Raw genomic sequence first — 57,671 nt, forward strand, 5'->3', positions numbered from 1 at the left:
GGCCAAGCTTTCCGGCGTTGCCAAGGTGCTGGTGGCCGAGGATGCAAGCCTTGCCAACAATCTGGCCGAACCCTTGGCGGCGCTGATCGTTTCGCTGTCGGGCAATTACGACACCATCCTKGCYGCTGCCACTTCGGTCGGCAAGAACGTCCTGCCGCGGGTTGCAGCGCTTCTCGATGTTGCCCAGGTTTCSGAAATCACCGAGGTGGTCTCGTCCGATACCTTCAAGCGTCCGATCTATGCCGGCAACGCCATCCAGACGGTGCAGACGACGGAAGCGAAAAAGGTCATCACCGTGCGCACCGCCTCGTTCGCCTCSGCYKCCGAAGGTGGCTCGGCTTCGSTCGAGACGATCGCGGCTGCGGCCAATCCGGGTCTGTCGASCTTCGTTGCCGACGCGCTGTCGTCGTCGGATCGTCCGGAGCTGACCTCGGCCAAGATCATCATCTCGGGTGGCCGTGCACTCGGCTCGTCGGAAAAATTCAAGGAAGTGATCCTGCCGGTTGCCGACAAGCTCGGTGCAGCCGTCGGTGCATCGCGCGCGGCGGTCGACGCCGGATATGCCCCAAACGACTGGCAGGTCGGCCAGACCGGCAAGGTGGTCGCCCCCGATCTCTACATTGCCTGCGGCATCTCCGGTGCGATCCAGCATCTGGCCGGCATGAAGGACTCRAAGGTSATCGTCGCCATCAACAAGGACGAGGAGGCGCCGATCTTCCAGGTTGCCGACTACGGCCTCGTCGCCGACCTGTTCGAAGCCCTGCCGGAGATGGAACGGGCATCCTGATGAGACTTCAGAGACGACGGCTGAACGTTGACGTTCAGCCGTCGATCCTGATCGTGCGTGCGCCGACATGCAGCGCCCGACCGGCGCCAAAACCCATGATCGCCGCGCCGAGGCCGAGCGTCACGAACAGGATCGCGGCTGCGTCGAAGCTGCCGGTCCAGTCGCGGATCAGGCCGACGAGCAACGGGCCGATGGCGGCGAGCACATAGCCGACGCCTTGTGCCATGCCCGAGAGATGGGCGGCGACATGGGAATCGGGCGAGCGCAAGACGATGAGCGTCATCGCCACAGCGATCAGCCCGCCCTGGCCGAAGCCCTGGAGAATGGCCCAGAAGATCACCGTCGACGGCGGCGCGAACAGAATGCCGAGGAGCGCGATCACTGCGGCTGCGATCAGCGCGACATTGATGCCACGCTGGTCCTTGCGCCTGATGGCAAAGGAGGGAACCAGCAGGCAGGTGACGACCTGGGTCATGATCGAGACCGAAACGATGACGCCTGCCGTTGCCGGGTCGAAGCCGCGCTCCCTGAGAATGGGGGCGAGCCAGCCGAAGATGCAGTAGGCCAGAGCCGACTGCAGCCCCATGAACAGCGTTACCTGCCAGGCCAGCCGGTCGCGCCAAAGGCCGACGACACGAAAGCCGGTGTGTCTGACCTGCGCCTTGCTGCCAAGCGCCTGCGGCATCCAGATCAACAGCACGATGAAGGCGGGAAGCGCCCAGATGGCGAGTGCACCGGACCACGAGCCGGTAACACCGTGTTCGAGCGGCAGGGTCAGGCCGGCGGCACCGGCCGCGCCGGCGCAGAGCGCCATTGTATAAAGCCCGGTCATGATCGCCGCCTTGTCGGCAAAGTCGCGCTTGACGAGGCCCGGGAGCAGCACGTTGCCGATGGCGATCGCCGCCCCGGCGGCGAATGTCGACAGGAAGAGCACCGGTACGGGGCCGAAACCGCGCAGCACTGTCCCGAGCGCGAGCAGAGCCAAGGCGCCAAGCAGGGTGCGTTCGGCACCGAAGCGCTGTGCCAGCTTTGGTGCCAGCGGCGCAAACAGGCCGAGGCAGAGCACCGGCAGCGTCGTCAGCAGGCTGGCGCCGGCAGTCGTTAAGCCGGTATCGCGCATCACCTCCGGCAGCAACACCGAGAGGCTGGAAAACAGCGGTCGCAGGTTGAAGGCGATCAGCACGAGGCTGGCGCCGAGGACGAAACGCGCCGCTCCCCGCGGCAACACCGGCGGCTGAGGCTCGGGTACGCTGTCGGCTTCGGCGTCGATGAGCTGGTCTTCGAGACCGTTGATGGCTGCGACCTGATGGGCCGAGGAATTGGGATCACGGAAAGTCTGGTTCATTGCGAAAGAAGCCTGTCGAGTTCGCGAAGCACCGGCGCCATGAAGGCGCGAACGGCGGACGCGGCGCGGTCCGGATCGCCGGTGGCGATCGCCGCGACGATCGCCGCATGGGCCTGTTCGTCGGGTTCCGGCACGTCGCCCTTCAGCGTCGAGTGAATGGTTTCGAGGATCGATGAGGTGAAGAAATCGTAGAGCCCGACGATGGCGCGGTTGCCGGAGGCTTCGACGATGGATTTGTGAAAGGCGATGTCGCGATGGCCGAAGGCCTCGTAGCCGCCATCGGCAACTGTGCCGCGAGCCTTCAGCAGCCGGGTCATGCGTTCGAGGTCGGCGGGTGTATGGCGGATCGCCGCAAGCCTTGCCGCCTCGACATCGAGGGCGGCGCGCGCCTCCCATTGGTCGCGCAGACCGGCGCGTTTGACACGGTCGAGCGCGCCTGCCGGATCGACCGTCGAGCGCACATAGGTGCCGGAGCCCTGGCGGGTGTCGAGCAGACCCTGCGAGACCAGCACACGCACGGCCTCGCGCACCGTGCCCCGGCTGACGGACAACAGCTCGGTCAATAGAGTTTCGTTCGGGATGCGGTCGCCGACGCCCCAGCGGCCGCTGAGGATCTCGGCGCGCAGGCTTTCGGCCGCACTGTCGGCCAGATTGGTTCGATTGACGGGCTGCATGATAAACTCATCAAGTCATCAGATGACCTAACGAATACGTCTGAGTTTAGTCGCTGTCAATTGGTTGTGGTGGAATCGGGGCGACATCGGCCGAATGCGCGGCGACGCTGGTCGGTGGAGGGCTGTTGTCGGGCGACCGCGCATCTCCGCGAGGTGGGGCTGTCGCGTTCCATCGGGAGTCGACAGAACAAAGCGATAAAATACTTCCTTCGACTAAATCCTCGACGGAAGCCGATCAATGATCGGTGGTCTGGCCGTCGGTGATGCTGAGCAACGTCTTTTCCATATCCGGCTCGTCGCCGGAGCAGACGCACAGCATTTCCGCGTCGCCTTCGCCGACCGAGAGATAAGCGTGGCCCATCGTCGAGTCGATATAGACGCTTTCGCCGGCTTTCAGTCGCACCGGCGCATATTGATCCGTATGCAGCTCGATCTCGCCCTTGAGCACGATCAGGAATTCTTCGCCGGCATGAGGGGTCAGCGGACCGAACTCTGCAAGCGTGCGCGCGCGGGCATGGGCGAGGATCGGCACCATGCGTTTCCTCACCAGATCGGTTGCAAGGTAGTGGTAGTCGTAATTGCGGGTCAGCTGCCGCAGCGTCGTCGTGGCCGAGGTTACCGAGCGGCGCGTGCGGGCGGCGGGCTGCTTGCTGTCGCCACTGAGCAATTCGGTGACATGCACGCCGAGGCCGGCGCAGATCTGCAGCAGCTTGTCATAGGTCAGCGACATCTGGTCGTTCTCCACCTTGGACAAGGTCGAGACGGCAACGCCGGTCAGGTGGCTGACGTCCTGAAGGGTCCAGCCGTGATGTTTCCTCAGGTTCCGCAGGCAATCGCCGAGGTTTGGCTGTTCCGACATGGTTCTCTCCGGCAAACGAGATCTACCTAGCTAGTTCAACTCTGGCCGCCTCGCAACAAGCGCCAAGAATTTTCCGATACGCTAAATATTGACCGTATCGGAAAATGAATTTACCAATGGCTATGCGCTCAGGATCCTCTTCTCCCAAAGTGATTGTCATTGGCGGCGGTATCGCCGGCCTGTCGGTTGCGGCTGCCGTCCAAGAATGGGCATCGGTCGTCCTCATCGAGCGGGAGGCGCATCTCGGCTATCACGCAAGCGGCCGCTCGGCGGCGCTTTTTGCCGAGACCTACGGCAACACGGTGGTCAGAGCGCTCTCCATTGCCAGCCGGCCGGCCATCGTCGATGGCGGCTTTGCCGAGCATGTGCGCGGCGCCTTGCATTTCGGTGGGTGCGACGACGATGCGATGGTCGATGAACTGGCGCAGAAGTACCAGGCGCTCGTGCCCAGCGTCCGGCGGCTTTCGGCAGACGAAGTCAGCGTGCTTATTCCCGTCATTCGTGCCGATACCACGTGCGGCGGCGTCTACGAGCCCGGCGCTCTCGATATCGACACCGGCAAGATGGTCCATGCCGCGGCCGCCGCTCTGAAGGCGCTTGGCGGGACTGTCATTTCGGGCGAGGAAGTGCTGCAGATCTCCCGTATTTCCGGCCGCTTTCAAGTGGTGACTTCGGCCGGCTCCTACGAAGGCGATATGGTCGTCAACGCGGCGGGCGCCTGGGTCGATGTGATCGCCGAGCGGGCAGGGCTGGCGGGGCTCGGGTTCTCGCCCAAACGGCGCACCGCCTTCATGTTCGACCCGCCCGCGGGGCTCGACGCGCGCACATGGCCGCTCGCCGTCGATCTGCATGAGCGTTTCTATTTCAAGCCGGATGCCGGAAAGCTGATCGGCTCGCTGGCGGATGAAACGGATTCACCGCCCTGCGACGCCTATCCCGAAGATATTGACGTCGCCATCGCGGTCGACCGGATCGAGCAGGCGACCGAACTTCGCATCGGCCGCCCGCAAAGGCCATGGGCCGGATTGCGCACCTTCTCGCCGGACCGCACGCCTGTCGTCGGCTTCGATCCGCGCCTGCCGGGCTTCTTCTGGCTCGGCGGCCAGGGCGGTTATGGTTTCCAGGTGTCGCTGACCCTGGCGCGGATCGCCTCGGCGCTGCTGCGCGATGCCGCGATGCCTGCGGATGTCGCCTCCCTCGGCGTCGAGTTCGGTGCGCTGGCACCCGTCCGATTTATGGCGGCGGCGCACACCCCGTCGCTTTCCCCGGCCGGCCCATGACCGGATAGACCATCAAGATCGAAACGTCGTCGATGCGGTTAGGAGAACCCCGCTACGACGTCAACACAAAGGCAACCAGGAGCGTTTGCTATGAAATCCACACGTCTGATTCTGCGCACCGCGCTCGTCGCATCGACAATCCTCATGGGCGGGCAGGCCTATGCGAAGACGCTGGTCTACTGCTCGGAGGCGAGCCCCGAGACCTTCAACCCGATGATCGGAACGGCGGATTCGACTATGGATGCCGCGGCCAAGCCGATTTTCAACCGGCTGGTGGAATTCAAGCCGGGGACGACGGAAGTCGGGCCGGCGCTCGCCGAGAGCTGGGATGTGTCCGAAGACGGCAAGGTCTACACCTTCCATCTGCGCCATGGCGTCAAGTTCCACACCAACGCGCAGTTTACGCCGACACGCGAATTCAACGCCGACGACGTGCTCTACACCTTTGACCGCCAGCGCAACGCCGACAATCCGTACCACAAGCTCTCGAACGCCTCATACGAATACTTCAGCGCGCTTGGGCTTGGGCCGTTGATCGAGAAGATCGAAAAGCTGGACGATCATACCGTGCGCTTCACACTGACGTCGGCAAACGTCACCTTCCTGCCCAGCATTGCGCTCGACTACCTCTCCATTCTCTCGCTGGAGCAGACCGAGAAGATGGTCGCAGCCGGCACCCCGGAGCTGATCGACCAGGCGCCCGTCGGCACAGGGCCGTTCATCCTTGAGGCCTATGCGCAGGACAGCCAGATTCGCTATGCGGCCAACAAGGACTATTGGAACGGTGCGCCGAAGATCGATACCCTCGTCTTTGCGATCACACCGGAGCCCACCGTGCGGGTCGCCCGGCTGAAGGCGAACGAGTGCCAGGTGGCGGCGCCACCACCGCCCGGAGCCGTCGCCGATCTCAAGAACGACCCCGAGGTGACGGTCTATAACCTCGAAGGCCAGAATATCGGCGTTCTCGGCTTCAACGTCGAACACAAGCCGCTCGGTGATGCGCGTATCCGCCTGGCGCTCGCCAAGGCGGTCAACCGGCAGGCGATCGTGGAAGCCGTGTATCAGGGTGCAGGCAGCGTTGCCGGCAGCGTGGTGCCGCCTGCACAGCTCGGTGCGGCCAAGGACGCGGGCATCGACTACGATCCGGAAGGCGCCAAGGCGCTTTTGAAGGAAGCCGGCCACGAGGGCGACCTGTCGATCGCGCTCTGGGCGATGCCGGTGTCGCGGCCCTACAACCCGAACGCCCGCCGTATGGCAGAGATGATCCAGGCCGACTGGAATGCCATCGGCGTGAAAACCGAGATCGTCAGCTTCGAGTGGGCCGAGTATCTGACCCGCACCGCCAAGGGCGAGCATGACGCCTTCCTGCTCGGCGGCAGCAGCGACAACGGTGATCCGGATAATATGCTGAGCTATCTGCTTAGCTGCGACGGCGTGAAGGGCGGCTCCAACCGGGCGCGCTGGTGCAACGCCGACTTTGAAAAGTTGCTTCAGGATGCGCGCGTCGCCGCCGATCCCAAGGAACGGGCAGCGCTTTACGGCAAGGCGCAGGCCATCCTCAAGGCGGAAGTGCCTGTTGCGCCGATCGCCCATTCCGTCGTGTCGATCCCTGTGCGCAAGAGCGTGAAAAATTACGTTCTCGACGCCTTCGGCCGCCAGAACTTCGCCAACGTCGATATCGCGGAGTAAGCCGGATGGACGAGATGACAATGAGCGGCGGCGTCACGCTTGCCGATCTAAGCCGACTGCTTCAAGGCTACATCAACGATGGTGCCGTCGGCGCCTCCCTGGCCTTTTCACAGGGCGATGGCGAGACCGTCACCTTGACCTCGGGACTTTCCGACCGGGCGCGGGGGATACCGGTTTCGCCAACGCAACTGTTCAAGATCGGCAGTTGCACCAAGACGTTTACCGTTGCCGCCCTGATGAAGCTGGCGGAAAGCGGTGTGGTGGAGCTTGGCGCGCCGATCTCGCACTGGTTCCCGGACCTTCCCGGTGCCGCTGCCATTTCGGTGCGCCAACTCGTCAACCATCGCGGCGGGTTGCCGGAATTCGAGTACGACATACCGATGACCCCGGACCGCATCTGGACGCCGGCCGAACTCGTCGATCTCGCGTTTCGGGTCGGCACTCAGTCGGCGCCCGGCGGTCCGGCCGTCTACAACAACACCGGCTATGTGCTTGCCGGCATGTTGATCGAAGAGGTCACCGGAAAGTCGCTCGGCGATTATGTCCGCCATCAGGTGCTCGAACCGCTCGGGCTCGAAAACACCTGGTCGCCTTCGACCGAGAGCTTCCCGGAAGAGCGCATGGTGCGCGGCTACTACCACCGACCGCCACCGGCTGCGGATGCAGGGGCGGGCATCGCTGCCGGAGCCGAGATGTGGCGCATGGACGGCGTCCTGCCCTATTCCGACGCGCTGCAGGATTCATCGGATTCGTTTCCGTTCACGGCGGCCTATGGCTGCGGCGACATGGTCTCGACGCCCGGCGACATGATCGCCTTCATTCGGGCGCTGTTTGGCGGCAAGTTGCTGGCGGACGGAATGTTCCGGGAGATGAGCGAAAGCCGTGTCGCCGTTAGCTTTCCCGGTACGCGGATGCGCGAGACCGGGGCGGGGCTGTTCCAGAGCAGCTACGCGGATCGGCTCGTCTATGGCCACCAGGGCAGCATCCCCGGCTATGTTACCGTGATGCAGCACGAGCCGAAATCGGGTCTGACAATCGCCATGACCAGCAATGTGGGCTCGGGCTACCGGATGTCCTTTTACGCCAGCGGTCTGCATCAAGTGCTCGATCAGGCAATCGGCATCATCATGGACAGCTAAGCCCGCTGGCGATCACGTCTCGAAATCAGCTCGACCGCCCGTTCGGGCGGTCGAGCGTTTTGACAGCATTGTTATGAAATGAGGACGTCGACCTTTTCGAAGGTCCGGACGTCGATCAGCCCCTTGTCGGAGATGCGCAGTTCGGGAATGACGACGAGCGCCAGCAGCGAATGCTGCATGTAGGCGTTGTTCAGCCGGCAGCCGCAGACGCGCATCGCTTCGACTAGTGCCGCGGCCTTGTCCGCCACGATCTCGGCACGCTGATCCGACATCAGCCCCGCGACCGGCAGTTCAACCAGTGCAAGCTCCTTGCCGTGCTTGATCACCACGATGCCGCCGCCGACCTCGTGCAGCCGGTTCGCGGCTTTCGCCATGTCGTCCTTGTTGGTGCCGACGACGATCATGTGGTGGCTGTCGTGGGCCACGGTGCTTGCAACCGCGCAATCGCTGTCATAGCCGAAGCCGGAGACGAAGGCATTGACGACGTCGCCGGTGCCGCGATGACGCTCCACCAGCGCGATCTGGCAGACGTCCTGGGCGCGATCCATCTCGATGATGCCGCCCGCCGCCGAAAGCTCGGCTTCAAGCGCACGCGTCGGCGCCTGGTTCTCGACGACGCCGATCACCCGGACCCGCGCGCGGGTCGCGGTGCTGTTAAGCCCGATGTCGAAATCTCCGGCCTTGAGCGTCTTGCCGAGGTGCACGGTGTTGCGGGCGCTTTCCGGATAAACGAAGGGCGGGATATCGCGCACCAAGGCGCCGGAATCTGCCAGCAGTTCGCCGCGGGCAAACACCATCTCGATCGGCAGGGCAGCAAGGTCCGACGTGATGATCAGGTCGGCCCGTCGTCCTGGTGCGATCGAGCCGAGTTCCCGCTCGACGCCGAAATGCTGGGCGGTGTTGAGCGTGGCCATCTGGATGGCGGTGATCGGCTTCAGCCCTTGGGCGATGGCGTGGCGAACCACCCGGTTCATGTGGCCGTCGTGGACCAGCGTGCCGGAGTGGCTGTCGTCGGTGCAGAGCAGGAAGTTGCGCGGATCGACGCCGGCTTCAGTGATCGCCTTGACCTGGGCGGCAACGTCGAACCAGGCTGAGCCGAGCCGCAACATCGCACGCATGCCCTGTCTGACGCGGGCAATCGCGTCCTCGACGGTCGTTCCTTCATGATCGTCGGCCGGGCCGCCAGCGGCGTAGGCGTGAAACTCCCGGCCGAGATGCGGCGAAGCATAGTGTCCGCCGACGGTCAGCCGCGCATCCTGGGTTGCCGCGATTTCTGCGACCATCTTGGGATCGTTAAAGGCGACACCAGGAAAGTTCATCATCTCGCCAAGCCCGATGATGTTCGGCCAGCTCAACGCTTCGGCCACGTCCGTGGCCGAGAGTTCAGCACCCGCCGTCTCGAGCCCGGGCGCGCTCGGCACGCAGCTCGGCACCTGCACGTAGACATTGATCGGCAGGCTTTGCGCCTCGTCGTTCATCAGCCGCACGCCGGCCAGGCCGAGCACGTTGGCGATCTCGTGCGGGTCGATGAACATCGTCGTCGTGCCGTGCGGGATGACGGCGCGCGCAAATTCGGTGACGGTGACGAGACCGCTTTCGACATGCATATGCGCGTCGCAGAGCCCCGGCACGAGATAACGCCCGGCAGCGTCGACGACCTTGGTGCCTTCACCGATCGTATGGCTGGCGTCGGCCCCGACATAGGCGAAGCGGCCGGCTTTGACCGCGATGTCGGTGTGCGGAATGATCTCGCCGGAATAGACGTTGACCCATTTGCCGTTGCGGATGACGAGGTCCGCCGGCGCACGGCCCATGGCGACGTCGACGAGCTCGGGTGCGGTCCTCGACCAGGATTGGAGCATGACAGTTTCCTTCAATGGAGACGATGTCGGCGCCCCCTTTGACGTCTGAGTAAAAAGGAGGCGCCGACAGGTTTACTGGGTCTGGGCGATGAGCGCTGCCGCCAAGAGGGCGACGAACCACATGACCGGTTTTACATCGCCCGCCCGCCCGCAGACCAGCTTGATCAGCACATAGGCAATGATTGCGAGCGACAGCCCGAGCGTGATCGAGAATGTCAGCGGGATCAGCACGATGGCAAGGAACGCCGGGATCGCTTCGTCGATGTCGGTCCAGCGGATCTTGCTCATCGGCTCGGACATGAAGAGGCCGGTGAGGATCAGAACGGGCGCGGTTGCCACGGCCGGAACGAGCGACAACAGCGGCGACAGGAACAGGAACGGCACGAACAGCAGGCCGGCGACAAGGGCGACAAGCCCGGTACGGCCGCCCTGCGCAATGCCAGCGCCCGATTCCAGATAGACGGTGGCGGGGCTGGTGCCGAGCGGTGCGGAGATCAGCGCAGCGACGGCGTCGACATGCATGGATTGCTTGATGTTGCGCGGCAATCCCTGCTCGTCCTTGAGGTCAGCCGCTTCGGCAAGGCCGAGGAAGGTCGAGAGTGCCTCGATGAAATTGGTGAACAGGAAGACGAAGATGAACGGCAGGTAGATCAGGCTCAAGGCGCCGACGAGGTCGATCTGGCCGATGAAGCTGAAATCCGGTGCCGCGGAAAAGCCGCTCCAATTGACCAGTGTATGCACATCAGGCGTATCCGGCGAAAACGCGCTGCCGTCGCCCCACCAGCGGCCGATCGGGATGGAGAGGATGGTGGTGAGGATCATGCCGGCCATCATCGCGCCGGGAACTTTGCGGACCACCAGCGCGACCGTCAGGATGAAGCCGGCAATGAAGGTGAGGGTTACGGGGTTGAACGTCGTCAGCCCGACGATCGTATCCGGATTGGCGATGATGAACTTGGCATTCTCGAAGCCGATCAGTGCGATGAACAGACCGATGCCGCAGGCGATGCCATAACGCAGGTCGACCGGGATCGCCTCGATGATCGTCTGGCGCAGGTTGAAGAAGGCCATGACGGTGAAGAGCACGCCGGCCCAGAAGACGCAGCCCAGCGCGATTTCCAGCGGTACCTTGGCGCCGACAACCATCGTATAGGCAAACAGCGCATTGATGCCCATGCCCGGCGCCACCAGGATCGGGCTTCGCGCATAGAGCCCCATGGCGCAGCTGCCGATGAAGCTGACGAGTACGGTCGCCGTTACGCCGGCCGAAAACGGAATGCCGGCGTGGGACAGGATCGAAGGGTTGACGACGATCACGTAGGAGGCGGCGAGAAAGGTGGTCAGCCCGGCGAGGATTTCGGTTCGAATGGTCGAGCCGAATTTGGAAATCTGGAAGTAGCGGTCAAGCAGGCTGGCGAGCCAGGAGGCTTGTGCCTGGCCTGACGCCGGCTCAACGCCCTTGGGTTGGTAGTTCATTTTGTTCCCCTTTTTTTGAAATGAGGAAGGGGCCGGCGATGCCGACCCCTTCCAAGGCTTTACTCTGCTGCTGCGGCGCGCGCTTCCTCGCCGCCGTTCCCGGCGAGCGGCGAGATCACCTTGAGCCGGACGCAATCGACGACCCCGAGATCGGTGATGGCATATTCCGGGATCGCGGTGATTTGAAGCACGAACATGTACATGAACGGCCATGGCAGGGTGCAGCCGAGCCCGCGCGCCGCATCGTCCAGTTCCTCCTCCAGCGCCGCCATTTCCGATGGTTCGATATCGGAGACGATGCCGCCGATCGGCAGATGCAGGAAGGAGACGACCTTGCCGTCCTTGACCACCACCTGGCCGCCATGGTTGGCGATCAGGTGGTTGATGGCGACCCGCATGTCTTCCGGGTCGGCGCCGATGCAGATGATGTTGTTGTCGTCGGGCGCGGTCGAACTGGCGATTGCGCCTTCGCGCAATCCGAAGCCGGAGGTGAAGGCAACGGGTCGGTTTTTCGTCTTGCCGTAGCGCTCGACCACGGTGACATATTGGATGTCCTTTGCCGGGTCGGCGAGCACGCATCCGTACTTGACTGGCAGGGTGACATCGCGGCGGGTGCGCACGAAGATCTTTTCCGGCGTGACGGCGATCGCCATGGCAGCGGCGCTGTCGCCGGGGCCGTCATAACGCAGCTTCAGATCGTCGAGTTCGAGCGGCGCGACCTTCATCGAAGTCAATAGCGCGGCGCTGCGCGGCGGCGGCACCAGTTCGATGGCCATGCGGCCGTCACGCGCGACTTCCTCACCCTTGGCGATGACGGCATCGATCCTGAACTCGCGCAGGTCGTTGACGAGCAGGATGTCGGCGGCGCGACCCGGCGAGATTGAGCCGACCTTGTCGTCGATGCGAAGGGCATCGGCGCCGTTGATCGTTGCCATCTGGATCGCCGCCATCGGCGAGATTCCCATGGCGATCGCCATGCGCACCATATTGTCGAGATGGCCGCGCTTGAGAATGTCGCTGGCAACGACGTCATCGGTGCAGAAGCTGATGCGGCGCAAGGCCTTGACGCCCATTTCGGTGACGATGCGCAGATTGTCGGAGAGGAAGTGGGAGATCGAGGATTCGCGCACGACGACATGCATGCCGGCCCTGAGCTTTTCGAGCATTTCCTCCGGCGAATAGCTTTCGTGGTCGGCGCGCACGCCGGACTGCTGGTAGCCGTTGAGGCGCGCTCCGCGCGTCATCGGGCAGCAGCCGAGCACCGGGAGCCGGCTCTTTTCGGCAAGCTCGAGCGCCGCCAGCACGTCGGGGTCTTCCTCCTGGATGAACTCGCGCACGGTTTCCCAAATGCCGACGCATTCCGGCCAGTGATGGGTGGCCTGGTGATCGGCAGGACTGAAATAGTGCCCGACGGTCGAACGCGGCATGGTGTACGGCGTCTTGCAGGGCGCGCCCCAGAAGACCTTGAGTGGTGTCTGCTTGGCCTCGTCGAGGAATTCACGCGCCGCCGCCGGCCCGCCGACGACGATGATCTGGTCAAGCCCGGTGACGATCGACGTGGTGCCGAGCGGGACGACCGCCTTGGCGAAGCTCGTTAGCGACATCTTCGAGCATTCGACATGCAGATGGCCGTCGATCATGCCGGGCGCCAGGTATTTGCCCGTGGCGTCGACGATCTTCGTTTCCGGCCCGACATAAACGGAGATGTCGCCGACGGCGATGATCCGCTCGCCGTAGATCGCGACATCGGCCTGGTAGATTTCTTCCGATACGACGTTGACGAGCCTGCCGCCGCGGATCGCCAAAGTGGCCTTGTTGCCGGTGCCCGAGGCTGCCCGGATGAATTCTCTGATATTGCTCACTGAAACCTCTCCCTTAGCGTCGCCGAATATTCCCAGTTTGGTTTCGTTTGTACAATGGGCCGAAATGGCGTATTTATCGGACATATCGTACAGGATTTTGGACGAAAAATGGATCTCTCGCTTCTCGACTGCTTCGTGAAAGTTGCCGATTCCCGTTCGATTTCAGCGGCTTCCCGCCTGTATCGGCTGCCGAAATCGACCCTCAGCCACAAGATCCGGCAGCTGGAGGACGAGTTCGGCATCGAACTCTTCGTGCGCGAGGGGCATCAGCTGCATGTGACCGACGCCGGAGCGGAGTTCCTGCGTTATGCCCGGCTCATCCAGTCGAATTGCGAGGATGCGGCAACGGCGATGGCCGAGATGCGGCAGGAGGTAGCGGGCACGCTGCGCGTCGGCTCGACCGGCGAATTCGGCACGACGATCACATCCGAACTGCTCTACGCATTTCGCCAGCAATATCCGCAGGTCAATCTCGACGTCGTTTTTCTGAGCTCGCGGCAACCGTTCTCCGAGGTCACCGAGCAGGCGCTCGACGGCATCTTTCACTGGGGCGAACCATCAGATGTCGACTACATCAGTCGCCGGCTCTCGGTCTCATCTTACGGTCTCGTTGCGAGCCCCGAATACATCGCCCGGCACGGCGCACCGCTTAAGCCCGACGACCTCGCCGGCCATCGCGGGCTCGTCTTTCGCCAGCAGACACGCCTGCAATCCTGGTATCTGACGCGCGACGGCGATGCCGAGATCGATCTGCTGCCGGCGGCAACCTGCACCACCAACGACTATTGGACGATCAAGTATTTCGCGGTTGCCGGCGAGGGCATCGCCTATCTGCCGGAATTCTTCGTGGAGACGGAGCGGCAAGCGGGTTTGCTTCAGCCTGTTCTGGCCGAATGGAGTTCGCCGAAAACGGCGATCAACCTGATCTATTCGCGCCGGCGGCACGTGTCGAAGCGCTTCAGGGCCTTTGTCGAATTCTGCATCGACTTTTATCGCGACCGGGAGCGCACAGGCATTCCGCGCTACTACGTGGAGAAAGTCAGCATGCCGTCGAATCGTGCGATCCGCTGACGCGGCGCCCTCGCTGAATTCCAGGGTGACATGGGCCGAATACGGAAATATGCCGCAGAACGGTCGCGCGGCGGAAAACAGCAGGCCGCCATATTTGATCTCTTCCGAAATGCCCGCCCCGGACGCCAATGCGATCTCGCGCAGCCGCGAAACAATCGCGAACTGTGTGTCGCCGCGGTCGCGAATATCGGCGAGGAAGGCTTCAATGCGCTTGTCCATAATGGCTCGCTTACGACTCGTTGCAGAATTCTGAACGCACCAATATCACGCGACGTGCGCCGACTATGCTCACGCGATGAGGTGTTTGGGCAGGACGATCCTGGCGGACAATCCACCCCCGACCTTGTTTCGCAAAACCAACGCGGCGCCCGCGTGATCGAGCGCGAGTTCGGCGATGCTCAGGCCGAGGCCGCTGCCGATCGCGGCCTTGAAGCGTCCGCGGAAGAAACGCTCGGTGACGTGGGGCATCTCCTCCGGCGGAATGCCCGGGCCATCGTCATCGATCGCAATCGTGGTCGTTCCGTCGTCGCTTTCAAGCCAGCAGAGGATCGTTCCGCCGGCCGGCGAGTGATGGAGCGCATTTTCCATCAGATTGCGGGCGGCAAGTCGCAGCAGATCCGAATTGGTCCTGACCTGCAGCTTGCAAAGACTGGGGTCGACGACAACCGTCGCGGCACTGCCGGCATGGCCAAGCAGTTCGCTCCTGAGCGAAACCAGCATCTCGCCGGGATTGACCTCGGCCACAGTGCGCGCCGTTTCCGACGCTTCGACCGACGCGATGTCGAGCAACTGCCGGACGAGCCGTCCGGTGCGGTCAACACCAGCAACAATCTGGCCGAGAGCCTTTTCGCGGATTTCGGCATCGTTGCTCGCCAGCGCCACCTGAGCCTGGGTTTTCAGCCCGGCAAGCGGCGTTCTAAGTTCATGGGCGGCAAAGGCGATAAAATTCTGCTCGCGCTGACGTGCGCCGGCGACGCGGCCGAAGAGACCGTTCAATGCGCGAAGCACGGGACTGATCTCGCTCGGTGTTGCGGTCTCCTTGATCGGGTGCAGGTCCGAGGCGTCGCGGGCGGCAAGATCGCCCGCCAGTTTTCTGAGCGGTGCCAGACCACGCCCGACGCTCAGCCAGATCAGGGTCGCCAGCAGCGGTATGATCAGGAGGGCCGGAAAGAGCAGGCCTTTGACGACGTCGTTGACCAGCCTGTCGCGGATGCGCAGGTTGTCGCCGACGAGCACGCGCACGCCAAGCTCGGCATTCTCGACCGCGTAGACCCGCCAGGTTTCGCCATTGATCACCGTCTCGGAAAGGCCGGTCGCATGCGCCGACAGCGTCGTCTCCGGCGCGCTTTCCGACTTGCCGATCAGGGTGCCGTCCAGCGACCAGATCTGGCAAGAAAGCTGCCGGTCGTAATGCGGGTGCTCGAGCACCGGGATCTTTGCCTTCGTCTGCGCCGGCTTATCCGGGTCGATCTCCTGGTTGACCACAAGCGAGCTGACCATCTTCGCCGCCTCCATCAGTCGGGCGTCGAGCACCTGCTCGACCTCGGCGCGGGTGCTGAAGAAGATCCACAGGGTGGCCGAAAGCCACATGAGCCCGGTGGTGACGAGCAATATGAAGAAGAGGCGTGCGCGGATCGATCGCATCAGATGTTGCTGCCGAGCCGGTAGCCGATGCCCCTGACGGTTTCGATCAGGCCAGGGCCGAGCTTGTTGCGCAGGTGATGGATATGCACCTCGACCGCGTTGCTTTCGACCTCTTCCTGCCAGCCGTAAAGCTTGTCCTCCAGCGTCGCCTTCGAAAAGATCGCGCCCGGCTGCGACATCAGCGCATGCAGGATGGAATATTCCCGACGCGAGAGCCGGACCGGCGCGCCTGCCTTTTCCACCGATTGCCGGGCTGGATCGAGCCGGATCGTCGACCATTCGATGAAGGCGGTCGATCGACCGGCGGATCGGCGCGCGAGCGCGCGCAACCGTGCTGCCACCTCATCGAGGTCAAAGGGTTTACCGAGATAGTCGTCGGCGCCCATGTCCAGCCCGCTGACGCGATCGGCGACCGTGTCGCGAGCGGTCAAGAGCAGGACCGGCGTGTCGTTGCGTGCGTCGCGCAGTTTTTTCAGCACGTCCGCACCGGAGCCGTCCGGCAGCATTAGATCGAGGACGACGGCGTCGAACTTGCCTGCGGCCAGCGCCGCGTCGGCGCTCTCCCGGGTGGCGACGGCATCGGTGGTAAAACCGGCGAGCGCCAAGCCGACCTTCAGCCCGTCGCGCAAAATGTCATCGTCTTCGACAATCAGTACCCGCACTTAGGTCTCCACGAATTAACCGACGGCGGTTGTTTAGCACCTCCCTTAAGGCAGCCTTAAGGTAGCGCATTCCTTTGGGCGTCATCGTAACAAGCCCCGAGTCGATGAATGTCCGATATAGATGAACTGAACCCGTTACCATCAGCCAGAACCTATTTGCGATCCGGCGGCTCGCTGACGCGCCGCAGCCTTTTCGTTGGCGCGACGGCCATCCTGCTTTCAGGTTGTGCAGCAACCGCGCGCCCGACACCGAAGCCGACGGTGGTCGAGATGACGCCGCCGCCCAAGGGCACCGTTCCGCCGATGTACTACGCGATGCCGGATGAGCAATTTCCCATTCCCGCGGTCGATGTCTCCCAGGTCGATCCGAAGTTCTGGCGCCAGGAAGTCGACTATCCGACACAGGAGCGGCCGGGCACGATCATCGTCGATACGCCGGCGAAACACCTCTACCACGTGTTGCCCGGCCAGCGCGCCATGCGCTATGGCATCGGTGTCGGCCGCGAGGGTTTTGCCTGGTCCGGGCGGGCGGTGGTCGCCTATAAACGGAAATGGCCGCGCTGGACGCCGCCCGACGAAATGGTGGCGCGGCAGCCGAGGCTCGAGCCCTACAGCATCAAGAACGGCGGCATGGGGCCGGGCCTGAAGAACCCTTTGGGCGCGCGGGCGCTCTATATCCATAAGGACGGCAAGGACACGCTCTACCGCATCCATGGCAGTCCCGAGGCACGGTCGATCGGCAAGGCCGTCTCGTCCGGGTGCATCCGCATGCTCAACCAGGATGTGGTCTATCTGCACGCTCAGGTCCGAGACGGTAGCCCGATCGTCGTCATTCCCGATCCGTCGAAGGCGCATCTCGCCACGAGCTGATCGCGGCTTGTCCGGTCGGTCAATATCGACCGATTAGGGAACATGCATGTCTCTGGCCCGGGCAGGGCCAGAGCGTGGCGGCGCCAATGATGCGAGGTCAGTGGCTCGCAGGTCTCAGTCGTCCCCAGATCGGCGCGACGATGTTGCCCATGACGGCGATGGTTGCAGCGCCGACGACGATCGCCAGCAGGGCCTGCTGCGCCGACGTGGCAATCCAGCCGATCAGACCCGGGGCAACTGGGAGCGCGTGGACCACGGCTTCGGAGATGTCGTGGATGATGTGTTCCGGGCCGGCATATCCCATCTGGGCAAGGCCGTGGACGAGAATGCTGCCGCCGACCCAGAGCATCGCCGCAGTGCCGATGGCGGCGAGAACCTTCAGAAAGATCGGCATGCCGACGACCAGGCCGCGGCCGATGGCGCGTAGCGCCGATACGGAGGTCTTGGCCAGCGCGACGCCCGCATCGTCGGCTTTGACGATCAGGCCGACGACGCCATAGACGGCAAGCGTAATGGCGATGCCGACCGCGGCAAGCACCACGCCCTGCATATAGATGCTGGCATCGGCGACGGTTGAGAGCGTGAGCGCCATGATCTCGGCCGACAGGATGAAATCGGTGCGCACGGCGCCGGCGACCTTCTCGTTTTCAAGCGCGACGGGATCGGTCTTTTCTCCGAGCACGGCGGTTTCGTGCTCATGGGCCGCGTGCGGAAAGAAGACGCCATAAAGTTTCTCGGCGCCCTCGTAGCAGAGGTAGATGCCGCCCAGCATCAACAGCGGGGTGATCGCCCAGGGGGCGAAGTAGCCGAGCAGCAGTGCACCGGGCAACAGGAACAGGATCTTGTTCTTGAGCGAGCCGAGCGCAATGCGGCCGATGATCGGCAGTTCGCGTTCCGGTGTCAGCCCGACGACGTAGCGCGGCGTCACGGCTGCGTCGTCGATGACCACGCCTGCTGCTTTTGCGCCGGCCTTTGCGGTCTGTGCGGCGACGTCGTCAAGCGAGGCGGCCGCCATTTTGGCGATGGCGGCAACGTCGTCGAGCAGGGCGATGAGACCAGTAGCCATTGAACGCGAACCCTTTGCGCTGAAATTCCATGGGGCGGGTGCTCCAGGATTCGGCAGTAACCACCGCCGCGTGCCGAGTCAACGACATGCAAATTCTCTGGCGAGCGGACACCATAACGTGAGGCGAAAAGTGGCTCGTTTCGGTTGACGTAGGAACGCTTTCGATTTACGACTGACGAAATATGAAAATCGTCAGTCGTAAATCGAAAGCGGACTTACATGGATGACAGCATCGACAGCCAGCTGGACGCGACGCGTCAGGAAAACGTCTCGCGGATCCTGGATGCGGCCGAGCGGCTGTTTCGGCATTTCGGCTATTCGAAGACCAATGTGGCCGACATCGCCCGCGATCTCGGCATGTCGCCCGCCAATATCTACCGTTTCTTCGCTTCGAAGGCGGAGATCCATCAGGCGATCTGCGGCCGCATGCTGGCTGCCAGCTATCAGCAGGCTCTGGACATCTGCCGGCAGCCGCTGAGCGCGACCGAGCGCTTGCGGCAATATATCCGCGCACAGCATCAAATGACGGTGGAGGTCATGCTCGACGACCAGAAGGTGCATGAGATGGTCGTCATCGCGATGGAACGCGACTGGCACGTGATCGACAAGCACATCGATCGTCTGCATGCCCTTGTCGCCGATGTGATCCGCGAAGGTATTCTTGCGGGCGAATTCCCCGAGCAGGACGCCGACGCGGCCTCCAGATGTTTCGGCGCCGCGACCGTGATCCTCTGCCACCCGCAGATGGTGGCTCAATGTCTCTCGAAGGAAAATCGGGCGACGCCGGATGAACTGATCGAATTTGCGATCAAGGCACTGAAAAACTGACCAGGCCGGGTAGCGGCCCCCGATGTGTACCGTGTGGCTGATGCCGCCGAGGAGTGCGGAAATGTCTATGCCCGTTCAAACCCGTAGCCGTTTCGCGTTGAGCGCAAGGATGGCTCTTCTTGCCGCGATGTCCCTGGTGCTGGCAGCCTGCTCGCAGGAGCAGGAGGAAGCCAAGCCGGTCTTGCGGCCGGTCAAGGTGGTCGAGATCAGCGATGCCGGACAAGCGCGGCAGATGAACTATTCCGGTGTCGTGCGTGCCCGAACGGAAATGAACCTCGGCTTTCGCATCAACGGCAAGATCACCCAGCGCCTGGTGAATGTCGGCGACCGGGTGAAGTCCGGCGATCCGCTCGCCCGCATCGATGCGACGGACTATGATCTTTCAGTCAAGAGTGCGGCCGCGAACCTTGAGGCCGCCGAGCGCCAGGTCGAGACGACCGCATTGGTTCGCGCACGCGCCGAACAACTCTTTGCCCGGAAAGTCGCCTCCCAGGCGCAGCTCGACCAGGCAACACTCAGCCATAACCAGGCCGTGGCAACGCGCGATGCCGCAAGCTCGGCGCTGTCCCAGGCGAAGAACCAGGTGACCTATACCGAACTGGTTGCTGACCGTAGCGGCATCGTCGCTGCAATTGCTGCCGATGTCGGACAGGTGGTCGGCTCCGGCACGCCTGTCGCCACCGTCGCCGTCGACGGCGAGAAGGAAGTGCTCATCGCCGTCCCGGAAGTCGATGTCGCCAATTTCAAACCGGGCATGGCGGTAAAGGCCGGCTTCTGGTCCGATCAGGGCCTGATCCTCGACGGCAAGGTGCGCGAGGTCGCGGGCAGTGCCGAACAGCCGTCGCGAACTTTTGCCGTGCGCGTCAGTCTGCCCAACGATCCGCGCATTCTGCTCGGCATGACCGCAACCATCCTGGCTTCGGCTGATGACGCCGAGCGCCACATGTCCGTGCCCTTGAGCGCTTTGGCTCAGAAGGACGGTGAAACAACGGTGTGGGTCGTCGACCGTGACAGCGAGACCGTGAAGAGCAGGACGATCACCGTTGCCGACTTTACCGGCGAGGGCGTGCGCGTGGTCGACGGGCTGAAGCGCGGCGATCTGATCGTTGCCGCCGGCACGCAGTTCATGACCGAAGACCTGAAGGTTGCGATATCGGGCGATATCGCCCGCCAGTCCGCCGCGACCGACAAGACCGCAGCCGCCGAAATCGTGCGCTGAACCAACCCAACCGCGGAATGATGCCGATGTCCCTACCGTCAGAAGAAAAACGGCCTTTCAATCTTTCGCGCTGGGCGATCGCCCATCCCAGTATCGCGCGGTTCCTGTTCGGCCTGATCATCATCACCGGCGCGCTCGGTTTGATGCGGATGGGGCAGAAGGAAGATCCGGACTTCACCTTCCGCGTCATGGTCGTGCAGGCTTTCTGGCCGGGCGCCTCGATCCAGGAGATGGAGGATCAGGTCGTCAACAAGATCGAGCGCAAGCTGCAGGAAACCCCGCATCTCGATTTCGTGCGCTCCTATACCCGCGCCGGAAGCGCGATCATCACCCTGCAGGTCGAGGGTGACACGAATGCCCAGCAGGTGGCCGACGCGTTCTATCAGGTCCGCAAGAAAGTCGGTGATATCGCCAGTGAGCTGCCGGAAGGGCTGCACGGGCCCTATTTCAACGACGAGTTCGGCGACACCTTCATCACGCTGCATTCATTGAGCGGCGACGGTTACAGCTATCCCGAACTGAAGAAGTTCGCGATCCAGGCGCGCGACATGCTGCTGACGACACCCGGCGTCGAGAAGGCGGTGATCCTCGGCGATCAACCCGAAAAGATCTATATCGACGTTTCTTCCAAGGTGTTGGCTGCGCGCGGGCTGACGCTCAACGACCTCAGGAATACCATCGCCGGTCAGAACAATGTCGATCCCGCAGGTTCGGTCGATACCGGTTCGCGCTCCGTGCGCATTTCCGTCGAGGGCGGCCTCGACAAGGTCGAGGATCTGCGCAACCTCAGCCTGACGGCCGGTGGGCAGGTCACCCGCCTCGGCGATATCGCCACCGTCTCCTCGGGCCTGGAGGATCCCTATTCTCGCAAGTTCCGCTTCAACGGTCAGGACAGCGTGCAGATCGGCGTGGTGATGGCCAAGGGCTTCAAGGTGACCGATGTCGGTACGGCCGTCGAAGAGACCTATCAGCGTTTCGAGGCGGCCTTGCCCTACGGCATGGTCGTCGATCAGATCTCCAACCAGCCGGAAGTGGTCAAGGAGGCCGTTGGGGAATTCATGAAGGCACTCGGCGAGGCGCTGGTGATCGTGCTTGTTGTCTCGTTCCTGTCGATCGGCTGGCGCTCCGGCCTGGTGATCGCCATCACCATTCCGCTGGTGCTGGCGGCGACCTTTGCCATCATGTACGAGCTTGGCATTGACCTGCAGCGCATCTCGCTCGGGGCGCTGATCATCGCTCTCGGGCTCCTGGTCGATGACGCGATGATTGTTGTCGAGATGATGGAGCGCAAGCTGGAGGAGGGGCTGATCAAGGTCGAGGCAGCAAGCTTCGCCTATTCTTCGACGGCCTTCCCGATGCTAACGGGCACGCTGATTACCACCGCCGGCTTCATCCCGGTCGGTTTTGCCGCCTCGACGGCGGGCGAATATGTCCGCTCGCTGTTCTACGTCGTCGGCATCGCGCTGGTGGTCTCGTGGTTCGTCGCCGTCTACTTCACGCCCTGGCTCGGCAACATGATCCTGAAGCAGCGCTCCCATGCCGGCGGCCATCACGATGTCTTCGACACTCGCTTCTATCGGCGGCTGCGCTCGACGGTCTCCTGGGCGGTTCACCATCGCATCATCGTGCTGTCGATGACGCTTGTCGCCTTCTTCGTCAGCCTGTGGGCGTTCCAGTTCATACCCAAGAACTTCTTCCCGCAATCCTCCCGTCCGGAAATCCTCGTCGATCTCTGGCTGCCGGAAGGCACCAGCATCAAGCAAGTCGAAAGTGAGGCCAAGGCGCTCGAAGCGCGGATGATCGACGATGCGGACAAACGCTTCATCGCGACCTATATCGGCGAGGGCGCGCCGCGCTTCTTCCTGCCGCTCGACCAGCAATTGCGCAATCCGAACTTCGCCCAGCTCCTCGTCATGGCCAATGACGAGCCGGCGCGCGAACGGCTGATCGTCAAGCTGCGCAAGATCCTTGCCGAGGATTTCCCGTCGATCCGCTCCAAGGTCGATCGCCTTTTCCTCGGCCCGCCGACCGGCTGGCCGGTACAGATGCGCGTCATGGGGCCGGATCGCCAGGAGGTGCGCCGCATCGCCGATCAGGTGAAGGCGAAGTTCGCCGAAAACCCGCAGCTCGGTGCCGTGCACGACGATTGGCTGGAGCCGGTGACGGCAATGAAGCTGGTCATCGACCAGGATCGCGCCCGTGCGCTCGGCGTCACCTCGCAGCGCGTCCGGCAGATGCTGCAGGCCACCATGTCCGGCGTGCCGCTCGACAACTTCCGTGATGGCGAGGAGACGGTCTCGATCGTCGCCCGTGAGCCGGATGCGACCCGTGCGCTGCTCTCGTCGGTGGAATCCGTCTACATCCCGACCGATTTCGGCAGCTTCGTTCCGTTGTCTCAGGTGGCCAAGGTCGTGCCCGTGCTCGAGCAAGGCATCGAATGGCGCAGGGACCGGCTGCCGACGATTACCGTTCGCGGCACCTTGCCCGACGGCGTGCAGCCGAACGATGTGGCGTTGAAGATGTATGGCGACATGCAGACGCTGCGCGATGGTCTTTCGCCCGGATACAGCATCAGCATCCAGGGCGGCGCCGAAGACGCGGCCGAAAGCCAGGGTTCGATCGCCGCCAAGGCGCCGATCATGCTGGCGGTCATCGTCGTGCTCTTGATGGTCCAGCTGCAGCATTTCGGCAAGGCGATGCTGGTTCTGGCAACCGGTCCGCTCGGCATAATCGGGGCGGCGGCGGCGCTGCTGATCAGCGGCGCCCCCTTCGGCTTCGTCGCCATCCTCGGGGTTATCGCGTTGCTCGGCATCATCATGCGCAACTCGATCATCCTGGTGGACCAGATCGATCAGGACATTGCCGCGGGCATGGATCGCTCCGAAGCTATCATCGGCTCGGCCGTGCGCAGGTTCCGTCCGATCACGCTGACGGCACTGACCGCGGTTCTGGCGCTGATCCCGATCTCGCGCGGCGTCTTCTGGGGGCCCTTGGCCTATGCGATGATGGGCGGCATCCTTGTCGCCACCGTTCTGACAATTCTGGTGCTGCCGGCCGGTTACGCGCTCTTCTTCGGCCGGGAGCCGAAGAAGCAGACATCAGAACCGGAATCCGTTGAAGCGGGCAAGGCCGAGCCTGCGGCGCCGATGATCTATCCGCCTGCGGTTGCTGCCGAGTAGCGCTGACGGCGCCGCCATAGCAGCTACCAGCTCGGCGCCCCCGGAGCGCTCTATCGATTGAAGGCGGTCGCGCGATTGTGCGGCCGCCTTTCTCGATAAATCGATGCCGATCAAGAAATTATGCAGTAGGGTCGCCCGCGTTCAGGTGCCTTCCAGGGGATTCGGGTGAAGCGAAGCGTTTTCTTCTGCAGTACGATGGTTTGCGCATTTTCGTTGCCGTGCATGGCGCATGCGGAATGGCAGGCGGTGGAAAAGGTCCGCACCTATGCGATCTCGGGGCAGACCGGCGCCGAGCTTTATGCGTCGATCGGCGAGCGGGGGCCAAAGGTCGGCGGGCTGGTTCGGGCCATCGCTCACACGGACTTCAAGCTGACCTGGACCCGGAAATACGAGCCGCAAGGCAACGCCTGCACGCTCGTTTCGGCCAAGCCGAAGCTCATCATCACCTATACGCTGCCGAAGCCGTCGAAGCCGCTGCAGGGGGCCATGGTAGAGAACTGGGAAACCTTTTTCGCAGGCGTTCGCAAGCACGAGCTTGTTCACGGTGACTACATCAAGGATCTGGTGAAGGCGATCGAGACCACATCAGTCGGGCTCTCGGTAGACGCAGACCCCAACTGCCGCAAGATCAGGACTGAGCTGACGAGGCGGCTCGGCGAGCTGTCTGTTGCTCAACGCCAGAGAAGCCGGGACTTCGACCGCGTCGAACTCAGTGATGGCGGCAATATCCACCAACTCATTCTCAATCTCGTCAATGGTGCCGGAAGCCGTTGACCGAGGCTCACGGGCATGCGCCATTTCGTGCGCCGCAACGGCATCCCCGACAATCTCTTGCCGGGGCGCATCTCGAAACTACACATGCCGGCCCATATCGGCCAGATGCCGGATATAGGAGACGAGTCAGCCGATCGCGAACCACGGTCAGCAGGCCGTGATCAAAAACACGCCTGCCGGAGCCTTCGTTATTCGCAACGTCTGCCGGTTCGTTTGCTATCGGCGGCTTACTTCATGAATTCTCTGATCTTGTAGGCGACCTCGGTGCGGTTGGTCGCGTTCAGCTTTTTCATGATGTTTCTAATGTGAACCTTCACGGTGCTTTCACACAGATCCATCTCATAGGCGATGATCTTGTTTGCCTTTCCACGGCGCAAGGCTTCGGCGACTTCGATTTCCCGAGGCGTGAACAGGCTGTCGGAGCAACGGGCGCCATTCACGACCGAATTTATTGCCTCTCTCATCGTCAGGATGCTGCTTGCCGGAACGAAGACGCCACCGGCGCGCGCCAGCGCAATCGCTTCGGCGGCGACATTGATGCCGACATTGCTTGGAATGTAGCCACGGGCACCGCATTCCAATGCCTTGAGAATTTGGCCGAGTTCATCCGTTTCGGCAACCACGATCACTGGGCTATATTTGAACTTCTCAACCAGAGTTTCGATCTTTTCGCAGACGGCAAGGTCACCCACTTTGCCGCCGCCGACGATGAGAAGAACGGCGGAAGGGTCTGTCTGCAATTTGCGGCCGCGCCACTCGTCAAAGGATCCGACTGTGACGATCGTCAGCCCGGGGTCATAGCCCGTCAGGCTTTTCGACAGGCACTCCCGGTCGAGAGCACGAGGGTCGATGAGCAGGATGTAGTCGAGATCTTCCTCCTGATCGGTCATATCCGAACCCGCCAGACTTTGGGGAAGACGCTGTTCCAGTACGCTTGGGAGGGATGTCGGTCGCGTCGTGGAGGTTCTTGCAATTGTTGCTGTACGAATATCCATTGAATTTTCTCCTTTTTATTCTTATTTTGTTAGGTGTAAATATTCTAGATACAAGTATTGGTGTTGATATTCCCTCAGGGTCCTCTCGTATTTTCTTCTTATATTTTGGTAATCAGATCACATATATTGTCGGTGCGCATTAACACAGGTTAAAGCCCTCGCAATGAATCAACCGGAATTCGTGCTGAGATAGCCCGGATCGAAGTCCACCAATTCGGCCAGGCGTCTGCGATCGAGAAATTCGACGATGCCATTCCTGAACGACAACAATCCCTTCAACCTCATCTCCTTCAGAACGCGATTGATGTGCACGGTCGACAGGCCGACGGCGTCGCCGATGTCGGACTGCGTCAGCGGGCAATCGAAACCGTCAAATCCCAGCCTGTCGGGTCTACCTGCGCGGACTGCGAGCTCGAGCAAGAGATGCCCGGTACGCTCCAGTGCGTCGCGGCGTGCAATGTTTGCCAGCCGCTCGGTCATCCTGACCTGGCGCTTGAGCATCTCGTGCACGAAGTTCTGCTGGATTCTCTGCGACAGATTGGGGCCGCCGGTGCCGGGAGGCACCGCGAACTCGTAGACGGCAACGTCGGACAGCGCCTGGATTGTCTCCTGCGTCATTTCCGACGACAGGGTCCAGAGCATATCTCCGCGCAGCATGAAATCGATGACGATGCGGGTGCCATTTGCCAGAATCTTCCGGCTGACGCACCAGCCGGAGATGAAGAACAGGACGCACGATCGACCTTCGGGCTCGAACAGTATCGAGCCCGCCGGGAATACCCGTTTTCGCGCCACGGAGAGTTCGGACCTCTGCTGATCCGTGTCGAAACTCGACAATTCTCTAAACCGTGACGATCCTATAAATGCCCCAAGTTGCCCCACCATAAAGGCGCACTCTCTCTTCGGTCCATTCGATTGTACTTAAGTATATAGCAAACAACCGGTGGTTAGGAATATTACCCAAGAGGATTAGTAATGGCGGGAAATCACATCGATATGAGCTTAATCCGGCCGGGTGGGTACCGGTCCTAATTAGCTGAAGCATTTGGGTTTTGGACCACTAAGGTGCCGATCACCGCGCGATCAACACTGTGTGACCCGTTACGGTTAGAGACCGTGCGACAACGCATAGCCGGATAAGGCTCTGCCGCTTGGCACAGCCACCGGCTGAATCGTCGGGCTTGCGCTGCGGTTTTGGTGAGCCTCCAGGCACTCTCGCAGCTGCGAGATGCCGTTGCGGGCTTGATTGAGTATCGAGGCATGGGCCGCGGGATCGATGCCCTTGCGGGCTGCCTCTTCAAGCAAGGAGGCCACATCGCGAGCGGAGATGTCGGGTCCGTTGGCAAAATACTCCGGTCGGCCAACGAACTGGAAGAAGCCTTCGACTTTCGCATCCCAGCCGAGACCGACCTGCGGCACGCCGAGGGAATAGGCGGCGATGCAGGCGTGAAGGCGATGTGCCAGTATCACCTGCGTCGATGCGATGATGTGGATCAGTTCCTCGGGCGTTTTGGGACGAGGGGCGAGGTAGAGATCACCGCTGTCGATGTGATCGGCGAGACCGTCACCGCCGAGAATGCGCCGCGCAAAGGCCTGGTCTTCCTGGGCTCCATTGGTGAAGAGGCAGATCCGATATCCGGCGTCGAGCATCAGGCTTAGCAGTTGGTGATAGTCGTCGGCATGCCGAAAAGGAGTTCCAGTCGAGCCATGGCTGGAATGTCGGCGCAGAATGAGCGGGTCGGTGACGCAGATGCCGATTGCCCGGTCATCTGCCTTCAGTGGCGCAAGCGCGTGGCACGCGACGATTTCCCGGACGAGCAGCCCGGGATCGGGCAGTATCCGGGCGTGCGGGCCGGATGGAAAATGGCCGAGCCAGTTGCGGCCGGCGATAGTATCACGGACCGAAATGTGGACGACTTGGCTCTCATCGATCATGCCGAAAAGTTGCCTTGCCTGCGACGACCAGTCCCGGCTGGTGCCGACGGCATAGACCGCCAGCGGCTTGCCGCTGCGGTTGATACAATCGAGTGCTGCACCGACTTTCAGCGGGAAGTTCAGGTCGTCGTCCTGAAACAGGTTTCCCCCGCCGATGACGACCGCATCCGCGGCGTCAATCTCCTTTTGCCATTCGACCTGCAATCGACGGAGTGTCGGGCCAAGCGCCTGTCTTACGACCAGCCGACGCGCGAATGACGGCAGCGCTTGCAGTACCTTCAGCAACAGTCGGCGGCGCCCGCCACCGCCGGTGCCGAATGCCGTCCTGCCGGCGAGATCGATCGTCTTGACCTCCAGCCCCTTGGCCCCGCGCGCCAGCGCAATCTCCAGGCACTGCGCCAGAATGCCGTCACCAAGGTTTTCGCTGTATTTGACGTTAAAGATGACGATTTTCATCGGGAGCCTCCCATACGGCGCGGGCTTGTCGCACCAACCAGTCGCGGTCGTGGCGCTTCTGCCTCGGCGATTTGCCGGCATGTCAGCGCCGACGCGCTGCCGGCGAGAATGTAGAACATCAGGCCCAGATCATAGACGGTGCCCGATACGAGAGCGGTGCTCAGGGCCGCGATAAAGCCGGCCTTTGCCGCCCGAAGCGCGGCAAGGCTTTCCGCCCGCCGCCCGGCGTCTGGTGCCGCGCGAGCGCACAGAATGGCCGCGACGAAGACCCAGAAGATGGCGAGCCCAAGGACCCCGACATTCGAGAGCAGAACCAGTAGATAGCTGGAGGCGCGGGCGCTCCCCAGGCCGGCCCCCATGCCGGAGGTGTTGACGAACGCCTCATAGGCGGCGGCGTTCCACATCGCGCGCTCGCGGCCGGACTGGCTGTCGGCCTTTGACAGCAGCATCTCATCGAGAAAATCGTAAACAGTCGACACCACCTCCGGGAACAAGTTGACGACCGTGAGGATGACGAGCGGTACGACCAGGAAGAGGGCGGCGAGAAACACCGGACGTCCGGGCTTTCTCCGTTCGAAGACCGTCACAATCGAACGTATCCAGAGAAACGGGAAGACCACGGCCAACCCGAGCAGTGCTGTGGCAGAAGTCGAAAACACCAGGCCGGCAAGCGAGGCGATCGCCAGGAGGGCTGTCGCCCGTGAGCGCACCCGGTCGAGCCAGAGGCTCGCGGTCGCGGCAAACAGGATCAAGGTGTAGTCGGCAAAGGCCGACGCCTCGGGGAACGATCCGGAAATCCGTTTCAACCCACCTTTTTCCGCGGCGGTCAGGAGGGCGTAGTTGGCCGTCCGTACCACGCTCAGCAGATACTCGGTGCCGGAGAAATAAGTGAGGATGTCGGCCGCGGCGAAGGCGAGGTTGACGGTGGCGGCAATGAGGATGGCGTGGACGAGGTGCGACGGCGCGGCCGTCCGGCGCAGATAGGCATGGCAGAATCCGAAGCAGGCAAGTCCGCCGAGTGCATAGACGGCCTGCGTTATGTTGTTGGACGAAAACCGCAGCGGTGACAGCGATATGAAGCTTCTCGCACCAACAGATCGCTCGACCGTCATCACGTCGACGGCGCCCTGGAACAGGCGAGGCGACAGGATCGCCGTCAGCACGCCGAAAAGGGTGAGCACCATCAGCCAGAAGCCGGCACCGGCAGGCACGAAGGCCGCCAGCACCGGACCTTCGCCATAGGCCATCAGGACCCTGAGGCCGAAGAACAGCAGGAAAACATTTGGAACGAGGATGGATGCGCCGCCAAGTGCCGGAAGGCCGATGGCAGCGGCAGAGCCGAGAGCGGTTGAGACGACCATGAACGTCAACGCCCAGTGGATGGGCGCCATCAGCACGCCCAACCCCACAAGCACGGTAACGAAGCCGATCAGTTCAAAGCTCATGCCACCAGTTCCAGTTGCTGAAACGATCCTATCAAAGGGGGCATGTTGCGTATTTACGCCTCCGGCTAAGCCTTTCGCATAAAGCCGCGGCCTGAATCGGTAATGGACCCGCGGTAGCGCCCCGCGTTAGTTTGCACCATGACCCCATCTGTTCGCGAAGTTCGCCCGTATTGGGCACGCCGCCTGCCAGTTCGGCTTTTCGTCCGGCCTGTCGTCGGCTGCCTGTGGCTGATGATGCTTGTGTCGGCGACCCATGCCGATGGGTACACGGCCGGCGACACGGGCGACGAGCTTCCTGTCGACGACATGCCGCTGACCTTTGACGAGACCTTCGATGATCTGAGCGTGTCCGCCTGGGGGCCCGGCACCCGCTGGATCGCGCATACGCCGTGGTCGGGGGATTTTGGTGGCGCCCGCTTTGCCAACCCCGGTGAGCGCTCGCCGTTTAAGACTGAAAACGGCATTCTGAGGATCGAGGCCAAGCGCGACCCGGAAGGTGACTGGCAGTCAGGCCTGCTCGCCTCGGTGGACGCCAAGGGCAATGGCTTTGCCCAGCAATACGGCTATTTCGAAATGCGTGCGCGTTTGCCGGTCGGTCCGGGCGTATGGCCCGCATTCTGGCTGATCGGCAAGGACCGCTCGAAGTCGACGGCCGAGATAGACGTGATGGAATTCTACGGTGACAAGCCGGAAGGATACTCCTCTGTCATCCATGTCTGGCATCGCGATGACAAGGACGATTCCCAATTCAGTCGGATCGAGGTATTTCGCGACGCCGACCCCCAGGATTTTCATACCTATGGGGTGAAGATCGATTCCGAATTCATCCGGATGTACTTTGACCGGAAACTCGTGTGGAAGGCCGAAACGCGGCCTGAGCACCGGCAGCCGATGTACGTGCTGCTCAACCTCGCGCTCGTCGAAAAAACCGCCGATCAGGCGCCGGACCCATCCCACATGTTCATCGATTATGTCAGGGCATACGACCTTCAATAGGCGCCCCTCGCCAGGTCGTTTTCACCGCGTTTGATCCGCCAGGGTCGGCGCGGCAGGCGACCTCGAAAAATCCTGCGAAAACAAAGAGATGGAACACGATTCCGGCCGCCTATCGGGCGCCTCGTCCGTGCATAGCCGTGGCTTCCATCCCCTTAAGGACTAAGCGGGCCTAACCCTTTTGATGGCGATGCGTCGGTGCGGCTATCCCAATGATCAGCTGTTCATTTTTCGCCACCATGGAATTCTGGCTGACGACGGCATTGCAGCAAAATTCGCGAGCTGCCCATTGCCGGGAGGGCGTTTGAGCCGTCCCGCCGGGCAGTGAGGCGAGAGGGACAGGAGGCGAACGATGGCTGAGTTCCGATTTTTCGGCGCAGAAGATTCGGCGGTGAAGTCCGGGCGCGTGACGGGCCGCTCGCAGGAAACCGTGCACTACGACCCGGAGCACTCGGTTCATGCCGTCGTTCACCGGCACGCCCAGGCGGCTCCGCAGGCGACGGCAATCGTCTTCGACGACCACTCGATCAGCTATGGCGAGCTTGAGCTGATGTCCGATGCGCTTGCCACCTATCTGATCGATGCGGGCGTCACGAAGGGCGATATCGTCTGCCTCTTCGTCCCACGCTCCCTCGAAACGATCGTCGCCATGCTGGCCACCCTCAAGGTCGGCGCCGCCTATCTGCCGCTCGATACGACTTTTCCCGTCGATCATCTCGACTATGTCATCGGCGACTGCGAGCCCAAGGTGGTCTTCGTCGATACCTGCTCGCTTGCCACGATGCGCCTTGTGCCGAGCGTCAAGGGCACGATCGCCGATCTTCACGCGATCGTCGCCGATCTCGCGCAGCAAGCCGAGAGGAAGCCGTTCGAGCCAGTACCCTGCGAAGGCGGCGACATGGCATACGTCATGTACACGTCGGGTTCGACCGGTCGACCCAAGGGCGTCTCCATTCCGCATCGTGGCATTACCCGGCTCGCGCTCGATCAGAATTACGTGCAGATCGGCAGTGCCGACGTGATGCTGCACGCGGCAACAATCGCTTTCGATGCCTCCACGTTCGAGATTTGGACGACATTGACGAACGGTGGGACCATCGCCGGGTTGCCGGACGGAAATTTCTCGGTCGGCCGGCTTAGGGATGTCATCCGTGACAACGGCGTTACCTCCTCCTTGCTGACCACCGGCCTGTTCAACCTGCTCGCCGATTTCTCCTGCGGCGAACTGCCGACGTTGCGGCATATGATGTTCGGCGGCGAAGTCGCCTCTGCCGAGCACATCAAACGCTTTCAGAAGGCGCATCCGGACTGCCGACTGACAAACCTCTATGGGCCAACGGAAATCACTGTTCTGGCCACCGCCTTCGACATCCCCGCGGGGTTCGACGGCAAGGACGTGCCGATCGGCGGCGCCGTCAGCCACACCGGTATACTGATCGTCGACGAGGACCGTCGCCCGGTCGGGCGCGGCATAGAGGGAGAGCTTGTCCTCACCGGCGAGGGCGTCGCCATCGGCTATTTCCGACGCCCCGAGCTGACGGCAGAACGGTTCATCACCATCCGCACCGAACAGGGAGACGTGCGCGGCTATCTGACAGGCGATCTCGCGGTGCTCAGCGACGACGGCATCCTGCTTTTCCGGGGCAGGCGTGACCGGCAGATCAAGCTGAATGGCAAGCGCATCGAGCTTGACGAGATCGAGGCCGCCTTGCGTCGCGATCCGCGGCTCGCCGACGGTGTCGTCATCTGCCAGAATCTGGATCAGTCGCACAAGCGCATCGTTGGTTACCTGTGCCCACGTGAGGGCACCCGCGCAGACGACGCCGAGCTGATCCGCGACGTGATGGAGAGACTGCGCAACAGCCTGCCCGCCTACATGATCCCGAGCGCGGTGATCGTGCTTGACGAATTGCCATTGCATCAATCGGGCAAGGTCGACCGCGCCAGGCTTCCGCTGCCGGTGGATGCGTTGCCGGCCGAGAACGCGCCAGTCGCCAGTCGGACCGAGGCACTCTTGCAAGACCTCTGGCGCAACGTGCTCAGCCAGCAGGCCGTAGAGCTTGATCGCAATTTCTTCGATCTCGGCGGCACGTCGCTGCAGCTGATGCGGGTGCATGCGGCGCTGGAGGTCAACCTCAGCCGGTCGATCGATGTCGTTGCCCTGTTCAAGCACCCGACCATTCACGAGTTGGCGGACTTCCTCGATGGAAAGTCGTCGGCCAGTGCCCGAGCGATGACGGCGGCCGAACGTGCGGCGCTGCAAAAGAAGAACATCTCCCACTTCCGCAGGAGCGCTTCATGACCGTTTTCAACGATGCAGACGACGCCCGCGGCTCGGATCGCAATGACCAGGACGTGACCGGCATTGCGATCATCGGCATGTCCGGTCGGTTCCCGGGCGCTCCGTCGGTGGAGGCGCTTTGGGATCTCGTCTGTGAGGGGCGGGATGCCTTTTTGAAACTGAGGCCGGACGAGATCGAAGACGCATTCACTGACGAGGAACGTGCTGCCGCAAACTACGTTCCAGCCCGGCCGCAGCTCCCGGATGTCGACATGTTCGACGCCGAGTTCTTCGGCATGTTCCCGCGGGAAGCGGCGGTCACCGATCCGCAGCACCGCGTCTTTCTCGAGGTCTGCTGGGAAGCGCTCGAGCGGGCCGGGTACGATCCTCACCGCTATCCCGGCCTGGTCGGCGTCTTCGCAGGCGCCTCGATGCCCACCTATCTCATCAACAATGTCCTGGGTGAGCGGGCGAAGGTCGAGGAGTTCACCTCCAACTACCAGATCGGTTGCTTCCAGCAGATCGTCGGTTCAGTGACGGACGTTCTAGCGACCCGCATCGCCTATAAGTTCAACCTGCGCGGACCGGCGATCGCCATCCAGTCGGCCTGCTCAACGTCGCTGCTGGCCGTGTCGCAGGCCTGCCAGAACCTGCTGACCTACAGCTGCGACATGGCCCTTGCCGGTGGTGTATCGATCACGATCCCGCAACGGCGTGGCTATATCTACCAGGAGGGCGGCATGGTTTCGCCCGATGGCGTCTGCCGGCCGTTCGACGAACAGGCGGCTGGAACGGTTTTCGGCAGCGGCGCGGGCATCGTGCTGTTGAAGCGGTTGGAAGACGCGCTGAGGGATGGCGACAGGATCTTCGCGGTCATTCGCGGCTACGGCATCAACAACGACGGTTCGGACAAGATCGGGTTTACCGCGCCAAGCGTCGAGGGGCAGGCGGACGCGATTTCGTCTGCTCTGGCAAACGCGGGGGTCGATCCTTCGACAATCGGTTATGTCGAATGCCACGGCACCGCGACCCCGCTTGGTGACCCGATCGAGTTCGGCGGATTGCGCAGCGCCTTTGCCGAGGCAGGCGACAAGCGGCAGCTTTGTGCCCTGGGCTCGGTCAAGGGCAATGTCGGTCACCTCGATGCCGCTGCCGGCGTCAGCGGGCTGATCAAGACTGCGCTGGCGCTCTATCACGCCAAGATACCGGGAATGGCGAATTATCAGCGGCCGAACCCGCGCATCAATCTCGACGACAGTCCCTTCTATATTCCCGCCAGCACCACCGACTGGCCGGCCACCGAAGGTCCGCGCCGCGCCGGCGTCAGCTCGTTCGGCGTCGGCGGCACCAATGTGCATCTCGTGCTGGAGCAGGCGCCCGCGTCGCAGGGCAATGTCGACGACGTGGCGCGGGGGCCTCACATTCTGCCGCTGTCTGCCCGCAACGAGGCAGCACTTGCGGCCATGCGGGCGAACCTGCGCGATCACCTGCAGGCGAACCCTGCTTTGCCACTGTCGCAGGTCGCGCACACGCTGCAGACCGGTCGGCGCGCTTTCAGCCATCGCACCGCCATAGCTGCCAACGATATCGAGCAGGCGATTGAGCGCCTCGGCAGCGAGCGCGTAGCAAGTGGCGTTGCCACCGAAAGGCCGCCGATCGCCTTCATGTTCCCCGGCCAGGGCTCGCAATATGTCGGCATGGGCGCGGCACTCTACAGCCGCGAACCGGAATTCACCCGCTGGATTGACAGGGGCACGGAGCTGCTCCGGGCACCTTTAAAAACCGACTTGCGCGATTTCATCTGCCACAGCGGCACGGTGAGCCAGGCCATGGCCGACGAACAGCGCGAGACGCGCATCGCGCAGCCGTGCCTCTATCTCGTCGAATATGCGCTCGCGCGGTTATGGATGAGCCGCGGCTTGAAACCCGATGTCATGATCGGTCACAGCGTTGGCGAATTCGTCGCCGCGACGCTTGCCAACGTCATTTCCTTCGAGGACGGATTGCGGCTCGTGACCGCGCGCGGCCGCTTGATGCAGTCGCAGCCCCAGGGCGCGATGGTTTCCGTGCGGGCGGATGTGGAGACAGTCTCAGCCTATCTTGGCGACGAGGTCGAAATCGCTGCGGTCAACGCCCCGAAACTCTGCGTGATCTCCGGAACCTTCGCTGCCGTCGATGCTGCGTGCGCTGCGATGGAGCGCGCCGGCATCGCCTTCAGCCGGCTTCACACCTCGCATGCGTTTCATTCCGCCATGATGGACGGCGTTACCGAAGCCCTGCGCGAAGAGACGGCAAAGGTCACCTACGGCACTGCCATAACGCCGTATATCTCGTGCGTCACCGGCCAATGGCAGACGATCGAACAGGGCATGTCGCCTGACTACTGGGCGAAGCATTGCCGCGCCGCCGTCCGGTTTTCCGACGGGTTGGCGACCCTTTGCGACGGGCGCAAGCCCGTCCTGCTGGAGGTCGGCCCCGGTCGCACCCTGTCGGTCTTTGCGGCCCAGACGCTCAGCCGCGATGCGGTCACTGCCGTCGTCCAGTCGCTGCCGGAACATGATCGCGCGCATGCCGCCGGTGAAACCCTCGCCGAGGCCCACGGCAAGCTCTGGATGTCGGGCTGCGACCTCAACTGGCCGACGTCGTCCGCGAGCAAAACCCCGCTCATTCTGCCGACCTATCCGTTCCAGCGGCAGCGCCACTGGATTGACGCTCCTGCCTCCGCACGGCGCGGCGAAGGCCGGCCGGCATCGTCGGCCGAGCAGCTCCCTGCCGCCGAGCCATCTTCCACCGACACTCAAGCGCAACCGTTTGACGGGATCAAAATCATGAATGTTGCCACACCAGTTGCTGCTGCCAGCCGTATCCCTGCCTTGCAAACCTCCCTCATCACCCTGCTCAGCGACATGTCGGGGGAGGCGCTCGGACCGGGCGAGGCGGGTGCGACATTCTTGGAGCTCGGCTTTGACTCGCTCTTCATCGGCCAGTTCGCGCAAAGGATCGAGAAAGACTACAAGATCAAGCTCTCGTTCCGGGAGCTGCTGAGCAACATTCCCAGCATCCAGGATCTGGCCGCGCATCTCGACCGGCAGCTGCCGCCCGAGCCGCAGCAGGCGCCGGCATCCGCACCGGTGGCCCTGCCGTCGCTCGCAGTCGCCGCGGCGCCCGCCGTCGCAGCGCAGGCGGCCCTGCCGCTTACCGTTGCCCCCGTCACCACAGCCGCGACTGTTGCCGGCATCGAGTCCGTCCTCCAGTCGCAATTGCAGATGCTGCAGACGATCGTTACGCAGCAGTTGCAGGTGCTCCAGGCGACAGGTTCCGTCGCAGCCCCTTCCGCACAGTCGACCATTGTTGCGGCGGCGATCGCCCCTCCGATCGCGACGATTGAGCCGCAGCTGGTATCGAAGATTGAGGTCGATCGCACCGCCGATGGCGAAATCGGAGCGGAGCGCATCAAGCTCTACCGTCCCGGCGCCAAGAGCCTTTCGACCGAGATGACCCCACAGAAGCAGGCGTTCGTCGCCGACTTGATCGCCGCCTACGAGGCACGGAACGGGAAATCGAAGAGCTTCACCGGCCAGAACCGGAAGTGGCTCGCCGATCCGCGCACCGCTGCCGGTTTCCGCCAGGACTGGAAGGAGATGGTCTTCCCCGTCGTTTCCGATCGTTCGAAGGGATCGCGCATCTGGGACGTCGACGGCAATGAATATATCGATCTGGTCAACGGCATGGGTCAGACGGCCTTCGGCCATGCGCCGGATTTCGTCGTCGAGGCGGTGAAGGCGCAGGCCGACGCCGGATTTGCCATCGGCCCGCAGACGCCGCTTGCCGGCGAAGTCGCGGAACTGATCGCAGAGATGACCGGGCACGAACGCGTGACCTTCTGCAACACCGGCTCGGAGGCCGTCATGGCGGCCATGCGGGTGGCGCGCACGGTGACCGGCCGGGATCGGATCGTGATTTTCGGCAACGACTATCACGGGCAGTTCGACGAGGTGCTGGTCAAGGGCCGGAACCGGGCTGGTGCGCCGGTCGCGATACCGGTCGCCGCCGGCATCCCTGCCGCCTCCGTCGCCAACATGACGGTTCTTCGCTACGGCGATCCGGAAAGTCTTGACTGGATCAAGGCCAATGCCGGCGATATCGCCGCGGTGATCATCGAGCCGGTCCAGAGCCGTCATCCGGAATTACGGCCGGTCGAGTTTGTGCGCGAGCTGCGTGCTATTGCCACGAAATCCGAATTCGCGCTGGTTTTCGACGAGGTCGTCACCGGCTTCCGCGTCGATCCCGGTGGCATGCAGGCCGTCTGGGGCATCAAGGGCGACATGGCGACCTATGGCAAGGTCATCGGCGGCGGCATGCCGATCGGCGTGCTGGTGGGCGACAGCCGCTTCATGGATGCACTCGACGGCGGATGCTGGAATTATGGCGACGATAGCGTTCCGATGACCGCGCCGACCTTCTTTGCCGGGACCTTCGTGCGCCATCCGCTCGTGCTTGCGGCGGCGCGGGCCGTTCTTCAGCACATCAGGGGCGAGGGCGCCGCACTCTATGGCGCCGTCGCCGATCGCACGCAGGCTCTGGTCGCCGAGATCAATGCGGATCTCGCCCGGCGCGGTATCGCCAAGACCATCAACAGCTACAAGAGCTGGTTCTTTGCCGACTTCGGCAGCGACGATCCGCTGGGCTCGCTCCTCTATGCCAAGATGCGCATGCAGGGTATTCATATCCAGGACGGCTATCCCTGCTTCCTGACGACCGCCCACAGCGAGGCGGATTTCCAGGCGATCGCTGCCGCCTTCCGCACCAGTCTTGATGCGTTCCAATCGGTCGGCATCCTCGGCACGCAACGCCAGGCAGAGGATATCGCGCCGGAGCCTGCTGATGTGGCAACTGCCCGACCGTCAACGGCGCCGCTGACGGAAGCGCAAAAGGAAATCTGGTTGGCCGCCCAGGTCGGCGATGAAGCCTCCTGCTCCTTCAACGAGTCCTTCACGATGGTTCTGGACGGGCCGCTGGATCGCGAACGCTTGGGCCGGGCGCTTGATGCCGTAGTCGCACGCCATGATGCGCTGCAGATCCGGTTCGGCCGGGCGGGGGATCATTTCGAGTTCATTCCCGATTTCGTGCTCGATGTCGCCGATATCGACCTTGCCGGCGAGAACGATGCCGAGGCGCTGTTGCAGCAATTGATCGACGAAGATGCGCGCACTCCCTTCGATCTTGCCGATGGGCCACTCGTTCGGGCTTCCATCGTCAGGATGACTCCCGACAGTCACCGCCTGGTCTTCACCGCACACCACATCATCTGCGATGGCTGGTCGATCAATGTGCTGATCGAAGAGCTTGCCGCGACCTATTCCGCCTTGATGCGCAACGCCGAGGCCGGGCTCACGACGCCGCTCTCCTTTGCCACCTACGCGACCGATCTTGCTCCCAATGCGGATATATCGAACGCGACCGAACAATTCTGGCTCGACCAATACAAGGACGTCCCCGATCTGCCGGAAATGCCGCTGGACCGGCCGCGGTCGGATCGCCGCAGCTTTGCCGGCGGCACCGTCACCGGAAGCATCGAGGCGGAAACCTACAAAGCCCTGAAGAAGGCAGGTGCAAAGTCCGGCGCGACCTTGTTTTCGACGTTGCTGGCGGCGCTGCAAATCATGATCTCCCGCCTCTCCGGACAGGACGACATCGTCGTCGCCGTGCCTTCGGCCGGGCAGAGCCTGCTCGACGGCCAGACGCTCGTCGGCCATTGCGTCAACCTCCTGCCGCTTCGCCAGACGGTCTCGTCGGACAAGCGCTTCGACGAGCATCTCAAGGCGACGCAGCAGCTTGTGCTCGGTGCGTTCGAGCACCAGGATTACACCTACGGCACGCTCGTCCGTAAGCTCGGCGTCAAGCGTGACACGCACCGCTTGCCGCTGACCGAGATCCAGTTCAACCTCGAGCGGGTTCCTGACAATCTGGAGTTCGGCGGGCTGCAGACGAAGATCGCGTCGAACGCCAAGGCCTTCTCCAACTTCGATATGTTCTTCAACCTGACCGAAAGCCCCAACGGCGTTCGCATCGATGTCGACTACAATGCCGAGGTCTTCGAGCGCAGCACGATCGAGCGCTGGATCGGCCATTTCGCGACACTGGTTGCGGCGCTGGCAGCCGACATCACCCGGCCGATCCACGATCTGCCGCTCCTGTCTGCGGCCGAACAGGCCTGGCTTGCCGAGGGCCTCAACGACATGGCCGCCGACTACGATCGCGACGCATTCGTCTTCTCGCTGTTTGCCCAAAAGGCGGCCGAGCAGCCTTCCGCGATTGCCGTCGAACTCGACGGCAAGACGATGACCTATGGCGAGCTTGAAGGGCGATCCAACCAGTTGGCTTGCCAAATCCAGAAGACCGTCCCGGAGCCGGGCCAGCGCATCGCCCTTCTCGCCGAACGGTCGCTTGAAATGGTGATCGCCCTGCTGGCGATCATGAAATCGGGACATGCCTATGTGCCGCTCGACCCTGCCCATCCTGAGACCCGCCTGTCGCAAACCCTTGAGGTTGCGCGCGTTGCCGGCATGATCTGCGATAGCGACCGGGCAGAGGGACTGGCCGGCAAGGACGTCGCGATCATCCGCATCGATAGCGACGTCGACACAACCGGCGCGGCAACTGCACTGCCGAAGGTCCCCACGGACGCGGCGACGCCGGCCTACATCATCTTCACGTCGGGATCGACCGGCGCACCGAAGGGGGTCGAAGTCTCCCATCGCGCCCTGGTCAACTTCCTCACGTCGATGGCGCGGGAGCCGGGGCTTGACGATCGCGATACGATCGTCGCGGTGACGACGATCTCCTTCGACATAGCCGGCCTTGAACTCTACCTGCCGCTGATCACAGGTGCGAAGGTGGTGCTTGCCGGCCGGCACACGGTGCGCGACGGTTTTGCTCTGGTGCGGCTCGTCGAAAGCTGCGGTGCGACCGTGCTCCAGGCGACGCCGACACTCTGGCAGATGCTGGTCGAAGCCGGCCTCAGCCGCTCGAACCTCAAGATGCTGTGCGGCGGCGAGCCGCTTCCCAAGGCGCTCGCTTCTTCATTGCTCGGCCTCGGAAGCGAGCTGTGGAACATGTACGGCCCGACCGAGACGACGATCTGGTCGTCGGTGCAACGGATCGAGGATGGCGAAAAGCCGATCACCATCGGCCATCCCATCGCCAACACGCAGCTCCTCATCCTCGACAAGGCCAACCGCGTTGCCGCCATCGGCGTCACGGGTGAACTGCATATCGGCGGCGAGGGCCTTGCCAACGGCTACTTCGCCCGCCCTGATCTGACCGAGAAGGCCTTCGCCGATATCGACATCGGCACGGGAACGGTTCAGCGTCTTTACAAGACCGGCGACGTCGGTCGGCGGCTCGCGGATGGTTCGCTACAATTGCTCGGCCGGCGCGACCAGCAGATCAAGCTGCGCGGTTTCCGCATCGAGCTTGGCGATATCGAGGCTGCCATCTCCAGCGCCGCCGGCGTTCGCCAATGCGCCGTCGTCGCCGCCCCGAACAGCAATGGCGACAAGCAGCTGGTGTGCTATGTCATCCCGGAAGACCTGAGCAGCAAACCCTCGGCATCCGCGCTTGCCGCCCATGCGGAGGCCAACCTGCCGGCGCATATGGTCCCCGGTTTCTGGGTGCTTGAGGAGGCTCTCCCCCAGACGGCCAACGGCAAGCTCGACCGCAAGACGCTTGAACAGCGTGGTTTGCCGCAACGCGAGACCACGGCCATCAGGGTGCCGCCGCGCACCGCCATGGAAACGCAGCTTTGCGAGATCTGGCGCGAGGTTCTGAACGCGCAGGAGATCGGCGTCGAGGACAACCTCTACGCGCTCGGCGCGGATTCGCTGATCATCTTCCGCATCGCCGCCCGCATGCTCGACAGCGGTCTGCGCCTGGAGGCCAAACATCTGATGATGCATCCCTCCATCGCAGAACTCGCCACCTTTGCCGAGACACGCGACGACATCGATCCGAACGGCACCCAGCCGCAGGTCCCTTCGCTGAGAGATTTCCGCAATGGCGCGCGGCGCCGGTTTGAGCAGGTATCAAGAGTATGAAAGAGACAAGCAACACTGCACCTGTCGCCGAACCCACCGTGATTGCGGAGTTCCCCTGTTCCCAGACCCAGTTGCGCTGCTGGATCCTCGACCAGCTGAAGCTAGGCAATCCGGCGCTCAACGTCGCAGTCCGATGGGAGATCCGAGGCGCATTCCGATCCTCGACGTTGGAGGCCGCCTTTCGTACAGTCATCCAGCGTCATGAGGCCCTTCGCACCCGGTTCGTCGAAGTCGGCGGTAGGCCCTGCCAGCAGGTGGTCGACCAAGTCGACTTCAGGATGTCGGTCATCGACCTGCGAAACGTACCTGCCGATCAGCGCGATCAGCGTATCCTCTCGATCGGTGAGGAGACCGCGCGCGCGCCGTTCGACCTCAGCAGTCCCTACCTCTTCCGCGTTTCGCTGCTGATGGTAGAGAACGAGCGGGGCTTTCTACTGATCACCGCCCACCAGAGCTGCTTTGATGGCTGGTCGATCCGCGTGCTTGGCCGCGAGGTCGGCGAGATCGCGGCGGCGCTTGATGCCGGCCGGCAGCCGGCTGTTCCGGACCTGCCGTTGCAATACGGCGATTTCTCGCTGTGGCAGCAGGAGTATCTGAACAGCTACGGTTTCGAGACCGAGAAGTCATTCTGGCGCGAACAGCTGACCGGAGCGCCCTATTTCGAAGTTATTCCCGACACGCCGCGCGGACCGGTCAAGACCAGCCGCGGCAATATCCTGTCCGTCAACAACCCGAGCGAGTTCAGCGAGCGGATCGACGCCGCCGCCCGCGCGCATAGGGTCTCGCTCTACAGTTTCGGGGCTGCCGTCGTCAGCGCGTTGCTGCACCGCTATACCGGACATGACACCGTCATGTTCGGCTCACAGGTCGCCGGGCGCGACGAGACGGATCTGGAGAACCTTATCGGGGTCTTCATCAACAATGTTGTTCTGCGGTTCGACATGGCCGGTGACATTTCCTTTGCCGAGCATGTGCGTTTAGCAACCGCAACGGTGACGGCTGCCCTCAACCATCACAGAATGCCGTTCAACAAACTGGTCGAACTGGTCAATCCGGTGCGCGATCCCTCGCGCAACCCGCTGATCTCGGTCAACTTCAACCTGCAGAAGGCGTTCCTGGAAGACCATCAGTATGGAGGTTTCGAGCTGCTCAGCGCGCCGTCGCAATCGCCGGGTGTCATCTACGATCTGAGCTTCATCATGATCGGCAGGCCGAGCGGATGGCGCATGTCGATCGAATACAATGCCGACCTGTTTGAAAAGTCGACGATCGAATCTCTTCTGCGGCTTTGGCAGGAGGCCTATGAAGCGGCGCTGGAACGGCCCTCGGCGCCCCTTTCCTCACTGGTCATCCCTCCGAGGGAGATCAAGGCGCTGCGAGTGGAGACGGGGCCGGCAACGGCGATCGAACTGATGCTTGCGGCCCATCCATCCGTCGGTTCGGCCGTGGTGCTGGTCGAAGGCGATGGCAAGCGCGTGCATGCTTTCGTCACGCCGGCGCCGACGATCACCGAACCGCTCGATCGCCTGCCTGATGGCCTGATGGAGTATCTGAGCCGGCAGCTTTCGCAATCCGCGATGCCGGGTGGTGTCAGCGTGCTTCTCAATTTTCCGCGCGATGCCAGCGGCACCATCGATCGAACCGCGTTGCGGATACCGGCGCCGCCGACCATCCTCGCCAAGGCTGTGGCCGATCGCGTTGAGCCAACAGATGTCTCGGCACCAGTACCGGCGGCGCGAACCGACCAGACCAAGGCTCTTGCTGCGATATGGGCAGAGGTGCTCGGCGTTCCGACGGTCGCGCCCGGCGACAACTTCTTCGCGCTCGGCGGTCACTCGCTGCTGGCTTTGCGCATGCTCTCCGGCGCCAGATCGAAGCTTGGGGCAAAGGCCGACCTGGAGCTGCTCTTCAAGCAGCCGACATTCGGGGGCTTTTCCACTGCGCTGTTTGGCGAAGCGCAGCCGACCGGTACCGATCTGGAATCCGCAAGCGCCAATCCCTGGAGCGTGGGGGCCTGCGGGCGCACCGATGCGCCCTATACGCTCTACACGCTCAATCATCCGTTCCTCTACTACCGGCTTGCGACCGATCTTGGCGATACCGTCTCGGTCTATAACGCCAACATGTTCCATGCGGACCTCACCGGCGATCTCGCCTCCATGTCGCTTGAAGAGATCGCCGGGCATGCCGTCGACAGTATGGGCGCAGATATTCTGAAAGGCCCGGTCGGCGTGATGGGGCTCTGCGTCAATGGCGTGCTGGCGGTCGAAATTGCCCGCCAGCTGCGCGAGCGCGGCGCCGATCTTCGCTTCACGGCCGTCATCGATGCCTGGGCACCGGGCTATGTCAAGTCGCAGCCCCGGCTTCGGCGCCTTCGCTGGAACAGCGAGCGCCGGGTGAAGCGCGTCGGCTACTTCACGCGCAAGCTCTTTTCCGGCCGCATCAGCTTCGTCGACTATCTCAGGGAGTTCAACTTCACGCTTGCCCTGCTCAAACATCTGGGCCTGCGGGCGGGGACCTATTCCCAGGAAGAAGCAGTCAATGCCGACGTTACCGACCTGCTGGTCAATGCGGCCCGTCGCTATCGTCCGCCACCGACGAATGAAAAGTCGGTGCTTTTGTTCCGCAGTGAAGCCACCCATCGCCGTGCGCGCAAGCTGCTCTTCGGCTGGGGTGGTGCAATCACCCCGGACAGCGAGGTTTTCGACCTCGAGGGTTGGCACGAGGATAGCCTCAACAGCAACAGCATTCAGGCCCTGGCGACCATCGTCATCAACAGGTTCCGCTCCGACGAGCGCTGAACACGACGTGCGAAGGCAACATCCATGCGTGTCACAAGCCTACCATTGCGCATCGCCGTCCTGGTCGAACAGAACGAGCACTTCGAGAATTGGCAACTGATGGTCTTCGATCGGATCGTGGCCGATCCGCGATACGCGCTGACCGCCTTGCTCGTTCATCCGGCACCCTATGGGGTCGGCAGGAGCTCCATCTTCTTCAAGCTCGCCCATCGGCTCGAGCAGGCGGCGTTCGGCCGCCAGGCGGTATATAACCCCTGCAACTTCGATGCGCGCAAGCAGCGTATCGTGCCTTTGGCATCGGCGCAGCCTGGGGCCGTCCAGGCGCAGGTGGCAGAGCTCGGTCTCGATCTGGTGGTCCGCATGACGCCGAACGGTCTGCCCGACGACGCCGTGCGCGAGCTGCCCTATGGCGAATGGGCGCTCTCCTTTTCCGACCAGAAGTCGGGAGCGGGCGAATGGTTCAGCTATCTCGAAGTGGCCAGCGGTGCGCCGGCCGTGGACCTTTCGCTCTACGTTCGGCTCGGGGCTTCAGCCTCGTCCGTTGCCATCGCCTTGTCCTCCTTCAACATCAAGTTCAGCGCGGTCAGGAACATCAACTTCGTCAAGGAGCGCGCCGCCACCCTGCTGCTGCGCGAACTCTCGCGACTGGCCGATACCGGGGAGCTTATCACCACGCCTCTGCCGGCGCGCCGGCAAGCCGCGCCGCCGTCGATTGACGAGTTGGGCCGGTATCTCGGCATCCTCAGCGGCCAGCTCGTCGCGCGCGCGAAGAAGGCTTTGCAGCACAAGGCCGGCACGGGGTCGGCCGTCTGGACGCTCTTTACCGGCAGCGGCCGCATCGACGATTTCGAGCCCGGCGTTTCCGTCGAAATCCCGCCGACGTCAACGGACATCAAGGCGGATCCGTTTCTGCTTCAGCATGAAGGCGAGTGCTACCTGTTCTACGAGGCCTATGCCGATGGCGACCGCAAGGCGCATATCGCAGTCGGCCGCTTTGACGGCGATCGACTTGAGCCGGTGGGTGTCGCGCTGAACTGCGACTACCACCTGTCCTACCCGTTCGTCTTCCGCGACGGCGACGACATCTTCATGATGCCCGAGACGCATCAGTCCAGGCGCATCGAGATTTGGCGCTGCGTCGAGTTTCCGCTGAAGTGGGAGCTGCATGCGACCGCGCTCAATGGCATGTCTGCCGCAGACAGCGTGCTGACGCGCCATGACGGGCGGTGGTGGCTGTTTACGAACCTCTCCGAGTTTCACGCCTATGAGGATCACTGCAGCGAGCTTCATATCTTTGAAGTCGATGGGCCGGGGCTTGCGCGCATCACGCCGCACAAACGCAATCCGGTGGTGCTCGGCAGCACGTTTGCCCGCAATGCCGGCCGGATCTTTGCGCGCGAGGGCCGTGTCTTCCGCCCATCGCAGCACAATGCGCACGGCATCTACGGCTACGGGCTGAATATCATGGAAATCGAGCAATTGGACCTGGAGAACTACCGGGAGCGGTGCATCAGAACGATCAAGCCCGATTTCAAACCGGGATTGCTCGGCTGCCACCATTTTGACGCTGCCGGGGATCGGTATGTGCTGGATGCGCGACTGACGCTTTGAGCGCCAGGACATCGTGATCGCTATAGCGAAGATGGACGGCATTGCCGAGGGTGAGCGCTGCCAGGGTGCCAGCGAAACCAGGCGGGCTCGCGAGGTCGAAGAGGCTCCAGTTCAGCGGCGCATCTCTGTCACCATCAAGGGATTCGAGCCTTGGACGGGAGGCTGCGTCGACGGTGACGTCGAATGAGTCCAGCGGCAGCGATAGCCCGGCGCCATGAGCCTTCACGAAAGCCTCCTTGCGCGTCCAGCAGCGATAGAACGCGTTAAGATAGTCGTCGCCGGCAAAGGCCGCGAGAGCCGCGCACTCGCGCTTCGAAAAGAAATGTCCGGCAATATCCTCTTTCAGCGGCTTGATTGCTTCGACGTCGATGCCAACGGGGTAATGGTCGGAGACCGCCAGCATCGCCACATCGGCGCTGTGGCTGAGATTGAAATGCAGCAACTCCGATGCGCCGGCGATGCGCGGCTTGCCGAAGACGTTGTAGGTCAGCCCGATGCGGTGCGGCGGCAGGTGGAGGTAGTGGCCGAGCACGAGGCGCAAGCCGGCACGGCCGGCTATGAAGTGTTGGCGATGTTCCGGATAGACGAAACGGGAGGCTCGCGCCTTCTCCTCACCGCTCAGCATTGGGAACAAGCGGTCAATTTCACACGGGGCCGGATCAAGGCTCCAGCGCCAGATGTCGATGAAGTTGGGACCGATCCGATCCAAGCTAGGTCGCATAGACGAGGCTCCCCTTCGAAGCGGGTCGCTGGCGCACCATGCGTCGGGCGAAATAGGTCATGAGCGGCAAGGGATAGTTCTCGCCGAGCCCGATACGGCAGGTCCTCTTCAGGATATCGAGCGACCGCGGGCACATATCCGGCGAGTACTCGATCTTGCGGGACGCCCAGGCATAGGGGTTCATCTTCGGATTTGCCGTGCGTTGGTCCAGCACCGGCAACCAGTTGCTGTAGACGTGCCGGCTGGAATCGTAGGGCCGATACACGCCGCGCTTGTTTTCGGCAGCAAAGGCCCGCGCCTCCTCGGCGGTATCGAAGATCACGTGCAGGCCGGCAGCATGGTCCCGGTCGTTGTGCGGGCCGATGCGCATCGCATTGCTGGCCGACAGGATCTCGGCAATCGCATCGTAGCGGCGGCGCATGCGGCGGATCATCGGATCCAGCTTCTTCAACTGGACGTTCAGCATGGCACCCTGGATCTGGCTGGCCTTGAGATTGATGCCGAGCATCGGCGGCTCGTTGGCATTGTCGAGGTGGCCGCGAAACAGCGCGCCGATATCGTGATACATGCGCGCCCTGGCGAAGAGCCGGTCGTCGTCGGTGACGACGGCCCCGCCTTCGCCGATGTTCATGTTCTTGAACTGGTTGAAGCTGAAGGCCCCGGCATCACCGATCGTGCCCACCCGCACACCCTTGTAGGTCAGCCCGACCGCCTGGCAGGCATCCTCGATGACAACGAGCCCGTGCTGGCGGGCAATCTGCATGATGCTGTCCATGTCGCACACCATGTTGGCCATGTGCACGGGGACGATGGCGCGCGTGTGGGGCGTGATCTTTCGCAGGATATCTGCCGGGTCCATTGTCAATGTCTCGTCGATCTCGACGATAATGGGGACGGCGCCGACGGCCAGTGCGGCGCCGGCCGTGGCAATCCAGGTATAGGCGGGCACCAGCACCTCGTCGCCCGGGCCGATGCCGGCAGCAGCCAGAGCGGCGATCAACGCGCCCGTGCCGCTGCTGACGGTCAGCACATGGCCTGTGCCGAACTTGGCCGAGAAATCCGCCTCGAAGCGCGTGAGCGGCCCGTTGCCGTCGCCGCCGAAGCGGGCAAGCTCCCCTGACGCAAAGACCGGAGCGAGAGCCAGCCATTCCCTGATACCTACACGCGCCATACCGCACCCTCCGATCCTCGCCGGCTCCGTGTGCGCCGACCATCGGCGTCCAGGGATGAAGACAAATCGCCTGCGGGGTACCGGCCCCAATGATCAAGCCTAGTCGTGTCGCGATATCGTTTCAAAATGGACTTCCGGCCAGAGCCTGAGCAAAGTGTGCAGGCTCCAACTAGCCGAAATCAGTAGTTACCCTACTCCCCTATGCATATTGGGAGATTTCGGCGCGATAGCGCTGGTGCTACGACCTGTATGTAGCACGTGGGAGTTCTTTTCATGCCGATCCGCGATCTCCGATCAGCGCCCTCAGGCACCGAGTTTCGTCCGGATGTGGCAATCATCGGCGGTGGTCCCGTCGGGCTGACGATCGCTCGGGAATTCGCCAACAGCCGCTGCCGGGTACTGATCATCGAAAGCGGTGGCGCCGACTTCGAGGCCGCCCAGCAGACGTTGAATGCCGTCGTCAATGTCGGCGAACCCGTCGTCCGAGACAGCGTCGAAAGTCCCGGCCGCGGCTATAACGGCAGCCTCGAATGGCTGAATGACATCCCCCCTTTCGAGCTGCGCAACCGGGTGCTCGGCGGCAGCACGCATACCTGGATCGGCAAATGCGCGAGCTTCGACGAAATCGACCTGGAGCGCCGGCCCTGGCTGCCGGTCTCCGGTTGGCCGATGACGCGCGAAAGCCTGGCGCCGGGGCTTGATCGCGCGGCGCGCCTGCTCAATCTCGGACCCAATCTCTATGACGAGAGGCTCTTTGGCCGGCTGCACTCGCCGCCGGACGAACTCGGTTTCGACCGCGATCTCCTTCGCCCGTTCTTCTGGCAGTTCAGCCATGAGCGTGATCGGCACGGCGAGCCCATGCGATTTGCCAATGTGGCTGCCGAGCTGGTGGCGGCGAACATCGAGATCCTGACGCATGCCACGGTCACGGCGATCCATCTTGACGAGAGTGGCCGTCGCGTCGCATCGCTCGATCTGCGGAGCCTTGACGGAGCTTCCGCAAGTGTACGGCCCGAGACCGTCGTTCTGTGTGCCGGCGGCATCGAGAACGCCCGCCTGCTTTTGGCTTCGACATCGGTGATGTCGAGCGGTGTCGGCAATGGCAGAGGTGTCGTCGGGCGCTACCTCGCCGACCACCCCCGCTCGACGCTTCTGCAGTTCGAACGGCGGGATATCAACGCCGTGGCCCGGCACTTCAATTTCTACGGCCTGTCCGATAAGGGGGCGACCCGGTTCTATCTCCACGGTCTGCGCCTCAGTCCCGCTGTGCAGAGACGCGAAGAGCTCGTCAACTGTGCGGCCTATCCCGTGCAGATTCATTCGGCTCGTGATCCCTGGGCGGCGCTGAAGCGACTGATGCGGGGCGACCGCACGCGACTTGCGAGTGATCTTGCTGTTGTCGCGCGGTCGCCTGCCTTCCTGGCAGCAGGTACCTTCCGCCGGAAGGTGCAGAAGCGGGGAATGATGCACCGGTCCGACGCGCTGCGCTTCGATGTCATGGTCGAGCAGAAACTCGACGCGGAGAGCCGCGTCACCCTGTCTGATCAACGGGACGAGTTCGGCGTGCCGATACCGCGCGTCGACTGGAAAATCGGCCCAACAGAGGTTGAGAGCGTCAAGCGGCTCGCGCGGTCACTGGCCTCCGAATTCGTGCGCAATGGCCTTCCACAGCCGCGTCTGGTCGACTGGATAGCCGAGGACGACGATGGGAAGGCGGCGTTCACCGACATGGCGCATCCGTCCTGCACGACGCGCATGGGGAGCGATCCGACCACCAGTGTCGTCGATGCGAATTCCATGGTGCATGGAGTGGACGGGCTCTTTGTCGCCGGCAGCTCGATCTTTCCGACGCCCGGCCACGCCAATCCGACCTTGATGACGCTTGGCCTGGCGATGCGTCTTGCCGATCATCTGAAGATGCGGCTGGAAAGACGCCCGGCAGCGACGGTGACGTCTCGTGCGGTTGCGGAGGAAACGGTCGCCGTACCGGGAATTTGATGCCTATCCCTTCGCCTACAGGCCCTTGGTCGTCATTGCAGGCGGAAATAGAAACCGGCGCTTTCGCTCGGCCCCAGCTCGGGATGTGTTTCGATCACATGTGAGAGCGACGGGATGGACCAGCGGTCGACGAGGCGGTAGCCGAGTCTCTCGATGTCGCTGCGGAACACCTCTTCGTTCCGCATCTGGTAAGGCACGATGGCCGTGCCGATGCGCTCCAGCGTTACAACGGCGCCGCCTTTTCTCAGGGCCACCTTGTTGAGCAGGAGGTGGCGGGGCAGGGCGGGCATCCGCCCTAGCAGATCAGACAACTGGATATCGAGATATTGCAGCAGGCCTGAGCCGAGGAACAACGGCACAGGGCCGGCATCGACGATGCGATCGACGAAATGCAGATTGTCGAGCTCGTCCTGTTCGGCCCTGCGTCGGCCGACCTGCACGATTGCCGGCAGGTCGTAGACCACCCATCGGAAGGATCTGTCGAGCGAGAGAAGGTCGCGGAACGCCCGGTATTTGGTGCCCATGTGGCCGCCGGCATCGACGAGACCATCGATCTCGTCCATGACCTGCCGCATCCAGAAAAGCACCGGATAGTCCCAGGGGGCGACCTTGCACATCTTCTCGAAGGCGACCTGGGCGATCTCCTCATGATCATAGCCGGCAAGCCCGTTGGAGCGGGCGGCGGCGATGGCGTCTTCGAACGACGCGTAGGCGCCGGTGAAACGCTGCGGAAAAGGCGAGAGATATCGCAGGCGTCCACCGGCCACCTTCAGCGGTGTCAGGGAGCGATTGAGGCTACGCATCGCGCTGCGCAGAAGCGGGTAAGCTGTGTTCCTGATATCGCTGGTCAGCACGATGCGTCTCCCCTGGTTGTCGCGCCTGCGTCGTTCCGTCGGTTTCTCATCCGTGGCGGCCGAAGGCGAAGATCGGCCGCAGGGCGTCGCTCCATCGCTGCAGCACGGCGAGTGCTGCGACATAGATCGCCGCGCCGGCAACCACCTGCAGCGCGATCGTCGACATCTGCTTCAGCGACGACGCTTCGGCTATCCGGCCGAACAGAAAGACGGCGGCCGCCATGGCGCAGACGGCGATCGCCACCAGGCCGCAGTCGCGAAGGACGCGGTTCCAGGCAAGTTCGCCCTCGCGTGATTGAAGCCGCATGGATATGTTGAACGAGAACACCGCGGCAACGCATTGTCCCAGCGCCGTCGCAACCGCGCCGAACGGGGTTAGGAGAATGATCAAGCCGACGGAGATCGCCCCATTCAACATGACGGCCCTCGGCATCCGATGAATTTTGCCGCTCAGTGAAAGCAGCGGTTCGGTCACATAGCCGGGGATCAGAAGCGTCTGTTTTGCGGCGAGGATTGCGACGAGGATCGCCGCCGGCGCCCATTTCTCACCCAAGACGACGTCGATCAATTCTGCCGAGATCAGTGCGAGACCGAGATAGATCGGCGTCGAGATGGCCATCAGTACGGTCATGAAGGTGGTGGCTGTCGCCCCGATCGCGGCCCGGTCGACATTGCCCTTGTCCTTGCCCGCCACGCGGCCGAAGAGGATCCAGGCAAGCATCCGGGCGGGCTCGCCCATGAGCTCGGAGAAGGCGGCGACGATCCTTTCCGCCGCGCGGTAGTAGCCCGCTTCGGCCAGGCCGAGGAAGCTGCCCACCACCAGCGTGCCGGCGTAGGAGCGAAAGAACACCACGAGCCGGTTGGCGACGATATGGCGTGAGAATTCCAACACCTGCACGGCGTATGAGCGACGCAGGCGCAGACGCGGCAGCCATCGCACCAGGATCATCGACGCGGCCAGGATCGTCAGTTGTTGCGCCAACCGTCCGCAGATGAGCGCAACGATGTTCCACTGCAAGGAAAGCCCGCCGATCGCCACGAGTAGCCCGATGATCTCGGCAGCGATCCTGATGATGGATTGGCCGCGCAATCGACCTTGAGAGATGAGAATGCCGTCGTAAACTGTCGACAGCGATGCCGGCAGATACCAGGAGCTGAAAAGGGCGACCAGCAGTGCATTCCAGCCGTGACCCAGCATGAACATGGTTGCAGCGGTACACAGGCCCAGGATCGTGGCGATAAGCCCGGACAGCATCGACAGGGTCGCAAGCTGATCGATATCCGTCTTATCGGCGCCGCCTTTCATGATGAACTCGCCCCATCCACCCTCGGCGACGACGAGAACGAAGATGGCGAAGGAGGATGCGAACGCAAAGAAGCCGAACTCGGCCGCCGCCAGAACATGTGCCGCAACGATGAAAATCGACAGCTGGGCAGCCTGCGAGATGACTTTGGCGCAAAGGGCGGCAAAGCCGTCGCCGATCAGGTCGGGCAGGCGCAAGGCGCGCGGGGAGCCTGGCAACAGGCGTCGTAGTGGGAGGATTGCCGTCTCGATCCAGCGGGGCATCATTGCACCACGACTGGGAAGAAATGGCGCTGGCGGAAGGGTGGTAACGGGTCGGGCTCAACCGCTTGTGGCGCGCGTTGCGTATCGACTTTTGCGAAATTTCCCCGTTTTGCTGAAAATTCGCAACTCCTAAGGTATGGTGTGCGGTGTCGCTCTGATTCGGGTATAGCCCGTTTTGAACGACAGAGTGGGCGATGGCGTGAACGGTGGCGCCCGCAGTTCGCCTGAATTCCGTGGCCTATTGCGGCTAGGGAGAGAGCGGCGACGCAAGCGGGAGAGGGGAGCTCGCAGCAGATGTTGAGACGGATGTCGTTGGACAAAGAGGGCGCCATGACCAATCGGCCTGCATGGAACACGAAGCTGGCCATTCGCTGGTCCGTGGTCGTGCTGTGCCTTGTCTTTTGGGCCGCCGTGTTCTTTTTCATCTGGTGAACGCCCCTCAGGTCTCGTTTGTTGCAAAGAGGACGACACCTACCGTCTTTACGATAATCACGATGTCGAGGTAGATCGATCGGGACTGATAGTACTCGATGTCGAATTGGACCCGCTCGTCGTAGGTTGTATCCGGCCGTCTTTTCACCTGCCACATGCCGGTGATACCGGGCTTCAGTCCCGTGTAGTAATGCAGGTTCTGCCCGTATTTCTCGGTTTCCTCAGGTGAAATCGGGCGAGGGCCGACAAGGCTCATATCCCCACGCAGCACGTTATAGAACTGCGGCAGTTCGTCGAGGCAGGTCATCCGCAAGACCTTGCCGAGCCAATGGACACGCGGGTCGCCGACGAGTTTGCGCTTCTCCATCCACTCCCTGTTTCGCTCGGGGTCGGAGGCCAGCAGTTCCGCAAGCCGTTCCGCGGCATCGAGGCGCATGGATCTGAACTTGAGACATTCGAACATCTCTCCCTGCGCGCCGACACGGGCCTGCCGGAAAAGGATGGGGCGTCCGTCGACGATCATGAGCGCAATTGCAATCAGCGCCAGGGCCGGCGCAAGGAAGATCAGCGCCAGGATGGAGACGGTCACGTCGATCAGACGCTTGGATCTGCTAGCGCGCCGTGTTGCGATGGTCCCGCGCGCGGTATGCCTCTGTCGTGCAACGCCATCAGAAACGGACAGCATATCTCTCACCCCTCCAAACACCGTTCGCCCTTAACAGGCTGCCAGCGGGCGCCTTAATTTACAATCGACCCTGATGGGCAGGACCTAGTCCAATGGAGGTACACGCCGGGCAGGAATACAGAAACGTTGCGTAAACCTCCTAATCGGGAGGTGGCAGAACGGCTCGGGGCTTCGCCAAGCGGTCGCAGCCTTTGCCGCAAGAGTACTCCGCCCACTGACCGAAACCGTTTCATAAGGCATCTCCACTGCGCAAATCATCGAGCGTCACTGTCTTTGTCAGTCGATGCTGCCGGAGATCGATCGTGGTCCGGTAGGCACGATGCAGCACGCGACCGTAGAGATCGACCAATGCGTCCGCCCAGGTTTCGGGCGTATGGGCGAGCGTGGCTGCCTGCCTGAAACAGTTCTCGCTCATTTGCCGGATCAGTGCGTCGTCGGTGGCAAGGGAGCGCATCGCAGCGGCAAGATCCTCGATGTCGGCGATGCGGAATTTGACGCCGCAGCCGAGGGCTGCGATCTCGTCGGCGAGCAACGCCGCATCGGTCAGGATGACCGGTATGCCGCTGGCGATGGCTTCGAGGGCCGCCAGCCCGAACGGTTCCGGCACACGCGACGAAACGACGACAGCACGAGCGCTGCGGATGATATCGCGCATTTCGTCCCTGGTTTTCCAACCGTGAACGGTCGCCTCTGGATAGGTTTTCTCGATGAGTGCGCGACCGGCACCATCACCGATGAAATGCAGCGGCACCTTGGCAAGGCTCGCCGCCCTGGCGGCGTCCTCGAAACCCTTTTCGGGTTCGAGCCGACCGACGAATACGAAGTTGCGGTTGGTCCATGGCTGAAGCCCGGGACCGACGAAGGGAAGGACGGGATTGCGGACCGTTTCCACTTGCGTGCCGTTCATGCCGGCACGGTCGAAATAGGCTCGCATCCTCTCATGCACGACGATGATGTTTGCGGCCACTCGTTTGGTCGGGAAGAAGTGCTCGCGCAGCATATGTCGCGCCGAGCGCCAGGCCTTCTCATGCAGGCCGCGCTTGTCGCACTGCGTCGTCAGGCAGCGGCCGGACATCGGCTTCAGCTCACAGACACGATTGGTCCGGAAGTTGACGAAACCGCCATTGGGGCAGGCGAGGAAATAATCGTGAGCGTGAAGGACCACACGGTCGCGTACCGGCGCGAGCGCACGAAAGATCGCCGGCGACAGGATCTTCGACCAGCCATGAACGTGGTAGATCGTCGACGGGGTGTCGCGGCTGGCAATCAACCCGTTGAGGGCCTCGTAGACGATCGGATCGTAAAGACCGAGCCGCAGTGCATCGCTCCTTTGTCGCTCCAGCAAGGGAACTGCGTCCAGATTGATCGTATCGGCGGCCGGTCGGTCGACGGGCGCGCTGTCCCCGGCAAAGAAGGTCACCGGTATGTCGCGCCGTTGCAGCAACTCGGCCGAGAGTATGGCGAGGTTCGTGGCGCCGCCAACCCTGATGGAACGATCGTTGATGACGACGACGCGGTCGGGTGAGAGGGCCGTCATGGTCTTATTCGAGCCTTTCGACGTTTCGCGGCGCCAGCCGGCCGGTCAGCAGGTCCAGGAATGCGCGGGCATTGCCGCGCAGGCGACCTTTTCGATCGACCCAGGGCTCCGGGTTCCAGACCTTGACCAAATTCGCCACCAGATTGCGCAGGATCTGCACGCCGGCATGCCGAATGCTCATCGTGTCCTTGCGAATCAGGTAGATCGGATTGGCGATCTGCGAATAGCCGAACTTGATGCCTGGCGTGCGCGCCTTTTTGGTTCCGAGGTGAACGCCGACGAGATTGCCGGATTGCACCACGCGGCCTAGGTCGGCGGCCATCCGGCTGAAGTCGACGTCCTCAAGCCAACCGTAAAGCGGCAGGTTCTCGTCGAAGGCGAGGTCAGCTTCGCGAACAGGGCCGGTTCGAACCGCCATGTTGCAGCCATAGGCGTTGTAGATCGGCCTGAAGGCTTGCGTCGACTTTGGCAGACGTTCGTCCGCCTCGATCAACTCCAAGCCACCGTCGACCGAAATGCCCGGCCCGATGATGCCATCGGCAACCAGCGTGCCGGTGGCGACGACAATGTCGTCGTTCTCGGAAAACAGGCGCTCGACTTCCTCGACGTAGGATGGCGCCATCAGGAAATCGTCGTCCAGAAAGAGGATAACATCCGACTTGGCGGCGGCGAGGATGCGATTTCGCTGTCGACAGCTGCCGCGCTCGGAGATGATGACGATGACGCGGACCGCAAGCCCTTCGGTGCAGCAAGGGTCCATATCCTCGGGCGAGGTGAGGCAAACGTAAATCTCGTCCGGTTGGCGGGTCTGCCGGGCGATCAGGGGCAGGACGGCGGAGAGAATGTCCCTGCGCCCGCAACTCGGTATGCCGATGGCAACCGTGACCGGACGATCTTCGGCGTAATCCTTTGTCGCCTGCATCATTTTCTGAACTTGCGCCATTGTTTTCGGTCCCAGCGGATGTTGGTACGGCGAGGGCCGTCGCTTCTGTTTGAAATGACGCCGAGCAACGCGACGCGTGATTTGCCGAATGTTGCCAGGGCCTCGCCGAGCCGTTCGACGGTCATCTTGTCGGATTGTCCGAGAACCACGACGATGCCGTCGAGATAGGTACAGATCACGCGCGTATCGGCCGAATCCTCGAAGCCGGACATGTCGACGATGATCACCTTGTAGCGCTGTCTCAAAAGCTCGAGTTCCGATTTCAGCGCCGGCAGGTGGCCGTAGCGCTGATGCGCGACGGCCGCCTTGCGTGTCTGATCGACGGTCAGAACCGGCACGCAGCGAACGGCCTTGCCGTCGAATTCCTCGACGTGCTGCGGCGCTTCGCTCGATCTGCGTCTGGAGTATTGGCCGGCGATGCCCAGGATCCGCAGGCTCTCCATGCCGAAACCCGCACCGTCCTCGGTTGTGACGCGGCTGAGCCGCGAGCCGACGAAATCCGCATCGACGAGCAGGACCGAGGTCCCTTCGTTCATGTAGAGCTGGGCGAGGTTGGCGGCGATCGTGGTCTTGCCCTCGCCGGGTCCGACCGAGGTCACGCCGATCACCGCCGTCGCATTGGCAGGGAAGGCGGAATCGACCGAGTTCTTGACGCCGCGCAGGGCCTCGGAGAAGCGCGAATAGGGCATGTCCAGGACCGATCTAAGCGGCAGCATGGTGGAGGCGATCGGAGGCTGATGGGGACGTGGGCTGCTTCTGAACATCGGCACGTGGCCGAGCGACGTTATCCCGAGCTCGGCGCGAAGGCGCTCGCTGGAGCTGACGCGCCGGTCGAGACCGTCGCGCAGCACCGACAGCATCAACCCGGTTGCCAATCCGAACATCAGCGAAAACGGCATGATCGTCGAAGGTTTCGGCCAGGTCTTGCCCAGCGGCGCCGTTGCCGCCGTCACGATGCGTGCCTTGCCGAGGGGGAAGGATTGCTTTTGCAAAGCGCCGATGAGCTGCTGTAGAATGCCCTCGTACATGCTGCGGTAGGTGGTCGCGCGGCTTTCCATCTCGGAGAGTTCGACGCGGGCGACGTTTTTGCCGGCACCCGCCGCGGTAAGGCTGGCAAGCTCGCTTTCCAGCAGCTTTTCCCGGGTCTTGGCGATGTCCACATTCGACTTGTAGAACTGTTCGATGCGCAGGAATTCGTTGCGAAGAGAGGCATCCAGCCGCGCAATATCTGCCTCGGCGGCGACAATAGCGGGATTTCCGCTGTCGTATCGGGTCTTGAGATTGTCGAGCTTGGCGGATGCCAGGCGCATTTCTTCGTTGAGCTTCTGGATCTGCGGGTTGTCGAGACTGTCGTTGACGGTCGCGACCAGCGTATCTTTCGACATGAGCTGTTGCAGCGTCATCAGCTTGGCCGATTCCGCTGCGGTCGCGGCGCGCGCTGCCAGCATCTGGCTGCTGAGTTCGGAAAGCTGTTGCTGATCGAGCGTCGATGCGGTGCCGACCGTTGTGATGTCGTTCTTGGCGCGGAACTCTTCCACCGTCATGGCGGCTGCGCGGGCCTGCGCGCCGACTTCGATCAGGCGACTTTCCAGCCACTTGGCGCCGCTTCTCGCGGCGTCCGATCTCTCGTTCATGCCCGTGCGGATATAGGCTCCAGCAATGGCGTTGGCGGTCTTGGCCGCCTTTCGCGGGTCCGTGGAAGAGTAGCCGATCTCAAGCACGTAGGATTGGCCGACGCGCCGCACGGTTACGCGCGAGAGAAAGGCGGCCATCGTGCGCCGCATCAGATACTCGTCGTCGACCTTATCATCGTCGGAATTCTTGGCCCCCGACGAGAACAGCGAGCCGATCATACCGCGGATCGAGACGCCGCCGCCGACAATTTCCGGATCATTGGTCAAGTCGAGCTGTTCGATCACGGCGCGGGCAATCGCCTCGGATTTGACGATTTCGACTTCGCTGGCGATTTCGGCTGCTTCGATGATGATCGTTCCGGTCGAGGCATCCTGTGAGGCGATGCGACCCTGCTCGGGATCGATCACCAGGCGGACGGTCGCGGTAAAGGTCGGTGCCGTGTTGAGTATGTAGAAGGCGCCGAGCGCCAGCCCGATCACACCACAGATCCCGATGCGAATGAGGTGCCGCCGCAGGAAGTCGGAAACATCGCGGAAGGATATGCTCTCCTGGCCAGATGAACGCTTGGCCTCGAAGTTCTCATCCAGCACGATTTTTGAGATGTCATGCACGACCATTGGTGTTCCCCATGAAATACGCTGCGCCACAGTTGATCTGTCGTTGCTATTGGGACTGCTCGATGCCCACCGATGTCAGAAGCTTGTTATCCAGCGCTGCCGTCAGCGCCGAGCGCACGTCGAGCACGTCGCCCGGAACCAGCAATGTTGCTTCCGTAACCCTCACGGCCGGGTCGGTGCCGCCGCCGTGTGTTATCCAGTACTCCAGCGGCTCCAGGTCCATTGCCTTCCTGTCGGCGAAACGGGAAAGCGAAGCGCCGTTGATCTGCAGCAGTTGCAGCGTCGTGCTGCGCTTGAGCTTCAGATCTTCGATCGCGGCTTCCGTCGTCTGCAGGTCGCGGCCGGCTTCGGTTCGGCGTTGACCCTGCAAGGTCACGGCATCGCGTTCGGTTTCGCTGAGTTTCTGCTTGGCGCGCATGGCGGCCACCTGGAGGTCGAGCTTGTCGCTTTGCAGCTCTGCGACGATCCGCTCGAGCGACGTCTGCCGCGACTTCGTCACCGTCTGGTCGTTCACCAGCTTCGATATGCCTTTGAGCTCGTCCTGGGCGATCTCGATCTGACGCTGCTGGACGGCCGTCTTTTCATCGAGCACATCGATTTCGTTCTTGAGCA

General features: G+C 62.6%; 38 protein-coding genes (1 of these 38 running past the window's edge). 16 read left to right on the plus strand and 22 right to left on the minus strand.

All coding sequences use genetic code 11. The features are described 5' to 3' along the window. Positions 1 to 787: electron transfer flavoprotein subunit alpha/FixB family protein (locus ASD52_RS09570; RefSeq protein ID WP_057224011.1), on the plus strand; the 787-nt coding region annotated here is incomplete at its 5' end. A 34-nt stretch (positions 788 to 821) separates the two neighbouring features. Here the strand turns inward: ASD52_RS09570 and ASD52_RS09575 are convergent. From ASD52_RS09575 to ASD52_RS09585, 3 genes are all read right to left on the minus strand, one after another. Then, entirely contained in the window at positions 822 to 2,132 is a 1,311-nt protein-coding gene (locus ASD52_RS09575) for an MFS transporter (RefSeq protein ID WP_025428321.1), read from the minus strand. Next, positions 2,129 to 2,806, minus strand: coding sequence for an FCD domain-containing protein (locus tag ASD52_RS09580; RefSeq protein ID WP_057224013.1), 678 nt, complete (start codon positions 2,804 to 2,806; stop codon positions 2,129 to 2,131). Before ASD52_RS09580 ends, ASD52_RS09575 begins: the two co-directional genes overlap by 4 nt. A 235-nt stretch (positions 2,807 to 3,041) precedes the next feature. Next, positions 3,042 to 3,665: an XRE family transcriptional regulator gene (locus tag ASD52_RS09585; RefSeq protein ID WP_025428323.1), complete on the minus strand. Its 624-nt coding sequence runs from the start codon at positions 3,663 to 3,665 to the stop codon at positions 3,042 to 3,044. 116 nt (positions 3,666 to 3,781) lie between these two features. Between ASD52_RS09585 and ASD52_RS09590 the strand changes: the two genes are divergently transcribed. From ASD52_RS09590 to ASD52_RS09600, 3 genes are all read left to right on the plus strand, one after another. After that, positions 3,782 to 4,945, plus strand: a complete 1,164-nt coding sequence (locus tag ASD52_RS09590; RefSeq protein WP_234907948.1) for an FAD-binding oxidoreductase — start codon at positions 3,782 to 3,784, stop codon at positions 4,943 to 4,945. A 90-nt stretch (positions 4,946 to 5,035) separates the two neighbouring features. Beyond that, the gene (locus tag ASD52_RS09595; protein WP_057207527.1) at positions 5,036 to 6,634 is read left to right on the plus strand and encodes an ABC transporter substrate-binding protein; all 1,599 of its coding nucleotides are present in this window, start codon (positions 5,036 to 5,038) and stop codon (positions 6,632 to 6,634) included. Between the two features lie 5 nt (positions 6,635 to 6,639). Continuing rightward, a complete protein-coding gene (locus ASD52_RS09600; protein ID WP_225906401.1) occupies positions 6,640 to 7,773 on the plus strand; it encodes a serine hydrolase domain-containing protein in 1,134 nt (377 codons plus the stop codon). Positions 7,774 to 7,844: 71 nt separating this feature from the next. Here the strand turns inward: ASD52_RS09600 and ade are convergent, their stop codons facing one another. From ade to ASD52_RS09615, 3 genes are all read right to left on the minus strand, one after another. Next, positions 7,845 to 9,635, minus strand: coding sequence for an adenine deaminase (gene ade, locus ASD52_RS09605; RefSeq protein ID WP_057207528.1), 1,791 nt, complete (start codon positions 9,633 to 9,635; stop codon positions 7,845 to 7,847). A 72-nt stretch (positions 9,636 to 9,707) separates the two neighbouring features. Further along, positions 9,708 to 11,111 carry an NCS2 family permease gene (locus ASD52_RS09610; protein WP_082523592.1) on the minus strand — a complete coding sequence of 468 codons (1,404 nt, stop codon included), beginning with the start codon at positions 11,109 to 11,111 and terminating at the stop codon, positions 9,708 to 9,710. A 59-nt stretch (positions 11,112 to 11,170) separates the two neighbouring features. Further along, positions 11,171 to 12,973, minus strand: a complete 1,803-nt coding sequence (locus ASD52_RS09615; protein WP_057207529.1) for an adenine deaminase — start codon at positions 12,971 to 12,973, stop codon at positions 11,171 to 11,173. A 108-nt stretch (positions 12,974 to 13,081) separates the two neighbouring features. On the opposite strand from ASD52_RS09615, the gene ASD52_RS09620 reads away from it, so the two are divergent. Beyond that, positions 13,082 to 14,044, plus strand: coding sequence for a LysR family transcriptional regulator (locus ASD52_RS09620; RefSeq protein ID WP_057224015.1), 963 nt, complete (start codon positions 13,082 to 13,084; stop codon positions 14,042 to 14,044). Positions 14,045 to 14,332: 288 nt separating this feature from the next. Here ASD52_RS09620 and ASD52_RS09625 read toward each other — a convergent pair whose 3' ends face one another. Together ASD52_RS09625 and ASD52_RS09630 are read right to left on the minus strand one after the other, a co-directional pair. Continuing rightward, positions 14,333 to 15,688 carry an ATP-binding protein gene (locus ASD52_RS09625; RefSeq protein WP_057207530.1) on the minus strand — a complete coding sequence of 452 codons (1,356 nt, stop codon included), beginning with the start codon at positions 15,686 to 15,688 and terminating at the stop codon, positions 14,333 to 14,335. Then, the gene (locus ASD52_RS09630) at positions 15,688 to 16,350 is read right to left on the minus strand and encodes a response regulator transcription factor (protein WP_057207531.1); all 663 of its coding nucleotides are present in this window, start codon (positions 16,348 to 16,350) and stop codon (positions 15,688 to 15,690) included. The genes ASD52_RS09625 and ASD52_RS09630 overlap by 1 nt, the downstream gene beginning before the upstream one ends. Positions 16,351 to 16,458: 108 nt before the next feature. On the opposite strand from ASD52_RS09630, the gene ASD52_RS09635 reads away from it, so the two are divergent. After that, positions 16,459 to 17,220, plus strand: a complete 762-nt coding sequence (locus ASD52_RS09635) for a L,D-transpeptidase (RefSeq protein ID WP_038577748.1) — start codon at positions 16,459 to 16,461, stop codon at positions 17,218 to 17,220. A gap of 97 nt (positions 17,221 to 17,317) precedes the next feature. On the opposite strand, the gene ASD52_RS09640 is transcribed toward ASD52_RS09635, so the two are convergent. Continuing rightward, positions 17,318 to 18,286, minus strand: a complete 969-nt coding sequence (locus tag ASD52_RS09640) for a DUF808 domain-containing protein (protein WP_025428335.1) — start codon at positions 18,284 to 18,286, stop codon at positions 17,318 to 17,320. 219 nt (positions 18,287 to 18,505) lie between these two features. On the opposite strand from ASD52_RS09640, the gene ASD52_RS09645 reads away from it, so the two are divergent. The 4 genes from ASD52_RS09645 (at position 18,506) to ASD52_RS09660 (ending at position 24,286) form a co-directional block, all read left to right on the plus strand. Beyond that, positions 18,506 to 19,114 (plus strand): TetR family transcriptional regulator, encoded by a 609-nt coding sequence (locus tag ASD52_RS09645; protein WP_025428336.1) that lies wholly within the window; start codon positions 18,506 to 18,508, stop codon positions 19,112 to 19,114. A 109-nt stretch (positions 19,115 to 19,223) separates the two neighbouring features. After that, positions 19,224 to 20,333, plus strand: coding sequence for an efflux RND transporter periplasmic adaptor subunit (locus tag ASD52_RS09650; RefSeq protein WP_057224017.1), 1,110 nt, complete (start codon positions 19,224 to 19,226; stop codon positions 20,331 to 20,333). Between the two features lie 26 nt (positions 20,334 to 20,359). Then, positions 20,360 to 23,512 carry an efflux RND transporter permease subunit gene (locus ASD52_RS09655; protein WP_057224084.1) on the plus strand — a complete coding sequence of 1,051 codons (3,153 nt, stop codon included), beginning with the start codon at positions 20,360 to 20,362 and terminating at the stop codon, positions 23,510 to 23,512. 222 nt (positions 23,513 to 23,734) lie between these two features. Beyond that, on the plus strand, positions 23,735 to 24,286 hold the full coding sequence (locus ASD52_RS09660) for a DUF922 domain-containing protein (RefSeq protein ID WP_234908000.1): 552 nt from the start codon (positions 23,735 to 23,737) through the stop codon (positions 24,284 to 24,286). Positions 24,287 to 24,513: 227 nt separating this feature from the next. Here the strand turns inward: ASD52_RS09660 and ASD52_RS09665 are convergent, their stop codons facing one another. From ASD52_RS09665 to ASD52_RS09680, 4 genes are all read right to left on the minus strand, one after another. Then, positions 24,514 to 25,176, minus strand: coding sequence for a response regulator transcription factor (locus ASD52_RS09665; RefSeq protein ID WP_025428340.1), 663 nt, complete (start codon positions 25,174 to 25,176; stop codon positions 24,514 to 24,516). A gap of 273 nt (positions 25,177 to 25,449) precedes the next feature. Continuing rightward, a complete protein-coding gene (locus tag ASD52_RS09670) occupies positions 25,450 to 26,118 on the minus strand; it encodes a Crp/Fnr family transcriptional regulator (protein ID WP_025428341.1) in 669 nt (222 codons plus the stop codon). 270 nt (positions 26,119 to 26,388) lie between these two features. After that, entirely contained in the window at positions 26,389 to 27,672 is a 1,284-nt protein-coding gene (locus tag ASD52_RS09675) for a polysaccharide pyruvyl transferase family protein (protein ID WP_057224019.1), read from the minus strand. Continuing rightward, entirely contained in the window at positions 27,669 to 29,117 is a 1,449-nt protein-coding gene (locus ASD52_RS09680; protein ID WP_025428343.1) for a hypothetical protein, read from the minus strand. The genes ASD52_RS09675 and ASD52_RS09680 overlap by 4 nt, the downstream gene beginning before the upstream one ends. Positions 29,118 to 29,255: 138 nt before the next feature. Here ASD52_RS09680 and ASD52_RS09685 point away from each other — a divergent pair, with 138 nt between their 5' ends. The 5 genes from ASD52_RS09685 (at position 29,256) to ASD52_RS09705 (ending at position 44,899) form a co-directional block, all read left to right on the plus strand. Continuing rightward, positions 29,256 to 30,113, plus strand: coding sequence for a glycoside hydrolase family 16 protein (locus tag ASD52_RS09685; protein WP_234907998.1), 858 nt, complete (start codon positions 29,256 to 29,258; stop codon positions 30,111 to 30,113). 349 nt (positions 30,114 to 30,462) lie between these two features. Beyond that, complete coding sequence (locus tag ASD52_RS09690; RefSeq protein ID WP_025428345.1) at positions 30,463 to 32,412, plus strand: non-ribosomal peptide synthetase; 1,950 nt, start codon at positions 30,463 to 30,465, stop codon at positions 32,410 to 32,412. Beyond that, complete coding sequence (locus ASD52_RS09695; RefSeq protein ID WP_057207537.1) at positions 32,409 to 40,487, plus strand: hybrid non-ribosomal peptide synthetase/type I polyketide synthase; 8,079 nt, start codon at positions 32,409 to 32,411, stop codon at positions 40,485 to 40,487. The genes ASD52_RS09690 and ASD52_RS09695 overlap by 4 nt, the downstream gene beginning before the upstream one ends. Further along, positions 40,484 to 43,288, plus strand: a complete 2,805-nt coding sequence (locus tag ASD52_RS09700) for a condensation domain-containing protein (protein ID WP_057224020.1) — start codon at positions 40,484 to 40,486, stop codon at positions 43,286 to 43,288. Before ASD52_RS09695 ends, ASD52_RS09700 begins: the two co-directional genes overlap by 4 nt. A 24-nt stretch (positions 43,289 to 43,312) precedes the next feature. Continuing rightward, complete coding sequence (locus ASD52_RS09705) at positions 43,313 to 44,899, plus strand: hypothetical protein (protein WP_057207539.1); 1,587 nt, start codon at positions 43,313 to 43,315, stop codon at positions 44,897 to 44,899. Here the strand turns inward: ASD52_RS09705 and ASD52_RS09710 are convergent. Both ASD52_RS09710 and ASD52_RS09715 read right to left on the minus strand, forming a co-directional pair. Then, a complete protein-coding gene (locus ASD52_RS09710) occupies positions 44,820 to 45,620 on the minus strand; it encodes a 4'-phosphopantetheinyl transferase superfamily protein (protein ID WP_025428349.1) in 801 nt (266 codons plus the stop codon). The two genes, ASD52_RS09705 and ASD52_RS09710, sit on opposite strands and share 80 nt — an antisense overlap. Next, positions 45,610 to 46,791: an aminotransferase class I/II-fold pyridoxal phosphate-dependent enzyme gene (locus ASD52_RS09715; RefSeq protein WP_025428350.1), complete on the minus strand. Its 1,182-nt coding sequence runs from the start codon at positions 46,789 to 46,791 to the stop codon at positions 45,610 to 45,612. The genes ASD52_RS09710 and ASD52_RS09715 overlap by 11 nt, the downstream gene beginning before the upstream one ends. 273 nt (positions 46,792 to 47,064) lie before the next feature. Here ASD52_RS09715 and ASD52_RS09720 point away from each other — a divergent pair, with 273 nt between their 5' ends. Further along, positions 47,065 to 48,789 carry a GMC family oxidoreductase gene (locus ASD52_RS09720; protein WP_057224022.1) on the plus strand — a complete coding sequence of 575 codons (1,725 nt, stop codon included), beginning with the start codon at positions 47,065 to 47,067 and terminating at the stop codon, positions 48,787 to 48,789. Positions 48,790 to 48,821: 32 nt separating this feature from the next. On the opposite strand, the gene ASD52_RS09725 is transcribed toward ASD52_RS09720, so the two are convergent. The 7 genes from ASD52_RS09725 to ASD52_RS09755 form a co-directional block, all read right to left on the minus strand. Next, complete coding sequence (locus ASD52_RS09725) at positions 48,822 to 49,643, minus strand: methyltransferase, TIGR04325 family (RefSeq protein WP_244496064.1); 822 nt, start codon at positions 49,641 to 49,643, stop codon at positions 48,822 to 48,824. Between the two features lie 46 nt (positions 49,644 to 49,689). After that, a complete protein-coding gene (locus tag ASD52_RS09730; protein WP_057207541.1) occupies positions 49,690 to 51,210 on the minus strand; it encodes an oligosaccharide flippase family protein in 1,521 nt (506 codons plus the stop codon). 439 nt (positions 51,211 to 51,649) lie between these two features. After that, positions 51,650 to 52,327, minus strand: a complete 678-nt coding sequence (locus tag ASD52_RS09735) for a sugar transferase (protein ID WP_057207542.1) — start codon at positions 52,325 to 52,327, stop codon at positions 51,650 to 51,652. 229 nt (positions 52,328 to 52,556) lie between these two features. Further along, on the minus strand, positions 52,557 to 53,864 hold the full coding sequence (locus ASD52_RS09740; protein WP_063963277.1) for a glycosyltransferase family 4 protein: 1,308 nt from the start codon (positions 53,862 to 53,864) through the stop codon (positions 52,557 to 52,559). A gap of 4 nt (positions 53,865 to 53,868) precedes the next feature. Then, on the minus strand, positions 53,869 to 54,789 hold the full coding sequence (locus ASD52_RS09745) for a glycosyltransferase family 2 protein (protein ID WP_025428356.1): 921 nt from the start codon (positions 54,787 to 54,789) through the stop codon (positions 53,869 to 53,871). Then, entirely contained in the window at positions 54,786 to 57,059 is a 2,274-nt protein-coding gene (locus ASD52_RS09750; protein WP_057224024.1) for an exopolysaccharide transport family protein, read from the minus strand. The genes ASD52_RS09745 and ASD52_RS09750 overlap by 4 nt, the downstream gene beginning before the upstream one ends. 46 nt (positions 57,060 to 57,105) lie before the next feature. Next, positions 57,106 to 57,671, minus strand: the final stretch of a protein-coding gene (locus tag ASD52_RS09755; RefSeq protein ID WP_025428358.1) for a polysaccharide biosynthesis/export family protein. Its footprint extends 760 nt past the window's final position; only the last 566 of its 1,326 coding nucleotides appear in the window; its start codon lies beyond the right edge, outside the window — the gene reads right to left on this strand; the stop codon is at positions 57,106 to 57,108.

This window comes from Ensifer sp. Root142 (assembly GCF_001426785.1).
Classification (GTDB): domain Bacteria; phylum Pseudomonadota; class Alphaproteobacteria; order Rhizobiales; family Rhizobiaceae; genus Ensifer; species Ensifer canadensis.

What these genes read in the sequence shown, in the direction of transcription:
- ASD52_RS09640 (WP_025428335.1), bottom strand. Translation starts at nt 18,286, where the DNA reads ATGGCTACTGGTCTCATCGCCCTGCTCGACGACGTTGCCGCCATCGCC.
- ASD52_RS09745 (WP_025428356.1), bottom strand. Translation starts at nt 54,789, where the DNA reads ATGATGCAGGCGACAAAGGATTACGCCGAAGATCGTCCGGTCACGGTT.
- ASD52_RS09710 (WP_025428349.1), bottom strand. Translation starts at nt 45,620, where the DNA reads ATGCGACCTAGCTTGGATCGGATCGGTCCCAACTTCATCGACATCTGG.
- ASD52_RS09735 (WP_057207542.1), bottom strand. Translation starts at nt 52,327, where the DNA reads ATGCTGTCCGTTTCTGATGGCGTTGCACGACAGAGGCATACCGCGCGC.
- ASD52_RS09620 (WP_057224015.1), top strand. Translation starts at nt 13,082, where the DNA reads ATGGATCTCTCGCTTCTCGACTGCTTCGTGAAAGTTGCCGATTCCCGT.
- ASD52_RS09625 (WP_057207530.1), bottom strand. Translation starts at nt 15,688, where the DNA reads ATGCGATCGATCCGCGCACGCCTCTTCTTCATATTGCTCGTCACCACC.
- ASD52_RS09685 (WP_234907998.1), top strand. Translation starts at nt 29,256, where the DNA reads ATGACCCCATCTGTTCGCGAAGTTCGCCCGTATTGGGCACGCCGCCTG.
- ASD52_RS09730 (WP_057207541.1), bottom strand. Translation starts at nt 51,210, where the DNA reads ATGCCCCGCTGGATCGAGACGGCAATCCTCCCACTACGACGCCTGTTG.
- ASD52_RS09580 (WP_057224013.1), bottom strand. Translation starts at nt 2,806, where the DNA reads ATGCAGCCCGTCAATCGAACCAATCTGGCCGACAGTGCGGCCGAAAGC.
- ASD52_RS09700 (WP_057224020.1), top strand. Translation starts at nt 40,484, where the DNA reads ATGAAAGAGACAAGCAACACTGCACCTGTCGCCGAACCCACCGTGATT.
- ASD52_RS09575 (WP_025428321.1), bottom strand. Translation starts at nt 2,132, where the DNA reads ATGAACCAGACTTTCCGTGATCCCAATTCCTCGGCCCATCAGGTCGCA.
- ASD52_RS09635 (WP_038577748.1), top strand. Translation starts at nt 16,459, where the DNA reads ATGTCCGATATAGATGAACTGAACCCGTTACCATCAGCCAGAACCTAT.
- ASD52_RS09740 (WP_063963277.1), bottom strand. Translation starts at nt 53,864, where the DNA reads ATGACGGCCCTCTCACCCGACCGCGTCGTCGTCATCAACGATCGTTCC.
- ASD52_RS09695 (WP_057207537.1), top strand. Translation starts at nt 32,409, where the DNA reads ATGACCGTTTTCAACGATGCAGACGACGCCCGCGGCTCGGATCGCAAT.
- ASD52_RS09590 (WP_234907948.1), top strand. Translation starts at nt 3,782, where the DNA reads ATGGCTATGCGCTCAGGATCCTCTTCTCCCAAAGTGATTGTCATTGGC.
- ASD52_RS09705 (WP_057207539.1), top strand. Translation starts at nt 43,313, where the DNA reads ATGCGTGTCACAAGCCTACCATTGCGCATCGCCGTCCTGGTCGAACAG.
- ASD52_RS09715 (WP_025428350.1), bottom strand. Translation starts at nt 46,791, where the DNA reads ATGGCGCGTGTAGGTATCAGGGAATGGCTGGCTCTCGCTCCGGTCTTT.
- ASD52_RS09675 (WP_057224019.1), bottom strand. Translation starts at nt 27,672, where the DNA reads ATGAAAATCGTCATCTTTAACGTCAAATACAGCGAAAACCTTGGTGAC.
- ASD52_RS09650 (WP_057224017.1), top strand. Translation starts at nt 19,224, where the DNA reads ATGGCTCTTCTTGCCGCGATGTCCCTGGTGCTGGCAGCCTGCTCGCAG.
- ASD52_RS09655 (WP_057224084.1), top strand. Translation starts at nt 20,360, where the DNA reads ATGTCCCTACCGTCAGAAGAAAAACGGCCTTTCAATCTTTCGCGCTGG.
- ASD52_RS09665 (WP_025428340.1), bottom strand. Translation starts at nt 25,176, where the DNA reads ATGACCGATCAGGAGGAAGATCTCGACTACATCCTGCTCATCGACCCT.
- ade (WP_057207528.1), bottom strand. Translation starts at nt 9,635, where the DNA reads ATGCTCCAATCCTGGTCGAGGACCGCACCCGAGCTCGTCGACGTCGCC.
- ASD52_RS09660 (WP_234908000.1), top strand. Translation starts at nt 23,735, where the DNA reads ATGGCGCATGCGGAATGGCAGGCGGTGGAAAAGGTCCGCACCTATGCG.
- ASD52_RS09645 (WP_025428336.1), top strand. Translation starts at nt 18,506, where the DNA reads ATGGATGACAGCATCGACAGCCAGCTGGACGCGACGCGTCAGGAAAAC.
- ASD52_RS09595 (WP_057207527.1), top strand. Translation starts at nt 5,036, where the DNA reads ATGAAATCCACACGTCTGATTCTGCGCACCGCGCTCGTCGCATCGACA.
- ASD52_RS09750 (WP_057224024.1), bottom strand. Translation starts at nt 57,059, where the DNA reads ATGGTCGTGCATGACATCTCAAAAATCGTGCTGGATGAGAACTTCGAG.
- ASD52_RS09600 (WP_225906401.1), top strand. Translation starts at nt 6,640, where the DNA reads ATGGACGAGATGACAATGAGCGGCGGCGTCACGCTTGCCGATCTAAGC.
- ASD52_RS09720 (WP_057224022.1), top strand. Translation starts at nt 47,065, where the DNA reads ATGCCGATCCGCGATCTCCGATCAGCGCCCTCAGGCACCGAGTTTCGT.
- ASD52_RS09680 (WP_025428343.1), bottom strand. Translation starts at nt 29,117, where the DNA reads ATGAGCTTTGAACTGATCGGCTTCGTTACCGTGCTTGTGGGGTTGGGC.
- ASD52_RS09690 (WP_025428345.1), top strand. Translation starts at nt 30,463, where the DNA reads ATGGCTGAGTTCCGATTTTTCGGCGCAGAAGATTCGGCGGTGAAGTCC.
- ASD52_RS09585 (WP_025428323.1), bottom strand. Translation starts at nt 3,665, where the DNA reads ATGTCGGAACAGCCAAACCTCGGCGATTGCCTGCGGAACCTGAGGAAA.
- ASD52_RS09610 (WP_082523592.1), bottom strand. Translation starts at nt 11,111, where the DNA reads ATGAACTACCAACCCAAGGGCGTTGAGCCGGCGTCAGGCCAGGCACAA.